Source organism: Pseudoalteromonas sp. SWYJZ98 (genome assembly GCF_015864495.1).
GTDB lineage: Bacteria > Pseudomonadota > Gammaproteobacteria > Enterobacterales > Alteromonadaceae > Pseudoalteromonas > Pseudoalteromonas distincta.
In genome coordinates, this window is the sequence record NZ_JADYXA010000021.1 from 1 (window position 1) to 57,671 (window position 57,671).

Genomic DNA, 57,671 nt, shown 5'->3' on the forward strand with positions numbered 1-57,671 from the left:
AATGCCAATCCATAACTGGAATCTGACATTGTCGCAATTGGCCATCCACTTCGAAGGTAGATTAGATGGTGTGCTAGATATTTAGCAATTTAGGCTGACACAGAATTCTGAACGCCCTCAAGTAATTAGTTAATAAAATTGCGGGTTAACCACCCGCAATTTTAACTTTAAATTTTAAAGCTTCTAAAATGCCTTTTAGTTTATCTCGGTCATCACCTTGTACTTCAATAATGCCTTCTTTTACTGCGCCGCCTTGGCCCATTTTGCTTTTTATAGTTTTAGCTAACTTTTTTAAATCGTGATCTTTTGGATCAATGCCAACAACTAGCATAACTCCTTTGCCTTTACGTCCTTTTGTTTGACGCTCAATGCGAATAAAACCATCTTTAAAAAGTTTAGCGTGTAACTCTTTTTCTGGTTTAGGCTGGTCAATGCGACCCGTACTAGTTGAATATACTAAGTGACTATCACTCATACCTTACCTTTGTGGATAAAAATGAATTAAATACTGGTGTAAATGATAGCAAATTTGAAGTTGTGTGTTTTTCTTTTTGCTAAATACTTTTAACAGGTTATATTTAGTTCAAAGGAAATATTATTGGAGTTTACTATGAGTTTAACTAAGAATGAATCTGTCGATGGCACTACATTAACAATACAAATTAAAGGTAAGTTTGATTTTAATTTAGTGCAATCTTTTCGCCAAGCCTATGCTCAAATGAGCGAAGAAACAGTAAAGGTAATTATCGATTTAAGAGAGACTGATTATATGGATAGTTCAGCACTTGGCATGTTACTTAATATGAAAAAAACCATTGATAGCCAAGTGCAAACCATCGAAATAAGTAATTGCCAACCTCAGCTTAGAAAAATCCTACAAATTTCACGTTTTGATAAAAAGTTTGATATTAGCTAATGATACATGTGTTGATTGTTGATGATCAGGCGCTCAATCGCATTTTACTAAGTAAAATGCTTGAGCAGGAAGGTTATAAAATCTCATTGGCTTACAATGGGCTAGATGCACTTAATGTACTTAAAAGAGAGCAAATAGACATTGTTCTACTTGATGTTTTAATGCCCGTAATGGATGGTTTTAAAACCGCTGAAAAGATAAAACAGCAGTATAGTGAAGTTTACTTACCGATTATTTTTATAACTTCCTTAGACGATCAAGCAAGTTTTGAGCGCTGCCTTGCGGTAGGTGGCGATGACTTTATTCATAAACCATTTGAAAAAGTTATTTTGTACGCAAAAATTAAAGCACATAGCCGCACCAGAGAGTTGAGTAAAAAATCAAATCAACAAAAAAAGCTGCTTGAATATCATCACAATCAAATTGAACGTGAACACGAAATAATTGAGCATATTTTTAATAACTCATTAGAGAATCAAGGCAAGTTTAAAGAGTACCTCGATTTTAATTTATCGCCGGCGTCTATGTTTAACGGCGATATGTTTTTAGTGGCACAAAGTCCAATAGGCAATCTGTATTGCATGTTGGGAGACTTTACCGGGCACGGTTTAGCGGCAGCTATTGGGGCATTACCTATCTCTCGTGTTTTTTATACTATGGTACAAAAAGGCATGGCGATTAATGACATTGCCTGTGAACTAAATACACTGCTTTACAACCTCCTGCCTGGACACATGTTTTGTGCTGCAACCATTATAGAGCTTAGTGCATCCGGTAAAAGTATTTCTGCATGGATGGGCGGCCTGCCAGATGCGTATCTAATAGATAAAGACGGTAATGTAAAACAAACATTAGAGTCGCAACATATGGCGCTGGGGATTTTAGACGACCAAGAGTTTGAATATGAAGTTATTCACTTTGAAACAAATAGTAATACACGCCTAGTACTAGCAACCGACGGTATTATAGAAACAGCAAACAAAGAAGATACATTTTTTGGGGAAGAGCGTTTTTTACAAACCTTAAAAAGTAAATCGATGATTAGTAGCGAAGATATAGTGGCTGACGTTACTAAGTTTGCTGATGGCACTAAACAGCAAGATGATTTAAGTATTGTTTTACTAAACTGTCTGCCTTTAGTTCCTGAGGAGCAAGAGCGAGAAGCATTCTCTACTTTAGCGTTTAATTTATCTTTGAGTTTAAACTCAGAACAAATAAAAAAAACAGACCCCGTTTACGACGTTGTTAATATTTTAAGCAGTGTTGAGGGGTTAAATGCTCACCGCTCTAATATATTTTTACTGTTGTCTGAGGCGTATAACAATGCGCTTGATCATGGTGTACTAGGGCTAGACTCAGAGATTAAAAAACAAGAAGACGGTTTTTTTCGATATTACGAATTAAGAGAGGCAGCTCTTGCTAAACTTACAGATGCTATGATTATTATTGATATGCGCTATTGCCCTGATACGCTCAGTTTATATTTCATTATTTGTGATTCAGGCCGAGGGTTTAGTAGTAAGCACGATGAGCTGGCAAAGGTTAATAATGAATTTGGTAGAGGGGTGTCTTTATTAGAAGAAATAGCCGAAAAAGTAACTTATAACGCCAGCGGTAACCAAGTTGAAATGTGCTACAAGTTGAGCTAGCTCTGCAAAAATATCCATGCTATTATTCTCGAAACTTTAGATGTATGGATGGCCAAATGATTTCTTCTTACCTAAAACAAGCACAACTAAGTGCTAATCCAGCTTTGATTTCAACAGAGCTTGAAAAGCTTGAGCTACATTTAGCAAACACAACTTTGCCTGATGTATGTTGGGAGTATCAAATACCTGAGCTTGGCGAGGGCGGTGCGTGTAGTTTATTTGGTTACCTACAAGATGAGCCATTCAAATTAACTGATTATCTTAAAAATGATGAGCAAACACAGTTCAAGCTAGCTAATTTACGAAGTATTGTGAGCTACATTGAGCAACAAACAAGTGTTGATTGGTATGGTATTTATCAATCAACTAATACTAGTGAAGGTAAGCAACTATTAAAATTAGCTTATCATGGTGCGCCTAGTCGTCCGTTGTTCCCTTTAACGCAAGCATTTGCGGCAGGTAGTAATAACGTGCAGGTTGCGCTATCTCACAAGGGCCGTATTATTAATAACGTTGAAGCGTATTTATCACAAGGTGGTGAATACTACACATGCGATCCTAAAGTTAAATCAGAAACCTGCTTACCTTTATTTAATACACAAAATGAATGTGTTGGTATTGTAGATGCTGAAGCCTTTAAAAATGATTTTTTTGATGAAAAGACGCTTGCCGTTTTAATTGCATGTTGTATTAAAATTCCTCACTTTCTAGTGTAAATAACGCTAGTCAACATGATGTGCTTTTATGTTAAGCTTAGCTTAACAGCTAACCCCTAAATAACGATAAGAGATAGCCAATGTTCTCAGTATTAAAACCATTACCAACAGATCCTATTCTTGGCCTTATGGCGGCCTATAAACAAGATACAAACCCTAATAAAATTGATTTAGGTGTAGGTGTCTACAAAGATGAGCAAGGCAATACACCGGTTCTTAAAGCGGTTAAAAAAGCTGAAGCGTTTCGTCTTGAAAACGAAATGAGCAAATCTTACATTGGTTTAGCGGGTAACTTAGATTACTGCCAAAAGATGGAGCAGTTACTACTAGGCGAACATCAAGCATTGCTAGCAAATCGCGTACGTACTGCGCAAGCGCCAGGTGGTACGGGCGCACTTCGCGTTGCAGCTGAATTTATTAAGCGTTGCAATGCAGATGCAACAGTATGGGTAACTAACCCAACATGGGCAAACCATATTAGCTTGTTTGAAGCTGCAGGCTTAACAGTAAAAGAATACCCGTATTACGATTACGAAAATAAAGACTTACTGTTTGATGAAATGATCAATACACTTAAACAAGTGCCTAAAGGTGATGTGGTTTTAGTGCATGCATGTTGTCATAACCCAAGCGGTATGGACTTAAACGAAACACAGTGGAACACAGTTGCCGAACTTGCAAAAGAAGTTGGCTTTACACCACTTGTTGATATTGCATACCAAGGCTTTGGTGCTTCACTTGAAGAAGATGCACGTGGCTTACGTATTTTAGCTGATGCAGTAGAAGAGCTAATTATTTGTTCTTCATGTTCTAAAAACTTTGGCTTATACCGCGAGCGTATTGGTGCATGTTCACTAATTGCAAAAGATAGCGCAACAGCAGATATTTCAAACTCTGTAATGCTAAGCGTTGTACGTAGTATTTACTCAATGCCGCCAGCGCATGGTGCTGATATTGTTAATACTATTTTAAGCAGTACAGAGCTTACACAATTATGGCACTCTGAGCTTGATGAAATGCGTAGCCGCATAAATGGCTTACGTAGCTTAATTAAGGAAAGCTTAGCAACTAAAGATATTGCGCAAGACTTCTCATTTATTGAACGCCAAAACGGTATGTTTTCTTTCTTAGGTATTAATAAAGAGCAAATTGCTCGCCTACAAAAAGAATATGGTATTTACATTGTTGGTTCTAGCCGTGTAAATGTTGCAGGTGTTAGCCAGTCAAATATTGAATACTTTTCAAATGCTGTAGCTGACGTTTGTAAATAAACGCAGTTAATATAAAAAAACCGCACATCTAATGATGTGCGGTTTTTTTATTATCTAAATTAAAACAAAAAGATTTAACCGATAGCAGGGATTAGCCCCGCCATTTGCATAAACTGCGCAGCAATAATCGTTATGCCACATATAGCTGCTATGCCAAGCCCAACATTCCCACTTTTAACTTTATAGCCTGTTTTACTTGATGTTGTACGCTGTTTATAAACCATTGCTACAGGCAAAAATATTGCAAGTACGACAAGTGCTATTGCAGCGTAACCTAAAGCCATAATAAAGCCTTGAGGATAAAATAATGCAAAGCCAAGCGGCGGAATAAACGTAATTAAGGCCGTTTTAATTCGGTCCGTTTTATTGTCACCTTTTTTAAATGTATCAGCAAAAAAATCAAATAACCCTAAACTCACCCCTAAAAATGATGTCGCAAGTGCTAAATCAGCAAATAACTTAACGGCCGTTGCTACACTTGGGTTATGCGCAATACTTGCCACGCTTGATACAAAGCCACTAAGGCCTTGGCTGTTGAGTAAGTCAGCTTGGCTCATAATACCTTGGCTAAGTAGTTGCCAAAAAATATAAATGACTAAAGGCAGGGCGGCTCCAGCAATCATTACTTTGCGCAGTACTTTTATTTCTACACCAACATATTTAACAATAGAAGGAATAGAGCCATGAAAGCCAAACGAAGTAAATATAACCGGTATAGCCGAAAGGATTAACCCTTGCTCTACAGGCATTTCTAATAAGTGCTTACCTTGTACATAAGGGGTTAGCATGTAAAACAAACTAGCTAATACAATAATTTTTATAGTAAATAACACTCTGTTTAGTTTATCTACCTTGCTAGTGCCCAGCGTTACCACACTTGCAATAATAACAGCGAGGATCACAGAGCCAAACTGTGGGGCTATATTTACATCAAAGCCTATATTTATACGCGCTTGAAGTTGTGCACCACCACCTGCAATATAAGCAGCGCATAAAGCGTAAAATAAAAAAACCATCGAAAAATTCGCAATGTATTGTCCGCGCTTTCCAAGCCATAATTTAGCCAACGTATTTAACGTTGCATCGCGTGGTGCATATTGATGTAGCTCTAGCATGAGTAGTGCGGTGTAGGTCATTAGTAACCAGCTAGCAATTATCAATGCAAGCGCGGTACTAAACCCAAGCCCGGCAGATGCAATTGGCAATGCCAACATACCTGCACCAATAGTTGTGCCTGCAACAATTAACATGCTTCCAGTTGTTTTATTTTTAAGCACTTAATTACCTTAATTATTATTAATATACATGCACGATATAACTAGTTACTCAAATCTCAAATAGTTTTGTAATAAAAGAACGGTATTAAAATGTAACCTACAATTTACAACTGTATTTATTAAGGACTTGTATGCATTTAAAAGTATTAAAATAGGGTGGTGAGGGTATAATTTTATGTACGTTGGATTGCGTTATAAAACGCTAAGGATTGGCATGTGCCGGTAAAAGTATCGTATTTTTTTATGGTTCTCATTTGGTCTACTACACCTCTGGGGATTGTGTGGAGCAGTGAAACAGTATCGCCAACGCTTGCTGTATTAATGCGTATGCTGGTGGGGTTGTTTTTAGGTGGTTTAATTGTTGCCATAACAAACATTAGAGTACCTTGGAGCAAAAATGCGTGCTTACTTTATTTTTATTCGAGTATAGGTATTTTTGGCGGTATGTTACTGAGCTATATGGCAGCTAAAACAGTCCCTTCGGGTATTATTTCGCTTATGTTTGGCCTTGCACCTATCTTGTCGGGGTTGCTTGCTCAGAAGTTATTAAATGAACCTAAATTTAGCCCGATTAAATTAGTGGCGTTAGCGTGCGCCTTAATCGGCTTATATTTTGTTAGTTATAACCAAGTACAAAACTCGCAAACTCAAGGGCTCGGGTTACTTTATGTGTTTATGGCTGTCTGCTTTTTTAGCTTAAGTGGTGTGATGATTAAGCGTGTACAGATTGCGATTCATCCTATGGCGACAACATTTGGTGCCTTAGTTTTTGTAACCCCACTCTTTTTTATTGCTTGGTGGTTATTAGATGGTCAGTTGCATATACAGAACTGGAGTGCAAAATCATTGTGGGCAATTGGTTATCTAGGTGTGTTTGGATCTTTAGTTGGGGCTTTGGCGTATTTTCATGTACTGCAAAACCTAAATGCGAGTACGGTATCACTTACTACGCTCATAACTCCTAGCTTTGCGTTAGGCTTAGGAGCTTGGCTAAACAATGAGCCATTAAGCCAGGAGCTAATAATTGGTGCGGTTATTATTTTAATTAGCCTAGGCTTTTTCCAATTTGGTGATAAATTTTTAAAGCGAAAGAGAGTAAGCTCAAATTAGTTTTACTACATTTTTCAATTTGGTGATAAATTTTTAAAGCGAAAGAGAGTAAGCGCAAATTAGTTTTACTGCATTTTTTCAATTTGTTGATAAGTTTTTAAAGCGAAAGAGAGTAAGCGCAAATTAGTTTTACTACATTTTCTCTATTTGAATAATTAAACGACGGTTTTTGTCTCGGCCTAAAATGTTATCGTTATTATCAACAAAGCGTTTTTCGCCTAAACCGGTGGTTTGTACTTTTGCTTCATCGACACCCAAGCTCACCATATAATCTTTTATAGTTTTGGCGCGCTTGCGCGATAAATCTAAGTTATTCCAGCGGCCGCCATAACTATCGGTGTATGAGTCAATACTAATGGACTCTATGCTTGCATCATTTTTTAAATACTCAGCAATTTTATCAAGGCGTTGTTGCGACGATTTAGTTAATTTACTGCTGTTAGATTGATAGTTCATTACAGTAAACGAAATATCTTCAAAGCTGTAAGGGAGTAGCTCATCACGGCATTGTAAAAAAGCCCAGTAAGCTTGTTTAAAGTTTACACTCGATATACCAACGGCAATTTTATCGGCACTGTTTTGCCAGTCTTGATAATAAAAAGTAGGGTAGTAGCCTTTTTCAAGCTCGCTAAGCATCTCCCATGCGGTTTTATTACCCAGCTCACCATCAAACTTTTTAAGTAATTTCATATTTGCAATATCACGGGCCGGTAAGCCTGCTCGCCAAGACGGTGGCACGGCTTTTAAACCAGCAATTGCGTAATTATCTGGGCGTACAACCATATCTAAATTAAACGTTAAGTTTTTATTTTTACTTGCTGAAGCTTTAAAAATAGCTTCCCCATAATAAGGAACTTCATGATTTAATTGGCATTGTAAGCGCGTTGTTTTAACGACTTCCCAGTTGGAGTTGTCTTGGGTTGCTGTGTATTGGCGCATAGCAGCTTGCGAGTGAGTACTGCAAAGCACTGCACTTATACTAAGGCTAATAAATAACAACTTATACTTCATGGTGCTCTCCAGCTATCCGGGAATGCCAATAATTTGGCAAATTAACGACTGCAATGATTAGTTTGTTCTCTACGTAACTAACTTATAAGTTAAAGCAAGTTATGTGCCTACAATTTTAAAGCAATAAATACTTAAATCCCCTAGCCTAGGGGGCATCAATTTTGACATAATAGTCAGCTTACACGTATAAACAAAGAAGACTATGGCAAATACTGAGCAAACACCTTTCGCAAAACGCTTTCGTGGATTTTTTCCTGTTGTTATTGATGTTGAAACTGCAGGTTTTAACAAAGAGACAGATGCCTTGTTAGAAATAGCAGCTTCTGTTTTAAAAATGGATGACGAAGGACTGCTCAGCATAGATCATACTGTTCATTTTCATGTTCAGCCATTCGAAGGCGCTAATATTGAACAAGCAGCCATCGACTTTAACGGTATAGACCCGTTTTCACCATTACGTGGCGCAGTACCTGAAGACGAAGTAATTAAAGAAATATGTAAAGTAGTACGCAAAGCGCAAAAGGCCGCTGGGTGCCAACGCTCAGTTATTGTGGCGCATAATGCCGCATTCGATCATGGCTTTTTAAATGCAGCAATAGAGCGTAATAACATTAAGCGTACGCCATTTCATCCATTTGTAAGCTTTGATACAACATCTTTAGCGGGTTTAGCGTTAGGGCAGACTGTATTAGCAAAAGCATGTAGAGCGGCTGGTATAGAGTTTGATAACAGCCAAGCACACTCAGCGCTTTACGACACAGAACGTACAGCTGAGCTTTATTGTTTAATAGTAAATCGCTGGCAGCAATTAGGTGGTTGGCCATTAGCGCCAACCGACGATTGCGACGCTAATGCCGAAGTTGAAACTGAGACACAAAATAACGAAGAAACTAAAACGTCTGAGTAATTTTACCCTCAGTTAACTTAACTAGGTGGGGCGGGTAAATACGCGAAAATTGTTTAGAATCTTTCGCTATTTTAAGCTCCACACCAGGGTGCATTAATTCATTTACTTTTAAACGACTACTGGCAAGTAATTGCACTATTTTTTGCTTAATAAGTAGTTTTTGACGATGAATATGCGCAGAGCGTATTTTTATATGCTTTTCATTTTCAGTTATCTTATTCATGAATTGCTGACGCTGAGCAGCCCCCGCAATTTTACTCGCTTTTTCACGAGCCTGTTGTAAAGCGGTTACTTTAGTCGCAAGTACTTTTTCAAAATCGGTTATTTGTGTTTGCTTTTGGCGAAGCTCAAACCAGAGTTGTGCTAAAAATACGCGTGTTTTAGTACCGGCTGGCGCGCCTAGCTCACCCGTTTCAATGCGCATAGCATCTAAAATATTACCGCCAATAATTTTACCTCGCGGATCATTTGCTTTGCCTACACGTATTAATCGCCTAGCGCTTAAATCACAATGTAGAGCTTGGCGTTCAATAAATAAATCTTGTTCTGATTTAATATTGCAGTACTGAGCATAACCAATAGAAATAGTTCGTTGAGCGGTTATAGAGCATGTAAATGCTTCCTCGCCTTCACGTTTTCTACCAATTGCGCCAAGCATAATGGTTACCGCACTTTTACTTTCAACAGCTCCTGATTCTACAAAACCCAGTACCGTAATATCACCATTGGCTTTTACACGCATGCCGTCTTTAATATCGCCAGTAATAATTACGCTACCATCAAAATCAACGTGGCCTGTACTTACATCTACATTATCAAAGCATAAAACGTCATCTACACGCATACCTCGGGGTAGGGCAACGGGCACACCTTTGCAGTCGGCAATAAGCATATTAGGATTATTAGGATCTACTTTTGTACCTTCGAAAGGCTGGAGTTGGTGATCTGTACCTGGTTTTGCACTAATTGAATCGCCAAATACCGTATAACCATCTTCTCCAGGGGTAGCGGCAATACGCTGCATTAAGGGAGTACCAGGTTTTACGGTGATAATAGCGCCAAGATTTTTCATATCAACCTTACCGCCTTCTTTAGCTTGTGGGCTAAGCACACGGTCTTGGGCTGTTGAGCATAAACGCACAAATTTAGCATCGCTGCCTTTTTTAGGATTACGCCCATGTGCAATTATGGCGCTATAAGAGCTTCCTGCTGGTTTTTCAAATTGCTGGCCTAAAAAGGTATCAGCGCGCGTGGGCTTATTCCTTTTTTAACACCTGCATTAGCAAGCGCTTTTTGTGCACCTTCCATAGACAAAAGCGCACCACCTTTAGCGGTAGTTAATGTTGCTTCTGCGACCATGTTTTTTTCATCAATATTAATGACAAGCGACGCATCTACCGCTTTAGCAACGACAAGTGATACTTCCTGATAGTTTTTAGTTGGCGCAAAAAGCTTTCCAATATTGGCAATGACAGCTTCGTACTCACTAAACTCAGATTGTTCGAGCATTTGCGTTAACTGAGTACTTGTAACAGGAAAGCCACTATCAATAGGGTGACTAACTAAAGAGACAAACCCTGTATTTTGATCTAATGAAAAAACCGACATTTATTAATTCCCTACTCTATGCCTGTTATTATTTTTTTTTACAACTAAAGGTTTAGAAATGACAGGTTTAGAAATGACAAAAACCTTAACTCCTTATTTGAACACAGGTTAAACACATTGTTAAGCAAATGTTTAGATGGGCTTGCATAAACTAAATTTTGGTTACTTAATGCTCGGTTAGTGCACGCAATTAAAATAAAGCGTTACTAGGCCTTGAGTATCAGTACTTTACTCAGTTATACTGTTTGCACGCTCTGAATTGAGTTACTAATTCAGGGGCTGATTAGGATTCGACGGAATTCAAGAAGCCCAAGGTGCATGTCGAGGTGCGGTTTGCCTCGTTAAACAGCCGCAACCTAAAGTAATCGCAAACGACGATAACTACTCTCTAGCAGCTTAGGCTGGCTAGCGCTCCTTCCATGTATTCTTGTGGACTGGATTTTGGAGTGTCACCCTAACACCTGATCGCGACGGAAACCCTGGCCGGGGTTGAAGCGTTAAAACTAAGCGGCCTCGCCTTTATTTACCGTGTTTGTCCGGGACTTAAAGGTTAATTAAATGACAATACTAAACATGTAGTACCGACGGTCGAGGCTTTTCGGACGGGGGTTCAAATCCCCCCAGCTCCACCAATAAAGGTTTTTGAATTCGTTATTCGAAAACCATAAGAAACCCGCAAATTTGTTAATCCAAATTTGCGGGTTTTTTTATGGAATTTATAAAATAAAGTTTAAGAATGTCTTATTGCGCGTAGCTTCATTTTTATTGCAATCACAAGCAGGCTGAATAACGACAGCATACTTATTAATAACGTTAGGTTAAGTATGGGGTTACTTGGCTCGTAGGTAGTGACAGGGGAGTTGTTTGTAGTTTGCGAGTTTTGATATTGCCTAATATAGCTTTGGCTGATCCAATCTACCGCGTTTATCCATTGTACTTTGCCGGGATCAGTATTGTTTAGCATCCCTATTGCATGTTTATCGTTATCTAAGCCTTTTGAAAGTTGTACCAGTTGCTGCCAAAATTTATTTTTAGGGCCTAGGTCATCTATTTCTTGCAGGTGCTGTTGTAATTTATCGCCCCCCATCGTTTTTATATCAGCTTGTCCTGTACTTTGCGCGTAGCTATTTATCAGCGATGAAAAGCGACTAAAGTACTCATTACTTTTTTGTTGTGTAAGGTTAACTGTTTGATCGTTTGTTACTTTTTGTGTTGGTTTATTTAGGCTATTTTGATCAATCAAATATTGTTTATAGTTTTGGTAACTTAAGTTATTTGTTGTTGTGTTATTTAGGGTGCCAAAGTTATTTTTAAGTGCATTAACACTGATCACTACGCCTATTATGGTAATAATACAAAGTGCGCAATAGCAAAAGTACAATGCGCTTTTTAAAGTGTTACGCAGTAATTTATATTTATTATAACTTTGCTTAATAGCTGCAGCTGTATTTGGGGCTTCACCTGTATCTAGGCGTTCATTTTGTATTGAGATATTTTTGCCGCTAGTGCTTTCACTAATGTGTTTATCTGTATTTTTACTGTGCTCAGTGAGTGCTATTTGATTATTTTGAGACTTAGAGGTTACAGTAGAGGGTTGAGGTTCTACATTAGTAATCAAACCTAGCTTTTTTAGTGAGGATTCTGTTTTAACAGCATCAATACTCGATAAGTCTTTTTTTAAAGCGTAAGCTTTTCCATCAAATAACTGAATAACAATATTATGAGGAATATTAAGAAGTTGGCTAAGTTTTTCTTGGGCAGAGGTAATGTCAGTATTTTGATATAACTGACCATTAAAAACAATTTTAAATGTGGCGCTCACGTTAGTACCTTGCTTGTGTAATTCCATTTTTGGAATTTTATTTTTATTATTTGATACACAAAGCTAACTTAACAGATAAAGGGTATGCTTTCTAATGATTTGCGATTAAAAAAGCCTTAACAAACAGCGTTAAGGCTTTGGCGTGTAGCTGTTACTTTATCGTTTAGCGAGTGATTTTACAGATTGCTTTTGGTCACTTGCTGGTTGGGTTGCTTTGTCTATTAATGTTTCAAGTGGTTTATTTCGAACGCACATAAGTACTTTGTTCATTGCTTGGCATGTGCCTGTCGCTTTTTTATCATGGCTTGTGTAGCTGCAATCTTCATTAATGGCTTTTGCTTCACATGCTTCCCAAGGCGCATTTGAGCCGTGGCCTGCATGACTTAGCGTAGAGCATGAGGCAGCAAGTAATAAGCCAGTGGTTAGTGCTTTTATTACGTTAAATATTTTCATTAGTATCTCAGTTAATTATTTGGCCAAAATGTGCGTTATCTTGCGGTAGCACCTTTAAAGCAACCAATAAACATGTTTTCAGATACGTCGGCTGCATGGTAGTGGTAACCGCGTGTATCGTCGGTGTGGCCTCTACATTCGTCTAAATCAGTGGGTTCTAATCCATCTTCGTTAAGCATGCCAAATATACCAAATCCATCGAGTGCATAACCCATCATGGCGGCATGACCGTCTGATTGAATTTGTGTTTGGCTACAGCCTGCTTCACCGTGATAGTGATAACCTGCTACTAAGTTAATATGGCCAGCGCAATCATCAAAGGCTGCAATAGTGTATGCGCCTAAAATAGCCTCAACAGGGGCTGGTGCAGCAAGTACAACACCATTGAGAGCAACACCTACATTAGCGTTACCAATACTGCTGTTTTGAGTGGTTGCAACGGGCGTTATTGGTATTAAAAATGATTCTGATATACCGCCATCAACATAATCAATAGAGCATTCTACGCAGTGGTTTTGGTATTGTTCTTCTACGTTTGGACGTGCAGCGCCATCACACGATTCTTGTGTGTCTGTTACATTTACAAGGCCTGTACCTTCGTCGTATAGCTGCCAATGACTATCGTTATATAATGTAGGAAGATTTAAAATAAAGTCACCAGTTATATCGTAAACCTCACCGGTGCCATCAAACCAAATACCGGCTTCGTCTGCTGTTGAGGTGATATTTTGAGGGCAGAATACACCAATCTCGTAATTTGAAGGTGCACCGGCAATATCAATTTTGTAGCATGATGCTTCATCGCCATTACTTAGCGTACATGTTTGAGTGGTAATAGATGAAATGAGTGCATCGCTTTCAAAGTTAAAAGGGTCAACTTCTACAACAAAATCGGTTGAAGTATCTGTTGTAGTTCCCTCATCGGTGGTTGTTTCAGTTACGACGCTACTTTGAGTATCGCTACCGTTACAGGCAGCTAAACTCAGTGCAAGTATACAAACAGCAAGCGGTGCTAAAATTGGTGCGTTAAGTTTTCTCATCAGAAATATCCGGTAATGAAGTTGAATGTATAATATTTGTTAAATGTGCAAACAAAGTGCAAAAACAACGCAACATAATACATTGCCTGAAATAGAGGCTGACAGCGCTAGCTATAAGTGTATGTTGTACCTTTAATTGTTTAAGATACTGCGACTTTAAAGTACCTAAATAGGCAGTGGAGTTTTATGGACTTTTTATTTCCCGACAGTATGTCTTTATTTTTGCTTTTATCGTTGATAATTACAGCTGGGTTTACTTCTTTTGTATCTGCTGCATTTGGTGCGGGTGGCGGATTAATGCTGCTTGTTGTTATGGCGTCGTTTATGCCTATGGCAGTTGTTGTGCCTGTGCATGGTTTAGTACAGCTTGGCTCTAATGCAAATAGGTTATTACTCAGCTTTAAGCATATTGATAAAAGCATGTTTGTATATTTTGCGTTAGGCGGCTTAGTAGGGACGGGGTTATCAAGTTTTGTTATTAATGATATATCGCTTGATGCTATGAAGTTAGTGGTCGCTATTTTTGTTATTTATTTACTGTGGGGTAAAACACCGCCAGTAAAATTAACCTCTAAGTTATGGCGTATGGTCGCCGGTGGCATAACGACTTTTATTTCTATGTTTGTGGGAGCGAGCGGGCCATTAGTTGGTAGCTGTTTATATATAAATAATTACGAAAAGTTAAAATTTACGGCAACGTTTTCGAGCATTATGAGTGTGCAGCATTTATTAAAAGCGGTAATTTATGGTGCTGTTGGCTTTAGCTTTTGGCAATGGATGCCGCTTGTAATTGCTATGGTAATAAGTGGTGCTGTAGGTACTTGGTTTGGAATTAAATTACTTAAAAGGATGGCTGGGGATAAATTTAAGCGTATTTTTAGAGTCGTTTTAACGTTATTAACGCTACAACTCGGTTGGCAAGGTATTAAAATATTACTCCACTAATTTACTTAGTGGAGTAAATTTAATTTTATTAAACATAAATCACTTAAGCGAATTAAATAACTCATTGCCTAAAAACTACCGATGCAGAGCGACTACACTGTAATTTTTTGCCTTATCGATGAACTATACTAATCTGAAATAATTGTTTATACGTTTAAATAAATTGGTATTAAAGCTTATTTAACAGCGGCTTTAATTGGTTTGTCGCCATCAAATAACTCAAAAATGCGGTTACTAATAAATGAGTTAGTCGCAATATGTAATAATGCATTGGCTACGTTTTCACGGCTAATTTTAGCCTCAGAACGATCACTTGGGCGCTGCGTCGTTACTTGCATTGAAGCGCTATCATCAGTCAATGTACCAGGGCGAACAATGGTGTAATTTAAACCACTATTGATTAAGTGCTCGTCAGCCATGTGCTTAGCAACTAAGTAAGGTTTTAAATCACCTTGAATCGAATCTGGGTCGTCTGCACCGATTGAGCTGACCATAATAAAGTGTTTAACGCCATGTTCTTTAGCAAAGGTAGCTGCTTTAGTTGCAGCCCATAAATCAATAAGTACAGTTTTATCATCGCCCGTATTTCCGCCAGAACCTGCAGCAAAAATCACTTGGTCACAGCCTTTTATTGCTTCGCCAAAATCGCCTTCAAGATCTTGCTCAACAATAGTTAAAAAAGAGCTGTTTAAATCACTTAGCTTATTTTTGTCACGCACTAATGCCACAACATTTTGCTCATTTTTTAAAAGTAGCTCAGTTGCCATTTTACCTATTTGTCCGCTTGCGCCAATAATTAGGGTCTTACTCATAATTAACTCCTTCCAATAAATAGTAAAAGTAATGTGCTTACAAATATACCTTGGGGTAGGGGATAATTTTTAAAGGGTAAAAAAGAGTTTAAATGAGCTAATTTCAAAAAATACTTTAATTAAAATTAAATACTTAACTGAGCATTAAAATTAGCTACTTTTGGCGTGTTTTTTAGAACTTTTTATTCAACCATTATACTTACTTCGGTCACATAACTACGGCGATATAGACTAATACGAACTTTATGTTCTTGGTAATTATAAAACAAAGTGCGATATGTATTATTGCCGTTTGTTTTTAACGGCTCACCTAATTTTTGCTGATAAAAGCGAGCGATATCAGAAATTGAATCTGTTAAATAACCAGTGCGAACCATTGGGTATTCACCTGCTACATCCATTGTTGTAACAAACTCTTCAGGAAGTGGGATTTCAGTGACGTTTTGGCTAAGTACATTAAACGATAGAGTGCATAGCAGTATTATTAAAAATGCTAAAGTTTTCATTAAAGTCCTTTAAATAATAAATTCCATTTATTGGTACTCATTTTACCTCAATAAGCACCTTTGTCATTTAAATTTTATTACGAATTAAATCTCGTACTATAAACCGAGCAGGGTGAATAGCTTGGCTTACACGTTCGCTTAATGGGCGGGGTTCATTATTTAAACAACTTATTAACCGACGCATTATACAACTCTTAATATGGCTGCACTCCAGTTACACGTTGAAGTTTGAAAAAGTTACGCAAATAAGGATCGTTGAATTAAGTTTGCTCATTAGGCATAGTGCTAATGTAAACTAATACTTTAAAAGGAATTTTTATGAAAAATAATATTATCAAAGTACTTTTAATTTGTACTACCTACCTGTGCTGCATATTTAACCTGCAAGCAAAGCCATTATTAACGGCTTACCCCGATGCGAAATTAGAGAGAAAAGTCACTTTATCGGGTGAAGAAACACAACTTGTATCAGCCTTTAACCCTGCGCTAAAAAAATCTCAGCAATGTGAATATAAGACATTTGTTGGAGATGTAAGTCATTTTTCTTATCAAATAAAGAATGTTGCTTCTTTAAAGGTAATGGAAAACTACAAAAACGCTTTAAGTGACGCTGGATTTAAAGTTTTGTATACATGTTCTTTAAACGATTGTTATGAAAAGCGAGAGGATAAATTGCTAGCCGAAGAGTCGAGCTATTTCAACGTGTCTAGTTATTACGGACAGCCACATTATATTTACGCAACAAAAGGAGAGGTTCCTGAGGCTGCCATTTCGTTATTTGTTGGACAATATAAAAATACGACACAAGCGCTTTTGACGACAGTTAATATTAAAGAAATTGAAACTGGGCTAATAAAAGCTGATTTTGAAGCATTCAAGAAAAAAGTTAGTGATAAAATAAAAAAATCTACACATGAAGATCTTAAAGGTTCTGCAGATCATCCTTTATTAAGTCGTTATCCCGGTAGCTATATTGAGGATTATCAAAATGTTGACTATGAAGAGTTTAGCATTCCAACTGGAAAATTTGATAAAAAAGCGAATGCTTTTCCTATACTTGATGTTACAGGTGATTTAACGCGAATTACTTATATTGCGAATAAAGTATCGACGCTAAAAATTTATCATAACTATGTGAGTGCTTTAACCAAAGAAGGTTTTGAAACCGTATTTTCTTGTCAAAAAGATAAATGCGGTACAAAAAGAAAAGAGATTCAAGCATTAGGCGATAAGCTGGCAATTAAATCTGTTAGTAATTACTTTCGCGGACCTAGATATCAAGTTATGAAAAACACTCTAAATGAGCAAACTACCTACGTTGCCTTTTTTATAGGTAACTATAATGGCGATTCTCGTATTCAGCTTGTTGTTGCTCGTACAGAGCCCTTAGTGACAGGCTTAATAGAAACGAATAGTGATAAAGTTCTTGAGCAGTTAGAGCAAAAAGGAAAGGCGTCTATTTACGGTATTTTATTTGATTATGATAAAGCCACTATTAAAGCTGAATCTAAAGAGGCGTTAGATGTTATTGCTCAAGTAATGGAAAAAAATAAAAAGTTGAGTTTATATGTTGTTGGACATACTGATGATAAAGGCTCGCCTGATTATAATTTAAACCTTTCAAAGCGCCGTGCTGATGCGGTTGTTAACGCATTAATTGCTGATTATGGGGTAGCTAAAGCAAGGTTATTAGCTCAAGGCGCAGGTCCTTACTCACCCGTTGCAACTAATAAAAATGATTTAGGTCGTGAACTAAATCGCCGTGTTGAATTAGTTGAAAGGTTGTCTAGTTCGAAATAATTTATGTTTTTAATTTATATGCACATTAGACCTATTGTTTTAATGTGCATACCTCATTTAAATTTTATTACGAATTAAGTCTCGCACTATAAACCGAGCAGGGTGAATAGCTTGGCTCACACGTTCGCTTAATGGGCGAGGCTCGTTATTTAAACAACTTACGAGATGTTCTGCACTTAGCGGTGCGCTACATAAAGCGCGGGCGCCAAAGCCGGTAAATATATGTAGGCCTTGTTGTGGCTTATTAAGTTTCTCATATTGATAGCGTTTACCTAAACGTAGGTTAGCAAAAGCCATAGTGTAATCACTTTGTTCACACCATTGCCCAGCCATTGGTAGGTGATCTATAAATGTGCAGCGAACAGCTGCTTTTGCCGAGGTTATATTGCCAAGGGTAGAGGCAAATTCACTTTGCTGATAAAAGCTAAGTAGTTGCTCTTGGTTTAATTGGTTGTCGAGCGCTGTAACTTGACGGCTTTTAGTGTTTTTTTCAAATGTGGCACCCATGCAGTGATGATCTAAATAAGCCGGGGTAAAATACCCTTTATGGCATAGCACTGTTTTAAGTTTGCGTGATTGCTCACTTGCCTCAATATGTGAAACCTGACCGCGCACGCCTACTATAGGTAGCGCTTTTGTTTGCTCAAATGCATCACTGTGCTCGCCTGCACAAATAATTACATCGCTAAAAGGGCCTAGCTGCTCATCATTCGTTAATAAAAACCAACCGCTATCAGTTTTTTTAAGCTGCTTTATATTGCAGTTAAATACGCTTTTAAATGGGCTTATGCTATTTGCAGCGCTTAACATGGCGTTTACTAATTGTGGCGGGTTAACCCAGCCGCCTTGTTCAAAAAACATGCCCGAATAACCTGTTTTTACGCCTGCTATTTCGTCGCCTTGCTCTGCGGTTACGTTACGCATTAGCTGGGTTGGCCACAGTTGTTTTTGTGCTAGGTTTTCGTGCTTATCAGCTAGAGGCTTTTTTACTGCGTGTTGTAATACGCCGCACCAATCGTAATCAAAATTAAAACCACTGCTAAGTAAGTTGTTATACAGGCGTTTGGCGTATAAAAAGCTATGTGCAAACAATTCGCTGTGCGGCGAGTTTTTTGCTTGTAGGTGAGGGTAAATAGCACCTTGTACATTGTGCGATGCCCCCATAGCTGGTTTTTCATCTTGGCAGAGTAATTGGCTTGCTATACCTCGTTTAGCCAAACTATATAAAATGCAGCTACTGGCTATACCGCCGCCAATGACCGCTACATTTTTTAAAGCGCTGCTATCTTGATGAAAATATGCAGGAGCTGATTGAGCATCATCTACGCACTCTAGTTGGCCAACAAGCATATCTCTTTTTTGGCCAAAGCCTTTGGCTTTTTTAGTATTAAAGCCTGCATCAATTAATCCACGGCGAACAAAACCTGCTGAAGTAAATGTTGATAAGGTGGCGCCTGTCCTTGATATATTGACCATAGAATTAAATAAACTTTGCTGCCACATTTCGGGGTTTTTACTTGGTGCAAAACCATCTAAATACCAAGCATCAACAATTCCTGATTGCGGATAGCTCATTGCTTGTATTGATTCAAGTGCATCACCAAAGTATAAATCGAGAACAACAAGTCCATTGTCAAACTCGAGTCTGTGGCATCCTTCTAAATTAATCGGGTATTGTTTAGATAATTTGTTACTAAAGTCGCTTAATGAAGGCCATGCCAGTAGCGCTTTGTTTAAATCATCTATGTGCAGTGGATATTTTTCAAATGAAATAAAGTGTAAGCGTTTAACACCATTATCTAATTGATTTTGAACTTGTTGACGTGCAACGTGGTCAGTAAAGCGTTGCCATGTATTTAAAAAGTTTAAACCTGTACCAAAGCCGGTTTCGGCAATAACAAAATGTGGCTGGTCATGATTTTGTAATCGTGCATCTATATTATTTTGCTCATAATACACATAATGCGATTCAGCTAAGCCATCGTCATTAGAAAAATAAATATCACCGAAGTCATTAGCGAAAGGTGTACCTAAGTTATTAAAGTGTATATGTGCATTTTTGATCATAATTTTTTAATTTTATAGATATATTTTTTAATTATTTTACGGGTTTTCTTTGAAATAGTCTGGCGTTATTTATAAGCTAGCAGTTCAGAGTACAAGTGTACGCTAGAAAGCTGACCACTTAGGTGATTAAATTCGCGTAAAATAGAATGCAATTAAGTATTAAGCTAAGGGAATTACCCATGAGAAGAGCTGTAATTACAGGTATCGGTGTTGTATCAAGTATAGGTAACAACAAAGAAGAAGTATTAGAATCGTTAAAAACGGGTAAAAGCGGCATCGCTTTTAATCAAGAATTTGCCGATTATAAGTTACGTAGTAACGTATCGGGTAAAATTGATATTGACGTTAAAGCACACGTTGACCGTAAAGCAATGCGCTTTATGGGAGATGCTGCTGCTTACTCTTATATTTCAATGCAGCAAGCAATTGAAGATGCAGGCTTATCTGACGATCAAGTGTCTAACGAACGTACTGGTTTATTAGTTGGCTCAGGTGGTGGTTCGTCTAAATGGCAAGTAGAAGCTGCTGACATTTTACGTGAAAAAGGCGTAAAACGCGTAGGGCCTTATATGGTGCCACGTACTATGGCAAGCACTACATCAGCATGTTTAGCAACACCATTTAAAATTAAAGGTGTTAACTATTCAATTAGCTCTGCTTGTGCAACATCTGCGCACTGTATTGGCCACGCTGTAGAGCAAATCCAACTTGGTAAGCAAGATGTAATTTTTGCTGGTGGCGGTGAAGAGCTACACTGGACATTAGCAATGGAATTTGACGCTATGGGCGCACTTTCTACTAAATACAATGAAACACCTGAAAAAGCATCTCGTACATACGATGCTAATCGCGATGGTTTTGTTATTTCTGGTGGTGGCGGTATTGTTGTCGTTGAAGAACTTGAACATGCACTTGCACGTGGCGCGCACATTTACGCTGAAATTGTTGGCTACGGTGCAACATCAGATGGCTACGACATGGTTGCTCCATCGGGCGAAGGTGCAGCACGTTGTATGCGCCAAGCTATGCAAGATGTAGATAGTATTGATTACCTAAATACGCACGGCACATCAACGCCTGTAGGCGATGTTAAAGAGTTAGGTGCGATACAAGAAGTGTTTGGTGGTAAATCACCAATGATCAGTGCAACTAAAGCAATGACAGGTCATGCATTAGGTGCTGCAGGTGTTCACGAAGCTATTTTCTCATTATTAATGCTAGAGCACAGCTTTGTAGCACCTTCAATTAATATTGATGAGTTAGATGAGCAAGCAGCAGGTTTAGATATTATTACTGAGCGTCGTGACGTTGAGTTAAATACTGTAATGTCTAATAGCTTTGGCTTTGGTGGCACAAACGCGACTTTAGTTATGAGTAAGTACAAAGGTTAATTTGAGCTTATAAGTCCTATATGCAAACGCATATCTGGATTAAATAGCCCAAAACAAAAAAGGAAAGCCTAGGCTTTCCTTTTTTATTATCGAAAGTTTAATTAACCTTCGTTATGTTCTTGACGCGCTTGCTCAATTTCGTCAGCAATTTCTTGCGCTTTTTGCTTAGTTTTTTCAGTTAACTCGCCAGCAGCTTCTTTGCTTTTAATCCATGCGTCAACCGCAATCTCTTTGCCGTCGTCGTACATGTCTAAGCCCATTGCTTTACTTTGCTCTAATAGCTCGTTTAAAGACTCGTCATTTTTAAGATCGTTAGTTGTCTCTTTAACGTCGTTCCATGCATCACCAAGCTTTTCTTGCATTTGTGCGCTTTTATCTTTTGCATCTTCTTTTACTTCGTTGGCATCTTCACAACCAGTTAATGTAATTAAAGTGCCTAATAAAGCTAAACCTGCTAATTTATTCATGTGCTATCTCCTTTAGAGACTGATAATTAATTCGAGGCAGACTATACAACAATGAAAATGAACGCCCCCGTAACAAAACGATTAAATTTTAAATTAATGAATGAGCATGATTGGCCTCAACTATTTGAACTCGATCAAGACCCAGCTGTAATGCAGTATTTAACACGAGGTGAACCTACCTCTTTAGAGCAAATCAAAAATGAGGGAGTGCCTCGTATGCTCGCATATCGAAATGAGCTTAAAGGCTGGGGGCTGTGGAGTATCACTATAAAGCAAACCAATACATTTATAGGTTGGATATTAATAAGGCCTATGTGCTTTTTTACTGATGCACCAAACTACAGTGATATTGAAATAGGCTGGCGCTTTAAGCAAGCAAGTTGGGGGCATGGTTATGCAACCGAGGCGGCTTTAGCATTATGTGATGAACTTATAAAGCAAGATGACATTAAGGCGATAAGTGCAACGGCACTAAAAGATAATACGGCCTCTATAAATATAATGAAAAAGCTAGGTCTGCAATTTATGAAAAATTATACACATACAGACGAGCAAGGCGACTTACCTGCGGTGCTTTATTCAAAAAATGTTTAAAGATGATTAAATATCAACAGTATAAAGATTGACCTGTCCTTAAGTGACGTGCATTAATAAGAATGCGTAACTAAAAAATAATAAATTAAGGATGTTGTATGGGATTGTTTTTTGCACCAAGTAAATTAATTGTCAAAAGTGTGCTGGTTTTACAGTTCGCTGCTTTTAGTGTTTTAGCGCAGCCTTTATCGCAAAGCGCGGTAGCAATGCCTGACTCGTTCAGTGCCGATGCTGCTAAAAGTATATTAGAGCAAGGCGGTAATGCTGTTGATGCGGCTATTACGGCACAATTTGTACTTGCAGTAACGCTTCCTGAAGCCGGCAATATTGGCGGCGGGGGATTTATGCTTATTCAAAAAGATGGCAAGGGCGATTTTATAGATTATCGCGAAACAGCGCCAACAGCGGCTCATCGTGATATGTATTTAGATGAGCAAGGTAATGTTATTGCAAACAAATCAATATATGGTATTCACGCAAGCGGTGTACCTGGCAGCGTAGCGGGCATGTGGCTTGCCCATCAAAAACATGGCACTTTAAAGTGGGAAGAATTAGTACAACCAGCGGTAACGTTGGCTGAGCAAGGGTTTGTAGTTCCGCCTAAGTTAGCAAAAGGTGTGAGCAATTATATAGCCCACCTAAAAGAGCAAAAAATAAATGTAAACTTCGAAAAATACTTTGCTGATGTAAAAGCTAATAAAGTATTTAAGCAACCCGAGTTAGCGGCAACGCTAAAGCGTATCCGTGATAACGGCCAAGATGGGTTTTATAAAGGCGAAACTGCAAATATTATTGCTAAATTTATGCACCAACATGGCGGTATAATTAATCAAGATGATTTAAAAGGTTACACCGCTAAATCACGTACACCTATTAAAGCGAGTTGGAATGGTTATGAAGTACTTACTTCTCCACCGCCGAGCTCAGGTGGTATTGCTATTTTACAGTGGCTTAAAATGTATGAGCTACAAAAACCAGATGCGGGCTTAGCGCATAACTCTACTCAGTATGTACACTTACTTTCTGAAATAGGTAAACGTGTATTTGCAGATAGGGCGGAGTATTTAGGCGATCCTGATTTTTTTGATGTACCAGTCAACGCATTAACTAATATTAACTACCTCAAAGAGCGCAGTAATGGCATTTCGTTAACCGCTATCTCGACTACCGAAAATATTAAACCGGGCCTTAAAGAAAGTGAGCAAACTACACACTTTTCAATCGTTGATAAAATGGGTAACGCTGTCGCAAATACCACCACAATAAACTTAGGGTTTGGTAGCGGTGTAGTTGTTGAAGGTGCAGGGTTTATTTTAAATGATGAAATGGACGATTTTAGTGCCAAACCAGGCGTTATGAATGTGTTTGGTGCAATAGGCGGCAAAGCTAACGAAATACAGCCGCACAAGCGTATGCTTAGCTCTATGACGCCTACAATACTCCTTAAAGACAACACCGTTAAAATGGTGACAGGCTCGCCAGGTGGCACAACAATTATTAGCTCTGTGTACGAATCTATTTTAAATGCGGTAGAGTTTGATATGACTGCAGAGCAGGTTGTAAATAGCCCTCGTTTTCATCATCAACTGTGGCCTAAAAATATAATTAGAACACACATAGGTTTAACCGATAGCGTAAAAGCAGAGCTTACAAAAATGGGTTACACCATAGATGAGAACCACTTTGGTGACTTACACGTTATTATTAATAAAGAGGGCCAATTAGATGCCGCTTCTGAAGCATCAGGACGTGGTAAATCAATTGTTTTTTAAATAAAAAACACCGCGTTAAGAGCGCGGTGTTTTAAACAATATAAAATTATTGAGTATCAATTAAATCTTCAACACCCACTATTAGCCATGGAGCGTCGTCTGAAATTAGACGCTCTAAGTGCCAAATTTCTAAAATAGGCTCTTCTTTTTTATCGCCTAAATCACGGTACTTACCTTTAAAGCGAACACTAACTTGCCACGATTGCGTGTTTGTATCTGCGCGCACAAGTTCGGCATCAATAAACATCACTTCTGTTTCTACGCTTTGTATAGCTTCACGTTCAGCTTTAAACTCGGCAACAAGTGCAGGGCTTAAGTATTCAGCCATTGTGGAGTAATCGGCATTGTTCCATGCAGTTTGTAGCGTATGGTAATGACTACGGGCACCTTGCAAAAAGCCATTAACGTCAAAGTTAGGTGGTAAATTAAAAGGCACACTTTCACCTTGTGGGGCGCTGCTTGCAAAGCCTGTACTTGTTGGTTGCTCGATAGGTGCTTGTTTAAAAGCATTTTGCTGAGCACTTGTACTTGCACTGGCAAGTTGTGGGGCACGATTAGCACGTAAAAAGCCCGTTACTAGCTTAAATAAAATAAAGAGTCCGCCAGCTAATAAAATAATTTCTAATAGCTGAAAACCTTCAAAATCGTCGCCTAACATTGCTGCAATTAAGCCACCCGCTAAAAGCCCTCCAAAAACGCTTGCCATAATGCCTTTTTTATTTGATGTGGCTTTAGGTGTTGTTGTATCTGTTTGCTGTTTTTGCGCTGTTTGTTGTGTTGCAGGTGTCTGTCCGCGTTTACTACTGCCAAACTTTTTACGTGCGTGTGCATCAAAACTGGCAGTACATAATAATGCCAATAATGAAAAAATAACGATGATGTTCTTCATGAAATACCCTAATTAAAATCGAGCCGCGATTATAATTTACTTTCTTTAGAAATTTAATTAATTACTTTAAAAATCAGAGGTTTTGGGTATAAAGGGAGGGTTTATTAGAGGGTATTTAATAAAAAAACCGCTCAGTAGAAACTAAGCGGTAAATTTGTCTATTTTAAAGCCAACGAATAGCGCCAGTAACGCGTTCGTTATAAGTATCTAGAGGTGCTCCAAGACTTGCTACTAAAATAGTATCAGCTTGTGAGCCACGATTAATGTGACCTTCAAAGCGCTCATCGCGGAAGCTGTCATCTCCAAAACCAAATGATTTATTTTCAGAAGGCACTATAAATACCGTCATTGGACCAAAATCAGACTCAAATATTAAATGCAGTCCTTTTTCGCCTTTAAAATCACAAAACATGGCATAAGTTACAGCGCCAGGAAGCTCATCAAGGTGACCACCTAATACTGCAAGCTTGTCGTTAACGCTTTGTAGGCTAATGGGCTCTTTTTTATCAAGCGCATTAATTTCGTAGTACACATGGGCAAGCGCATGCTCACCTGCTTCGTGTGCAATATTTTGCTCTGTACTAAAAAAGAAGGCACTAATCGCCACTACAAAAGACGCTGCTAACGCAAGATGTACACGATCAAACTTAAAACGCGATCGAGCATCAACCACGTTTTTACCAGTTGCTTGTTCTTCTTGGAGTGCTTTTTCTTTTAACGATGTGTTTAAAAGAATGCGGTCTGCAAGATTTTCAGGCACAGGTATATCTAAAGAATCTCGAATGAATTTATCAAAACCTTTCATATCGTTAATAAAACTTTGTCGCTCTGGGTTATTGTCAGCAAACTCCATAAGCTCCTTGTCAATGTCGTTTGGCTGCGCAATAGTGCGGCGACGAAACTCAAGTTCATCCATTATTTTGATGCCCCTTTAAGTTGTTCATCATCACGGCTTAAAGCCTCTTTAAGTTGATTTCTGGCACGGTATAAACGAGTCATTACCGTGTTTTTATTTAAATTAAGTATGCCTGCAATTTCTTCACCAGAGCAGCCCATTACAACTTGCAGTAATAATGGCTCTCGGTATTCATCAGATAGCAGTGCAATCTGGCGTTGAATTACCGTTTGTTCCATTTCATCGTCTAATGAATGGCTGGTTTCATCAACAAGCGTATCGTTTTCTACGTCGCTGCAATCAAACTGTTTACGTTCAAATCGGCGTGCGTTTTCTCTTCGTAATATAGTAAGCAGCCAAGGTTTAGCTGCCTTTTGATCAAGTAAAGAGTCGAGTGAACGCCATGCGCGTAAAAACGTTTCCTGTACTAAATCATCTGCTATGTGCGGATCACGGCATAACCAATAAGCAAAGCGATAAAGCTCTTTATTGTAAACGTGGACCAAGGCTTCATAACGCTTTTGTTTCTCTGCCATATCGATTAAGACCTGATTGTTTGATTTTTTCTTTCCAAGCATAAGCACTTTTTTAATTAAAAATTATTAGTTATTGCAAAAAAAGACCTAAGGTTCGTAGTTATTAATCATAAAGGTCTTTTAATACAGCTTGTTGCGACTTTGATGCCTGAGTTTGATAGATCTCAAGGATTTTAATAATAGCATTAAGATCCGTGTTTGCGCCTTTATTACTATAAAGTTGTGCCTGCAATTGGCTAATGAGACCATTAAGCTCGCTGCTGTTTACGCGGATGCAGAGCTCATCAATCGCGCCAACATTTTTATGGGTCACCTTTACAGAAAAGTTATTTAATGCGGTGTAAAAGGCTTTCACATCGTGTGTTTTGGCTAATGCTTTAAGCTCATTTAAGCTTGGCTGAGAAGTACCACGGGTGTTTAGCTGTAATTTTTCAGTCGTATTTTTAGTAGAACGGCTTATTAAGTAAAAAATTACAGTACCAATCCATAAAATATACCCTAAAGCGGCAACAACTATTAACCAAAGAGGAGTATCACTTTTAGTTTCAATAGGTTGTGTGCCAGTTGCTTGATTCGAAATATTTTCAAGAGTAGGTGAATTATTTGTGCTGGGTTGTGGGTTTGCTATGGCTGTATTAGGCGCGGTAGTACTTGGCGTTACTGTAATAGTACGCTTTGGTAATGTGGCTAAGCTAATACGGTTCATTTTGGTATTAAACCAAGGCAGCTTTATTTCAGGCAAAGTATAAGTACCTGGTTTTTGCGGCAGTAAGGCATATGATGCCGTTTGCTGCGACACAACGCGTCCGTCTCGCACTGCATTGTTATTTTCTTTTTTATCAGGGTAGCTGCGTATGCCATCAATAGTAGGCATAGAGATTTCAGGTAATTGCTCTTTTGTAACTCCAAGCGCGGTAAGTGTAATAGTACGAGTTATAGGCGTACCTACTTCTACTGTGTTGTCGTTAGGTTGCCATTCTTCATCAAGGTTAACCAATTCGCTTGGTAACCATGCACCTTTATAGTCACTCGGGATTGGTTTTATTTCTACTTGCTGATCATCGCCAAGAGCAGATACCTCCAGTTGGCGGTAATTTTGCTGTACTCGCCCTTGAAACGCAGGGCCTGCAATCGTGTAGGCACCACTTTTTTGTGGCTGAATCAAATACTCACGAGTAATAACAAGGTAGCGTTTGCCATCAACTAGCTCATAACTTTCAGTTTGTTTACCTAATTGGGTTAGCTGAGCATCTTCCATACTTGGTGTGCTTAAGCTGCCATCAAGCAGTTCTTTAGCAAGGTAGAGCTTAACAGTGTAAACACCGGCTTCTTGGACAAATAATGAATTACTTGAGAGCGACGTTTTTAAAAATATTTCGTTATTTTTATCTGCATCAACTGAGCGTTTTGCCACTTTTAATTTAATAGGTTGTGAGGTTAACCCTGCAACGCTAAATGCCGGTATCGTGTAATCACCCTCTGTGCGGGTCATTAGTTTAACTGACCACGTAGTTTGTTTATTAATGCTGCCATTAATAATGTTGGTACGAGAGCTTAAGCTTGTTGGGCCTACAACAAAGTCTTTTAACAGCGATGAGGTGTCTGGTTGCTCGCCTTTAACTGTATCGTCTACCGATATATTAAGCATAAAAAATTCACCCGCTAATACAGGATTTTTATCTACGCTGGCTTCTAATTTGGTGGCAGCCCACGAAGGCATCGCACTTAATAGCAATAAACAGCAAAATAATCGCATTACCATGATTTTTCGACTCCTGTAGGGCGACGTTTGTATTGTCTTTTTTGGGCTTCTAATTGCATTTTATTCCGTAATAAAATAGCCGGATCGTCCGGGACTTTTCTAAGTAGTTGATTAAGCTGTTGTGCTTTTTCTTTTTCTTCATTAGTGAGCTCACTTGCTTGGGCTTGCATCGCTTGTTGCTGAGCATTTTGTTTTTGCTCATCAGTGGCAGGTTGCTCACTTATTGCTTGTGGCTTACTTTGTTGCTGCTCATCCTCTTTAGGCTGATCAGCGTCTTTATTTTGCCTTTGTTCGCTTTGTGGCTGGGCTTGCATATCAGGTTCATTTTGCTTATCTGATTGCTCGCCAGACTCACCTTGTTGATCTTTTGATTGTTCAGACTCTTTATCTGATTCTTTATCAGATTTTTCATCGCTTGAACTTTGACTTTCGTTTTCGCCTTTTTCAGAATCGCTTTTATCACCATTTTGTTGCTGATCCTGTTTTGACTCATCAGAATTTTGCCCTTGGTTTTGCTCATCTTTTTTCTGACTCTCATCTTGGTCTTGAGAGTCGTCGCCGTCGCTTTGCTGATCTTGTTGGTTTTGTTGCTCTTGTTGATTTAGTAATTGCTCAACTAAGGCTTGGTTATCGGCTGCTTGCGTAAAGTCATCTTGTAAGCTTTGGGCTTGTTTGTACGCTTCAATTGCGTCCTCAAGTTTACCAGCTTTGGCAAGGGCATTACCGTAGTTGTATAAACCGGTAGCCGACTTATCATTACTAAACTCATTAAGTGCAGCATCAAAATTACCTTGCTGGTAAAGCGCAGCGCCTTTTAACTCACTCGATTGCGCCTGTGTTGCTGCATCGTATTCTTTATTATTGTAAGCCTCTAATGCACGTTGATCTGCATTTTTCAAAAGAGTAGGGAGCTCTACGGCATACGCATTTTGCTGCGGTAAAAAACCAAAAGCTAAAAATGCGCCTAGCAAGGCAGCGCGTCTGAATAAATACAAACCAAATGGCAGTAATAACAAGAGTCCGTAAATACCTGCATCTATTCGCCAAAGCGCGTGGCTTTGTTTTTCGTCTTTCAATAATTCACTCTGCGCATTTGGAGCAAACGTATTTATGTCGCTATTGCTAGGTTGGTAACTAGCAAATTTACCACCACTGCTCGATGCTAAATTTTTAAGCTGAGAGGCATTAATTGTAGGTACTACAATTTGGCCGTATCTGTCTTTCAAAAAGCCGCCTTCAGGTAACTTAATTGGTGCGCCTTGGGCGGTACCTACACCATATATATTTAATCTATATTGGGTATTACTGGTAAAGCTACTCACGTCGCTTTGTTCTTGTTGGTCAATACCGTCGGTCACTAAAATAATGTCGCCATCAATATAACCCGCTTGCGTTAATAGCTCTTTGGCCATATCAAGACCCGCTAAAACGTTTGAGCCTTTGTCTGGCATTATTTCAGGGCTTAAGCTTGGAATTAAATTACTGAGTGTTGTGGCATCGTTTGTTAGTGGTGAAATTACATAGGCCGTGCCTGCGTAAGCTACAAGCGCGGTATCACCTTCTTTAAATAGCTCAATCATATCAAGCGCTTTAAAGCGTGATTGCATTAAACGATTTGGCAAAATGTCGGTGCTGTACATTGAGTACGACATATCCATAACAATTACACGGGCACTTTTACTTTGAAATACAGGAACTTGTTTTTTCTCAAAACTAGGCCCAGCACTAAATAAAATGCCAAGGCTGCAAAACATAGCAACTAACCAAAGTGGCTGGCTGGCTTTAGTATTTGCTTCGCTCATTATAAATTGTGCTAAATGAGGTGCAATTAGCTGCTCACTGGTCGTTATTTTATGCTTAATTAAGGCAACAAAAAATAATGCCACAGCAGGTATGAGTAACCATAAAAGAGCGGGGCGAATAAATTCAAAATCCATTAGTTTGGCTCCTTTAATGCACGCAGTGTACTAAGCATTACTTTTAAGCTAATAAGTAAAATAGCGATAAGTAACGGGTAGTAAAATAATGAGCTTTGTGGGCGAAATGTTTGTTCATCAGCGCTAATAGGCTCAAGCTTATCAAGCTCTGCGTAAATTTGTTGAAGGCCAGCTACATCTTTGGCTCTAAAGTATAATCCGCCAGTTTGCTCGGCAATCTTTTTAAGTAGGCTTTCATCTAAATTACTGCCACTTGAGCCACCCATATTAAAGAGACTAAAGCCGCGCGGATTATCTGAGCCAACACCAATGGTGTACACTTTAATACCTTCTTCGCGGGCTAGCAGTAGGGCATCTTCTGGGTTTAGGTTACCAGCGGTATTTTGTCCGTCGGTTAATAGCACCACAATACGGTTACTTTCATCTTTATTGGCAAAGCGTTTTACCGAAAGACCCAATGCATCACCAATGGCTGTTGCGCGTCCTACTAAACCAATTTGGGCTTCGCTGAGCATTTTACTTACAGTTTTAACGTCGCGCGTGAGGGGGGTTTGTAAAAACGCGGTGTCGCCAAATAATATCAGCCCAAGCCTGTCGCCTTGACGCTGTTCTATAAAATCACTGAGTACGGCTTTTACCATGGTAAGGCGGTCAACATATTGGCCATTGTAAGCCATGTCTTGTTTGGTCATCGAGCCCGATAAATCGACCGCTAACATTATATCGCGCCCTTCATTTGGTAATGAGATTGGCTCATCTAACCATATTGGATTGGCAGCAGCAGTAACAAGTAATAACCAAATTACCCACTCGAGGGGATTTAAACGTCGTGCGTGTGGCTCGATGCATTGGCTGGTTAAATTGTGCTTTGCAAAACTGGGTATACGTAAACGCGTACTGGCATTACTTGCTGCGGGTTTTAATAGTAAAAGTAATAAAGGCAAGGGTAGTAATAAAAATAACCATGGCCAGCTAAATTCAAACATTTACTGACTCCTTTATTTTAAATTGCTTAATACCTTGGCGAAATTTTTCGCACAGTGTTGTATCTTTTTGGCTGGGGTTATACAAGCTTAGTATTTCTTGTTCTGTAAAGCTTAAACCGGTGAGTGTATTAAGTGTTGTGCACCATTTAGAGGTAGATTGCGCAGCAAGTCGCTTGTCGTAATATTCAATCACTAAACGTTTTAAAATAATATGCAGTTGCTGAGGGTTTTGCTCACTTTGACTCAATTGTATTGCGTAGCGTTTAGGCTTTTTAAATTTATGTTTTTTATAAAATATATAAATAGCTGCGCACAGTGCTAAAAACAGCAGTGCAATAATAACCCACCAAGCAGGGGCGAGTGGCCACCAATTAACTTGGCTTGGCGCTATTATATCGTGCAGGCCATCGAGTGGATTGGTTTGCATGGTTATTTTCTCACTAATTGCAGCTCAAGCAGTGTTGCTGCATTGAATGATATTAAATTAAGACCCGATTTAGTTAGGCGATTAAAGCGTGCGCTAAATGCTTGCTCAGCATTTTTAGCAAAACGTTCTCTAAAGCTGTTATCCATTAATGGTAGGGCAAAGTCTTGACCATTTGCATTAACAGTAACGGCTTGCTTAAACGCAGGTAACTGATGCTCAAACGGATCGCTTATGTGGCAACCAATGAGCTCGCAGTGGCGGCTTAATATTTCAAGTTGCTTAAAGCTGGCATCATCCAGAGCATTAAAATCAGACACTAAATACACTAAGCTACCTGGTTTTGCTAAATGATTAAGGCGCTTTAGGTTATCGCTAAAGTTGTTAGGGGCTGTTTTATCAATATTGTTGAGCGCTTGCTGGTGGTTGTCGCATAAATTATGACAAAGCTTAAGCACGGCTTTTTCACGGGCGCTGGGTTTTAGCTCTAAATGCGAGTGCTGATTAAACACAATACCGCCAATTCTATCGCCGCGCTGACACGCCGACCATGCAACAAGGGCGCTTATATGCGCAGCTTGCACCGACTTTAACAGTAACTTTGAGCCAAACAGCATTGAGTTTGAAAAATCAGTGAACACAAACACAGGGCGCTCTTTTTCTTCTTGAAAGAGCTTTGTGTGAGTCTCGCCGGTACGCGCAGTAACTCGCCAATCAATAGAGCGAATATCGTCACCTTGCTGATAATGTCGCACTTCGGCAAATTCCATTCCTCGGCCTTTGTGCGGTGCAAGGTATTGTCCTGTTAAGGTATTTTTTATTTTTACCTTAGGGGCAAGTTCAAGCAATTGCGCTTTGGCTTTGTAATACATCAGCTCTTTGAGTGCTAAATTAACACCGTGGCTATGGCTCTGTTTGAGCCATGCTTGGGTTTCTAATTGTTTTTGCATAACTTATGGTACGGCTACAAGTTCAACTATACGGCTTATTACTTGATCTTTAGTAATGCCATCGGCTTGGGCTTCGTAACTTAAAATAATGCGATGACGCAGTACGTTATGCACAACAGCTTGAATATCATCAGGTGCTACAAAGTCACGGCCTTGAAGCCATGCATGAGCACGAGCACATTTATCAAGTGCTATTGTTGCACGCGGACTTGCACCAAACTCAATCCAGCTACCTAGTTGCGCATCTAATTTAGCGCCTTCACGGGTGGCAATAATAAGTTGTACTAAATATTGCTCAAGCGGCTCTGCTAAATAAAGGCCTAATATTTCTTTACGAGCTGCAAATAAATCGCTTTGACTAATTTTTTGCATTACTGGTTGTTGCTCGTTAAGCGCTTCGCCACGTGTTAAACGTAGTATATCAAGCTCATGCTCTGCGCCAGGGTAGCCAATACTTAGGTGCAGTAAAAAGCGATCCAGCTGGGCTTCTGGTAACGGGTAAGTCCCTTCTTGCTCTAGCGGGTTTTGCGTTGCCATAACTAAAAACAGTTCGCTAAGCGGATAAGTATTTTTACCCACGGTAACTTGGCGCTCTGCCATGGCTTCTAATAGTGCTGATTGTACTTTGGCTGGTGCACGGTTAATTTCGTCAGCTAAAATTAGGTTGTGAAAAAGAGGACCTTTTTCAAATACAAACTCGCTAGTTTGTTGGCGGTAAATATCGGTGCCTGTTACATCAGCCGGTAATAAGTCTGGCGTAAACTGTACGCGCTGAAATGAGCCTTCAATACCTTTAGCAAGTGCATTAACTGCACGTGTTTTTGCAAGCCCAGGAGGGCCTTCTACTAATAAGTGACCATCAGCTAAAATAGCAATAAGTAGCGCTTGTGTAAGCTCTGGCTGGCCAATGATTTGTGTATCTAAGTACGTTTTTAATTGTGAAAATGCGTTAGCTGCCATAATAAGTGGACTGTCCTCGTCAGCTGGGTTTGTACCTAATAGTGTTAGGTGATAAATACTGACCTATTTATAAGGTTTATAATTGGGTAACTCAAGAGTTAGACTGTATTTTTTAAAATAGTTCGTTATTTTTTAACGATTTTTAGCGTACCACAAAACTTTGTAAATGCGTCTAAAAAAGCCTATTGTGATAGTCGTAATTAAACACTGTTTATATAAATTTGTGTTTATCTATTGGCTTTAGGGCACGGGTTGTTTAGAATCGAGGAAAACAAACAGGTCAGACCTGTCAGCGGGAGAGCATAAATGTCTGAGCAAAACATACTAAAAACACCAAAGGGCGACCGTATTGCCATCGTTAGCGGCTTACGTACACCTTTTGCAAAACAAGCAACAGCGTTTCACCATGTACCAGCACTTGATATGGGTAAATTGGTGGTTAACGAAATGCTTGAACGATTAAATTTCAATAAGTCAGAAATTGATCAACTTGTATTTGGTCAAGTAGTACAAATGCCAGAAGCGCCAAATATTGCACGTGAAATTGTATTGGGCACAGGTATGCCGGTATCGGTTGATGCATATTCTGTATCGCGCGCATGTGCTACCAGCTTTCAGGCTATCGCTAATGTAGCTGAGTCTATTATGGCGGGATCTGTAAGCGTAGGTATTGCAGGCGGCGCAGATTCGTCATCAGTACTGCCAATTGGTGTTAGTAAAAAGCTAGCAGGCAGCTTAGTTGATTTAAATAAAGCGCGTTCGCTTGGTCAACGTTTAAAAATATTTTCAAAACTGCGCTTAAAAGATTTATTACCAGTGCCTCCTGCAGTTGCAGAGTACTCAACAGGCCTTTCAATGGGGCAAACTGCTGAGCAAATGGCTAAAACACATAATATTAGCCGTGAAGATCAAGATGCGTTAGCGCATCGTTCTCACTCACTTGCAACGCAAGCATGGGCTGATGGAAAGTTAAAAGATGAAGTAATGACGGCGCATTTACCGCCATATAAAAGCTTTATTTCAGAAGATAACAACATTCGTAAAAACTCAACGGTTGAAGGCTACGCCAAGCTTAAACCTGTTTTTGACCGTCAGCACGGTACTGTTACCGCGGCAAATGCAACACCATTAACTGATGGTGCGGCGGCCGTACTTATGATGAGCGAAAGCAAAGCAAAAGCACTGGGCTACGAAATACTAGGTTACGTACGTAGCTTTGCATTTTCGGCAATTGGCGTAGAAAAAGACATGTTAATGGGCCCAGCTCATTCAACGCCTATTGCACTAGATAGAGCGGGTATTACGCTTGCTGATTTAGATTTAATTGAAATGCACGAAGCGTTTGCATCGCAAACACTTGCCAATATGAAAATGTTTGCTTCAGACAAATTTGCACAAGAGCATTTAGGTCGCAGCAAAGCAATTGGCGAAATTAACATGGATAAGTTTAACGTTAACGGCGGCTCTTTAGCATATGGTCACCCATTTGCAGCAACAGGTGCACGCTTAATTACGCAAAGCTTACACGAGCTTAAACGTCGTGGTGGCGGTTTAGCATTAACAACAGCGTGTGCTGCTGGTGGTTTAGGTGCAGCCTTTGTATTGGAGAGCGCGTAATGACAGATTCAGTATTTAATTTAGCGGTAGATGAAAATAAAATCGCCGTGGTAACGATTGATGTGCCGGGTGAGAAAATGAATACCCTGCGCAGCAGTTTTGCCGATGATTTAAAAGCGTTACTAGAAGACGCTAAGTCGCAAAATGTAAAAGGCATGGTATTTATAAGCGGAAAAAGCGATAACTTTATCGCGGGCGCCGATGTAAAAATGCTCGATAGCGTTCAAAAGCGTGAAGATGCTTTAGCTATTAGCGAGCTATGTCATCAAGCGTTTTTTGATATGACAAAATTGCCATACACAACAGTAAGTGCGATTCATGGCGCTGCATTAGGTGGTGGTTTAGAGTTTGCTTTAGCATGTGATTACCGTGTTGGTACCGACAGTGATTTAACAAAAATTGGCTTACCAGAAGTACAACTTGGTTTACTTCCTGGTGGCGGCGGCACCCAACGCTTAACTAAAATTGTTGGTATTCAAAAAGCACTAGAGTGGATGCTAACAGGTAAACAGATTCGCCCTAAGCAAGCTAAAAAAGCAGGTGTGCTTGATGACTGTGTACCGCACAGTGTGCTGCTAAAAGTTGCAAAAGAATTTGCGACTAAGAAAAAGCCACAAGCAAAAGAGCCAAAGCTCGACAATATTAGTAAATTACTAGAGTCAAACCCGTTTGGTCGTAACTTTATCTTTAAAAAAGCAAAAGAAAACGTACTTAAAAAAACGGGCGGGCACTACCCAGCACCACTAGCTATTATTAAAGCAGTGCGAGCTAGTGTAGAGCTTGATGAGCTAAAAGCGTATAAAACAGAAGCTGAAAGCTTTGCAACACTTGTAATGAGTGACGAATCGAAAGCGCTTCGCGGTATTTTCTTTGCAACCACTGAAATGAAAAAAGAGTGGCGCAATGATGACGCACCCGCAATAAGCAAAACTGCTGTTTTAGGTGGTGGACTAATGGGCGCAGGCATTGCGCACGTAAGTGCTGTTAAAGCTAAAGTACCGGTACGTATTAAAGATGTAGCAGAGCAGGGCATTAGTAATGCAATGAGCTACACCTACAAAATTTTAGATAAGCGTCTTAAGCGTCGTATTATGTCTAAAGCTGATGTGCAGTTAACGATGAACCGTATTACAGGTACAACTGACTACAGTGGCTTTAAACACATTGATTTAGTAATAGAAGCGGTGTTTGAAGACCTTGCACTTAAGCAAGGTATGGTTGCAGACGTAGAGCAGCAATGCCAAGCAAATACAATTTTTGCAAGTAACACGTCATCATTACCAATATCGCAAATTGCAGCGCAGGCAGCACGTCCTGAAAATGTAATTGGCTTGCATTACTTTTCACCAGTGGAAAAAATGCCATTAGTGGAAATTATTCCACACGAAGGTACGTCTCAAGAGACCATTGCCCGCGTTGTTAACTTTGCACGTAAGCAAGGTAAAACGCCAATTGTTGTAAAAGATATGGCCGGTTTTTACGTCAACCGTATTTTAGCGCCTTACTTGAACGAAGCTGCTAACTTAATGTTAGCAGGCGAGCCAATTGAAAAGATTGATGCGGCGCTTGTTGAGTTTGGTTTTCCGGTAGGCCCGCTGGCTCTACTTGATGAAGTAGGTATTGATATTGGCTCTAAAATTGCCCCAATTCTTGAAAAAGAATTAGGCGAGCGTTTTAAAGGCCCTGATGCATTTATGCGTATGATTGATTCAAAACGCCTTGGCCGTAAGTCTGGTCGTGGTTTTTATGAATACGATAAAAAAGGCAAAAAGGTTGATGAGTCAGTTTACGAACTATTGGGTGTTACCTCGGCTCCACGTTTAAACAAGAGCGAAATTGCTAAGCGTTGTGTATCGCAAATGCTTAACGAAGCAGTACGCTGTTTAGATGATGGTATTATTGCAAGCCCTCGTGATGGCGACATCGGTGCAATATTTGGTATTGGTTTTCCACCATTTTTAGGTGGCCCGTTTAGCTATATGGATAAATTAGGCGCAAGTAAAATAAGCTCTGATATGTCTACATTAGCTAACAGCGATGCTAACTTTGCTCCATGTGAGTCACTGGTAACAATGGCAAGCTCTGGTACTACTTTTTATAATGCAGCAACTGTTGAGGTTGTAGCTCCTGAAGTACAAAGCACTGAGCCACAAGAGCAAAGTGTCACTGAGCCTGAAGTTACTAAAGAGATTGAAACGAAAGAATAAAGTTTCTACTGTTTATAAAAACCGCATTTAAATGCGGTTTTTTTATGATTTTTAATATTTAAATGAGGAGCTTAATGACATTATTTACACAAAGATTGAGCATGTACCAAATAGAAGAGTCTGATTGGCCTCTTTTTCTAGCGCTTCATCGCGATCCTCAAGTCCTTAAGTATTGTTTTGATATGCCAATGGAGTCACTGGTAAGAAACCGCTTTGAGATACGCTTGCCTAAGTGGAATGCTAAATCACGTCATCCACTGTGTTTACTCATTATTAATAATCAAACAAAACAACCTGTGGGTGTTACAGGCTTTGCCTATGACGGAGAAACCGCAGAGCTTGGGTATTTATTATTGCCAGAGTATTTTAATAAAGGCTACGCGACAGAGTCGTTAAGAGCTGTGATTGATTGGGCTTGGAAAGAATGTGGTATTAGGCAGTTTAAAGCAGTCGTAACGCGTGGCAATGTTGGTTCTGAAAAGGTGCTTAGTAAGTGCGGCTTAACCCATACCGATACACTTTTTAAAGTGCATACAATAGGCGAAAAGTTATACGACGATTTAATTTATACGCTTAAGGTGTAAGGTTTTAATGGGCTAGTAGCCTAGCCCAAAAAGTGCTACAAGTGAAGTGCGATAGCTTTGCGGTCTTTTTCTGGCATGTTTTCTACGACTAAATTAAATGAGTTATCAATCATTCTCTCAATTTCACTTTGTGCAATTGTGCCGTCTAAAATTACTGTGTTCCATAAGCGTTTATTCATATGGTAACCAGGGATCACTGCCGGGAAAGTATCACGCAATGATATTGCTTCATCAGGATCGCACTTTAAGTTAAGCCACCAAATAACCTCACCATCATCATTAGTTTGACCGTCATTGCCAATAGCAAGAGTCGCAAACATTTTATGATTCACTTTATATACATCAACCTCTTGCGCAAATGGTTTTGTAACCTGAACAAGTGGTTTTTTAACTAAATACTCATGTACTTTTTTCTGGTCCATGATCCATTCCTTGAAGTCATACTCGGTAAAGCTACCATAGCAGTTTTTTTCACATTTGATTATATGTATTTTAGTATAAATTAAAATTTTACAAGCTAATACAACATGTAGCGTAAAACCAACGTAATTTTAGTTGAACAAAATCCAGTTCGTGGTATGTTTCTGCCAATCAAAAAAATAATAGGAATTCACACATGCCAAAGGCGAGTGATGTTAAAAAAGGTACTGCTATTGACTTCAATGGCCGCGTTTTAGTTGTAAAAGATATTGTGCGCTCTGTGCCGCAAGGTCGTGCTGGTGGTAGTTTATACCGTATGCGTTTATACGATGTGGTAACCGGTGGTAAAGTTGACGAAACATTCAAAGACAGTGACATGCTAACGCTGGCTGATTTAACACGCCGTGAAGTAATGCTATCGTACATTGATGGCGACGAGTATGTGTTTATGGATAATGAAGATTATACGCCTTACAACTTAAACAAAGATGCTATTAGCGAAGAAATTCAGTTTGTTAATGAAGAAACGCAAGGCGTACACGTAATTGTTATTGATGGCGCGCCAGTAGGGCTTGATTTACCGTCAAGTGTTGAACTTGTTGTTGAAGAAACAGACCCATCTATCAAAGGTGCATCTGCGAGTGCGCGTTCAAAACCTGCACGTATGTCAACTGGCTTAAATATTTCTGTGCCAGAGCATATTTCAACAGGTGACCGTATCCGTATTAATACTGTTGAACACAAATTTATGGGTCGTGCTGAAAAGTAACTTGTAAATTATAATTTTAAAAGCCGAATCTGTGTTTAACAGCTTCGGCTTTTTTGTGCACGCGGGGGATTTGTTGCTTTAAATTTAATCACGTTAGCGTTAGAATAAGCGCCGTATTTTTGAGCAACTTTAAAGGGTGATTTTGTTTATATTTTTACTAAGCAGTGCATTTATAGCTTTAATGTATTTAGAAACCATTAAAAAAGGCATGCCAATTAAGCGATGGCTGATTTTAGGCGGTTTACTTGGACCTGTAGCCTGGTGCTTGTTTAATCTACATTATCGTCGTGCTTTAGTAAGAAATGTAGGAATAAATGCGTGTATATGGCGCCCTTAATTTATTGACGCCACATTTTTATTTTTTCTAATTAAGCTTGGGGCTGCTTTAGTTTGTTGTTGCTTTAAAAATTCAGTAAATTCACTTTTTGATAGAGGCTTAGAATAGTAATAACCTTGTACTGTTTCGCAATTAAGCTTTTTGAGTATATCAATTTGATGAGCTTGTTCTACACCTTCAGCCACTACATGTAAATCAAGGTTATGTGCAATAGTGACTATTGAGTCGACCATATTACGGCCACGTTCGTTGGTCATGTCATCTATAAATGCTTTATCTACTTTAAGTGTATTAAGTGGAAATTGCTTTAAATACGCTAATGATGAATAACCAGTACCAAAATCATCCATTGCTAAATGAATACCTCGGGCACTTAACGAACGCATAATTGCAATGGCTTCTTTAGGGTCATCCATTACAGTACCTTCTGTTATTTCAAGCTCTAAAAAGTAAGAAGGTAATTCATTTTTTTGCAAAATAACGTCAATACGAGAGGTTAAATCGGGGAGGCTAAATTGCTTTGCTGATAAATTGACAGCTACTCGGCCGCTAAATAAACCGCTATCTACCCATTCTTTTACGTCTCTGCAGGCTTTGTTTAATACCACTTCACCAATTTCAATTATTTGGCCCGTTTCCTCGGCTATAGGTATAAAAACTCCCGGACTAATAATGCCTTTTTTGGGTGTAATAAAGCGCACTAATGCTTCCATTCCGGTTAGCTTGCCTGTGCGAATATTCATTTTTGGTTGGTAGTACACTTCAAAGTGATCTTCTTTTAAACCAAAGCGCATGAGGTTTTCAATTTGCAGTCGTTTAACGGCTTGACGGTTCATCGTGTCGTTAAAAAATAAGTAGCTGTTACCTTTCTTTTTAGCATGATACATGGCGGTATCTGCATTTTTTAAAAGCAGTTCAGGCGTATTACCGTCTTCAGGGAATAATACAATACCTACACTTGAGGTGATTGCCAGTTCGTGGCCTGCCATTTTAAATGGTGTAGCAATGGCCGCTAAAAACTGTTTAGCCATGCGTGTAATTACATGTATGTCGTTAGTGTCAGACATTACCAGAGCAAACTCATCGCCGCCTAAACGATAAAACACATCATTTTCGCGGGTTAGTTTATTTAAGCGCATTGCTAGTTTAGCTAATAAGCTGTCACCTAGCTGATGTCCTAACGAGTCATTTATTTTTTTAAAGTTATCTAAATCGAATACAAGCAAGGCGTGATGCGAATTGAGTTTTACTAGTTTATGCAAATCAGTAAAAAATAAATTTCGGTTAGGCAGACTGGTTGTGCGATCTCGATTCGATAAGTTATGTAATTGCGATTCTGCTTTTTTACGCTCTGTTAAATCTGAATATACAACGACATAATTAGTTATTTGATTTTGATCGTTTTTAATTTCATCTATGGATATTTCTATCGGTAATAAAATACGCTCACTATTACGAAGCTTCACTTCTTGTTGAATATGTTCGCGCTCTTTTACTATTTCAATAATTCTGTTTGTGTAGCTTGGCTCATACCCAGATAGGCTAAATTCTTTTCCTAAGTATTGTTCGCGTACGCCACCAAACAAGGTTAAAAAGCTAGGGTTTATATCAACCAGTTTAAAGTTTTTATCGTAAATTGCTAAGGCGTCAGTAAGCGACTCAACACATTTTGCAAAAAGGTTTAAGCGCTCTTCAGTTGATTTTAACTGTGATATATCGCGAACGGTACCTGTCATTCTAAGGGGTGATAAGTTGGCGTCTTTTTCAATTATTTTTCCGCGGTCGAGCACCCAGTGCCAACGACCAAAAGTATCTTTGATTCGGTAGGTGGCTTCAAAAAAAGCAGACTGCTCTGCAAAGTGCACTTTTAACAAGTGCTCAACGTTATTAATATCGTGAGGATGGATAAGGCCTTTATTTGGTGGAAACCCCATTAAGGTAGTTGAGTCCATTAAGTACTTATCGTTAATACGAATAACTTCGCCTGTTTTTATGTTCCAGTCCCAAAGTGTATCGCCGCTACCTTCTACGGTACTTTTAAGGCGTTTTTCCGAAAGTCGAAGTTGGCGGCGTGAACGTCTAAGTTTGTGGATTACAAATAACAGGTAGGGCAAAGCAAGCGCTATAATGGCGCTTGCTAGTATAAGTATATTGTCAGAGTTGTAATTAAGTGATGACTCAAAGGCAAAAAGCTCAAATGAGTAAGCAAGTACTACAAGCATGCTTAGTTTTATTATTGTTTTTATCATTTTTGATTACTTCTAATTTACAAATGATAATTTAAAACAAGCTAAACCTAGAGTCAAAGAGATTGAGAGTAAACGGGCATATTTTGAGATTTAGTGACTTTTGCCGAGCTTAAAAGCTCATATCTTGGTCTATCATCATCAAATAGGCTTAGTGCATAAACTTTTACTTCTCTTAGTGTTAGCGCGTTTAGGGCATCTAAAAGTCGCTGCTGCATATGAAATTCGTGATCTCTATTACCAATAGCAAGCCATAACCGTTGTGAGCGCAGGCGCAAGTTTTTATCTTTTTCTGCAATATGAGTACTAAGGCCATGCTTTTGCTGTTGCCAATCGTTTTCATCAAGTGCATCGATGTTATCAAGGTAGTTTTTAATAAAGCTGTTATGTCGATGCAATAATGTTTTTGCATCAAACTTAGGTGACTGCACATAAAATGCTATTCCAGCACGTGTGTTAAAAGGTGCATAACCTGCGCCCACTAAATAACCTAGCTGTTGTGTTGTTCGTAACTCGTTAAAGTAATCTTGATTAATTAAATGATTTAACGCCATCATTTTTACTTTTTCGGCCACGCAATCCGTTTGCGCTTGATAGTAAACAACCATGGCATGGTCGCTACAAGGAAGTTCTAACTCATAGCGAGTTACTTTTTTAATTTCAAAAAGAGGGCGTCTTAAATCTTCAATTATGGCTGCGTTTTTTAGGTGTTCGGCGACCTTTTTTTGAAAGGCTAATGCATCACTTTGCTGCCAGTTACCATGTAAAAATGATTCAACATGTAGTGCTTTAAAAAAGTCTGTTCTGAACTCATTAAATTGCTGAAAACAAGTGTTTTTTAATGCCGATGCAAGCTCCCCAGGTTGTGGGTTCCAAGGCATTATTTTTGCGCCTAAAATACTAAACAACTCACTGACTGGTTTGTTTTGGTTGCTATTGCGCCAATGCCTTACAAGCTGTTTTTTATATTCAGCAAAGCGTTTTGCACAAATTTCTACATTAAATAAAGCATCTATTAATTGATCAACAAGCTCTAACTGGCTAGATGAAAGCCCAGCGGTATGTAGAGTTAACCCACCTTGATGCGAGGTTAAGTGGTAACTAAGACCTGCAAGTTCTGCAGGATAAAATTGCTCGCCCACGCTATCCATAAATAAATCTGTAAATAAGCGGGTGAGTGCCATATGTTTTACATCTTTTACGGCAAAATCAGAATCCATGGCCAAATAAAAATGGCCTTTAGCAACACGAAATGTGTTGTCTTGTTTAAACCAAAAATCAAAACCGGGTTCTTTTACTAATAACTCGGGTTTTGTTTGTGGTTTTATGACATCAAATAACACCACTTCTTTTGTTAAATAAGGATTAGCGGTAGGCAGCAGCATTTCGCTCAGCGGTTTATTTATCTCGCTAAGTGCATCAAGCCAACTAGGTGAAATATGTTCTACTTTATATGGTGTGTTGTACCATGCGGTTTTATGTTCAGGCTCTACATCTGGATGTATAAGTACGATGCGCATATTATGTGGCGTTAACCACTGCATGGCCATTTCGTGGGTCGCTTTTTTAAAGCCTTCCATTAAATAGTCGCCTTGCACGTAGTTTGCTTCATCGTAATGCTGCATATTAATGCTTAAATTACTGACCCAATCAATCAAGCGTGACTTTTCTTGGTTATCGAATGCTATTTGTAATAGATTTTTTTTATCTTGATATAAACGCGGCAATTTTTCGGTGTTATCGTTAATTAAGCAAATGTATTCAAACACCATTTCAATAATGTCTTCGAAGTATTCAATACCTTCATCGGTAAGCGCTAAACTAATATTAAAGTCTTTAAAGTTGCTGCCATTAATACCACCGCCAGCAGAAAGCGCGTTTATCCAGCCTTGCTCTTTTAAAATAGAATAAAGAGAACCCGCGCCTTCATAGCCAAGTAAATGGGCAATAAAACTCACTGTTTTGTGGCGATAAAAGTCGTCAATATTAGGCATAGCAAAACTTATGATAAGTTTTTGCATATGCTTATGCGGCTCAATATGGAGTATTTTTCCTATGTCTTGTTTGCGATAGAGGGGCTCACTGATCTCTGGCTTTTTGAGGTTTTTATTACCCTTAATTGCGCCAAAGTAAGTTTGTGCCCAGCTTTGTAGTGTGTCTAATGTTTCGTTTGCGCAAATAACTAAAGTCATCCACTGAGCTTGGTACTGGCTATTAAAAAAGTCGCGAAGCTCATCACTAATACAGCGCTCTCTGTCAGCTAAGGTTTGTAGGTTTCCTACAGAAAATTTAGCAAATGGATGAGCTGGATTTACCGTTTCTTTGTGGGCTTGATAAATACGGCGACCATCGTCTTTTATTTTTAGTTTAAACTCGGCTTCAATTGCGTTGCGTTCTTTTTCTGTTTCGGCTGAATTTAAAAGTGGCGCAATAAAAAAACGGCTAAATTGGGTAAGCGCCTGTTCAAATTCTTGGTTATTAACATCAAAAAAGTAACAGGTATGCTCAGTGCCAGTCCACGCATTAGTGTTCCCGCCAGCTTGCGAAACAAAATTATTAAAACTGCCTGAATCTGGGTATTGGTCAGTGCCTAAAAAAAGCATGTGCTCTAAAAAGTGTGCTAGGCCTTGCCTATCAAGAGGATCGTCAAAATGCCCGGCGTTAACTGCCATTGATGCTGCCGCTTTTGTAGAATCTTTATCTTGCACTAATAGTACTTTTAGACCATTGTCCAGTGTAAAGGCGCGGTATGCTCTGTTATCATTGCGGCTGATATTCAAATGATGCTCCTGAAACTAAACGTTTACTTGTTAACAACAGATGATGGCTTCAGGAAAGCGAAATACAGCTTAAAGATTTACCTGAATCTCATGAAAGAATTATTTAGAAATAAATAGATTTATGTTGTTAATATAGCTGACAAATGGGCAAACTGGCTACTGTTTTATATTCTTTAATCGGTTGATTTTTTATGAAAACAATCCTAATAATGCGCCACGGCGAAGCAACACCCATGCAGGCTGATGATGCAGGTAGAAATTTAACCCAAACAGGGCACGATGAAGCTGAAAAAATGGGCCTTTGGCTCAGTAAAGCACATTGCCCTGATGCACTGTTAGTTAGTCCTTACATTCGTGCACAGCAAACAGCTGCAGGTGTGGCTAAAAATAACGTATTTAAATTTAGCGAAACCACGTCCGATATTATCCCCGAAGGCAAACCTCAAATTGCTGCTGACTATCTTGAAACGCTTATTGCTACTCATCCCCAATGCAATACATGGCTTATAGTGGCACACATGCCTATTGTAAGTTATTTAGTGGATCAATTAAGCCCTGGTAATATGCCAATTTTTAATACAGGTGCTGTTGCTGTTATTAGTTATGATGAGCAAACCCAGCGTAGTAGTTATATAAGTATAAATGCCCCAGAAAACCTTTAAATAATTGAGAAAAGTATTATGACGATAGAACGCTTACAAACAGGTGCGCGCATGAGCCGCATAGTAAAACATAATGGCACTGTGTATTTATGTGGGCAGGTATGCGCCGACGCGCAAAAAGGTATTAAAGAGCAAACTCAAACTATGCTTGATAAAGTAGAGGCGCTGCTTGATGAAGCAGGGAGTTCAAAAGAACATATGCTTAGCGCGACTATTTATGTAAAGAGCATGGAATACTTTGCTGATATGAATGCAGTATGGGATGCATGGGTACCCGAGGGTTATGCACCAGCACGTGCCTGTGTGGAAGCTAAAATGGCACGTGAAGCACTACTTGTTGAAATTTCAGTAGTCGCAGCTTTAAAAGAATAATAGCTTTAATGAATCGCTCCCCCCGTTGTACTTATCACAGGCTCTAGCCGAGGTATTGGCGCAGCTACCGCACTATATTTTGCAAAGCATGGTTATGATGTTTGCATTAATTATAAAGCTGATTTAGCTAGTGCGAAGCTAGTAGCCGATCAAGTAAGAAGCTTTGGCGTTAGAGCTCAAGTTATAAAAGCAGATGTATCGAAAGAGGCAGATGTTTTGGCGTTGTTTGATTTTATTGATAAAGAATTTAGCCAACTTGATGTACTAATAAATAACGCCGGTATTTTAAAACCACAAATGCCCTTGTTAGAAATGAGTGCTGAGCGCATAAACGAAGTTTTGACTACAAATATTACCAGTGCTTTTTTATGTAGCCGTGAGGCAATAAAGCGAATGGGAAATGGCGGTAGTATTGTTAATGTTTCATCGGGGGCCGCTAAAACGGGCTCTCCTAATGAGTACATTGATTATGCAGCATCTAAAGGTGCAATGGACACATTTACTATTGGCTTGGCAAAAGAGGTGGCAAGTAAAGGTATTCGAGTTAACTCGGTTAGACCTGGGCTTATTTACACTGATATGCATAGCGATGGCGGTGAAAAAAATCGAGTCGATCGTCTTAAAAGTAAATTACCCCTTGGCAGAGGCGGTACACCCGAGGAAGTTGCTGTAGCAATTTACTTTTTAGCTTCAGAGCACGCTTCTTTTACAACGGGTAGCTTTGTTGATGTAGCCGGCGGTTTGTAAGCTAAAGTAGTAAAGCTAGCCAAAACGTAAAGCTAATAACACTTAAGATAGTAGAAAGTACGACAGCCCCAGCAAGAGTAGCTTCATGTTGCTTTATTTGAGTCGCAATAAGATAAGCATTTACGCCAACAGGGGACGCACTTAAAAGTACCAATACATTAAGTATTTGCGTGTCTAGCTTAAATACATAAGTGCCTACCAATAAAACTAATGCAGGCAATAAAAATATTTTTAAAATTGATGCTATTAAAGCCGGTTGCCAATTTGCAGCTATTTTATAAAAAGCTAAATTTGCACCAAGTACAAATAGCGCACAGGCAATTGCTGGTTTAGCTAATAGCTCCAAACTATTTGCTAAGTCGCTAAACAGTGTAACTCCTAATATGTTTAATATAAGCCCGCACCCAATACTCAGTACAATAGGATTTAGTACCATACTTTTTCCAAAGTGCGACCACGAAAATTTATCGCTGCTACCTTTAGCGCCTATTAAAAATGTAAGTGCGAATAACAATGTGCTATGAAAAGTAATGATCATAAATGCAATGGCTATCATCTCTTTGCCAAGCGAGGCAATAATAATAGGAATACCCACTAACACCATATTTGAATAGCTAGAAGCAAGTCCAAATACACCGTGTTGTTGGTAGTTTTTTAAATGTTTTTTACTTAAATAAAAGCGATCAATTAATATACCCACCCCAAATACACTCAAAACAGGTATGTAAAAGCTCAAAAATGCAAAAAGGCTAATACTTTGCTGTAAGTTAATTTGCGACATATTTAATAATAAAAAAGCTGGCAAACTAATATAAAAAGTAAACTTACTCAGGCCTGCGATATGCTGCTTGTCGAAAAATTTTAATCGGCAACAGCTATAACCAAGCGCAACAATAAAAATGAGCGGAAAAATAATTGAAAAAATATGCACGTAGTTACATCCTAGTAATAGCTAAAGTTAGCGTCTAAATTCATCACTTTGCGGTAAATTAATTAAAATAAGTACAGCGCCTCTACCACCATATTCGAGAGGGGCTTGGTGCATCGCTATTACGTCAGGGTGCTGTACTAAGTACTGAGGCACTTTGTGCTTTAGTACGCCGCCACCAATACCGTGCACTACACATGCACAATAATAATGCTGCTTTTTACATTCGTGAATGAGTCCAGCGAGTTCGTCTTTAGCAAGTTCTTTATTTAAGCCATGTAAATCTAGCGTCAAATCGGGTGCAAAGTCACCACGGCGAAGCTGTTTAGCTAGGAAAGTATCTTGGCCAGGTTTTACATATTTAACCGTGCCGTGGGTGTCTATATCGGGAATATAAACGTCTGAGAAGAAAAATTCAGATTGAGCCTGCTTTTTTTGCTGGGCAAATTGCTTAGCTTGTGACACCTTAGGCTTTGTATCAAAACGATGAGTATCTTGTTTAAATACTTTGGCGCCTGTGATCGTTTGACGAAATAAGCTTATGTCGTCATTGCTTAGGGACGAATGTGATGGAGTGTCTTTTTTCATAACTATTACCTAAACAAAAAAACGTAAAAACGCAGCGCAAAAGGCGGTACAATACTTAAATGAGGGGCAATTGTAATTTGCCCAGCGCAGATAGGCAATGCAATCGTCTTAAAGACTCAAAACAGTCAGTAAGCTAATACAGGTAAAAATATATGAGCGATTTACAAATAGAAGAAGCAACACTCGAAGAAGCCGTTGCAGAACTGTCAACTTTACATGACTGGTTACGTTGGACTACAAGCCAATTTGCAAGTAGTAGTATATTTTTTGGACACGGTACAGATAACGCATGGGATGAAGCTGTAAGCTTATTACTGCCTGCGCTTAGCTTGCCTGTTGATGCGCCAAAAGAATTAATGCACGCGCGTTTAACAAGCACAGAAAAAAACCGACTTGCGGGTCTTATTGCAGAACGTATTAACGACTGCACACCAGTACCTTACTTAACAAACATTGCATGGTTTGCGGGTATGCCATTTTATGTGGATGAACGTGTACTTATACCTCGCTCACCATTTGCCGAGCTTATTAGTAACCGCTTTACACCCTGGCTTGAAGAGCCACAATCGGTAAACCGTATATTAGATTTATGTACGGGTTCGGGTTGTATCGCAATTGCACTTGCGCAAGCTTTTGAGCAGGCACAAGTTGATGCGGTAGATATATCGTATGAAGCGCTTGAAGTGACAGACATTAACATTAACGATTACATGTTGAGTGATCGCGTGTTACCTATTCAGTCTGATGTATTTAGCGGTGTACCAGGTCAAAAATACGACCTAATAGTAGCAAACCCACCGTATGTTGATGCAGAAGATATGGCTGACCTGCCACGCGAATTTCATCATGAGCCAGAGCTTGGACTTGCATCAGGTCACGATGGTTTAGATGTAACCCGTACTATATTGAGCGAAGCGAGTGAATATCTAACTGATAACGGTTTGTTATTTGTAGAAGTTGGTAACTCTATGGTACATATGGATGCACTGTATCCGGGCGCGCCGTTTGAATGGATTGAATTTGAACAAGGCGGCTTAGGTGTATTTGTAATTAGCAAAAAGCAGCTAGATGAGTATTTTGCAAAATAAGTAAAAAAATGAATAGCCAAGCCCTGTGCTTGGCTATTGGTAGTCATTAGGAATGAGGAAAGTTAATGGCAGGTAATAGCATTGGGCAGTTATTTAAAGTGTCCACCTTTGGTGAGAGCCACGGCGTTGCATTAGGCGGCGTTGTTGATGGTACTCCCGCAGGTCTTGAAATCACAGAGGCCGACTTACAAATTGATTTAGATCGCCGAAAACCAGGCCAAAGCCGTTATACAACGCAGCGCCGTGAAAGCGATCAAATAAAAATATTAGCAGGCGTTTTTGAAGGTAAAACCACAGGTACCAGCATTGGTCTATTGATTGAAAATACCGATCAACGCTCGCAAGATTACGGTAAAATTAAAGATGTATTTCGCCCAGGTCATGGCGATTACACGTATTGGCATAAGTACGGCTTGCGCGATTATCGCGGTGGCGGTCGTTCATCTGCACGCGAAACCGCGATACGCGTAGCGGCAGGTGCTATTGCTAAAAAATACTTAAAGCAATTTCATGGTATTGAAGTTAAAGCATGCTTAAGTCAGCTTGGCCCTATTAAGGCCGAAACGTTTGACTGGGATGAAGTGGAAAATAACTTTTTTTTCTTCCCTGATGCAAGTAAGCTTGAAGCGCTTGACGAATATATGCGTGATCTTAAAAAGCAAGGTGACTCAGTTGGCGCTAAAGTAAAAGTAGTGGCAAGTAATGTACCTGTTGGTCTTGGTGAGCCTGTATTTGACCGCCTTGACGCTGAACTTGCACACTCATTAATGAGTATTAACGCAGTTAAAGGCGTTGAAATTGGTGATGGCTTTGACGTAGTTGAGCAAAAAGGCTCTGAGCATCGCGACGAGCTAACCCCTGAAGGTTTTACATCAAATCATGCAGGTGGCGTACTTGCGGGTATTTCGACAGGGCAAGACATTATTGCTTCTATTGCGCTAAAGCCAACCTCGAGCATTACCATCCCAGGTAACAGCATTAATACAAGCAACGAAGCGGTTGAGATGATCACTAAAGGTCGTCACGACCCGTGTGTAGGTATTCGTGCAATACCGATTGCAGAGGCAATGATGGCCATTACCTTAATGGACCACTTACTGCGTCAACGCGGACAAAATCCACATGTAAACCACGAACATGGGCCAATTAATGGCTCTGTGTAAGTATTTATTATAAAAAAACGCGGATTACCGCGTTTTTTTTATGTCTGTAATTTAGTTAGGAGCCTTTCAGGAGTTGTTCAAGTAAGCACTATATACTGCAAGAAGGAGGGTAGTAATCATGAACGATAATATTAATGAACACTCACAAATAAAAGCCCAAGCTGCAATAGCCCGCTTAGAACGTTTCAGTAAGTTAACGGATAGCAGCATTGGTATTCCTTTTACTAAATTTAATATAGGTTTGGAGGCTGTGATTGGCTTAATCCCTGTTATAGGTGATGCCGCAGGGCTAATTTTATCAAGCTATGTGCTTATAGAAGCGCAGCGTTTAGGTGTGAGTAAACGTATAAAGACTAAGATGATCATTAATATGCTCATAGATTTTGTGGGCGGCTTAGTGCCATTTTTTGGCGATATATTTGATGCGTTTTTTAAAGCTAACACGCGTAATACCCGTTTGTTAAAAAACCATATAGCTAAGCAGGTAAAAGTAGAGAGTATTGAACACTAAGTAATGCTAATGCCGAATGTATTTAATGGGCTAAATTATTCAAAGTATAGAAATTACTTATACCTAAATTCGGATAATAACTACGTATTATTGATTTTGCTTTAACTTGCTTTTATTTAGCTTACTTTTAAGATGTAAGCCGTGAATTTAAAATAGGTAGATATATGTACCTTAACCACCTAAGGTATGGCAATAGACCAATAACTACAAATACCTTAGTGACAATAGAGGAGATAGAGAAAGGGCATTGACGTTACTCGAGCCTTAAATACTTCTCTAATACGGTAATGTTGGCTGATATAAAAAAGCAAAATTATGCCAGTTTTCCTCGAACACTCTATGTAGATATTGAGGAGCAGTGCGAGACCTGCCCTAAGGCATTTATTTTCTTTGCTCAAGAGCAACAATATTGGTTTGAGGTACTTGGTTTTTGGGTGGATTCACACTGCACACGTTGTTTTGAATGCCGTAAGCATGCCAGATATATACTAACTCTACGTAAACGGTACGATATGTTAACTAGCTTAGCCAACAAAACCGCTAGCGAAAAAACACAGCGTATAGAACTTGCCAATACGCTTTACTGTTTAGGTATTATTAAAAACATCAATAAAGTAAATGGTTAACCTATTTAGATTTTACTCTTACGTCTTGTTTTTACTTTAGTTGTAAAAAAACCATACAATTCATCTCGTTTTTAGTGCGGAAAATAACGGATCTCATTTCTATTTTTTACAAAACCATAACACAATACTTAATAAGGTGATGTCTACACTCTATTTTGTGCCAGTGCCCTACATGAAATGATAGTAGACGATAACCAAAGAGAACTCGAAGATTATGGTTCTCCTAGAACTATTCCCGACCATTGTTGATGTGTTTTTCAAATCGAATAGACTCAAATACTGAATAAAAATAAGCTAAAACAGCAAATAAAAAATATATTAATATAAATTCAATCTTGAAGGATAGACTATGGTTTTCTCTCTCTCGTAATGTTAATGTTAATTAAGTTAGGTTTTTTATTATCAAAAAACCAGTGCTTAATAATTATACAAAGAATTACTCTTTAAATAAGAAATTGATTAGTATATAGAACTATTAGCTTAACTATATTAAATACTAATCATAGCAACAAGGAAGTTGCACCTCGTCTTTACCATGATCTGTAACTTCCTGCCGCAATCAATCTATTATTTACTCTCGCTATTTTAGCGTGTTTCTATGAGGATTTATCTATCTTTATAGAGACGTAAAATCGTTTTTATTAGCTAAGTAAATATTTATCATGGATTTAAAAAGGAGCAGGAATGCGACAAACTAAATTTGGATTAAATACAGAAGTTAAATATTTTAAAAAATTACTACTTGCGATCACTATAACGTCTTTGGTTGGGTGTGGAAGTGATGATAAAAGTGTCGAACCAACAGCATTACAAAATAAACCTCCAGCGTTAGTAATGGGAGAAGATCAAAGTGTTGATGAAAATACTAAAGTTGTTTTAACTGCTCAGGGAACAGACCCTGAAGGCCGTGAGTTATCATATGAATGGTCTCAAACTGATGGGACAAGTGTTGAGTTGAACACATCAACAACTGCTTCGACCTCATTTATAGCGCCAGATGTCTCTGAGCAAGCAAATTTAGAGTTTCAGTTATCAGTCAAAGACTCTGCAGGTGAAGTGGTCACAGGTAGTGTGATTGTTACAGTTAATCCGGTATTTGCACAGCTAAGTAATACCGCAATTAGCTTTAGTTCTGTGCCAGTACAAAACCAAGAAGTGGCTATTAATTTTATCTCTGATGATGATTTAGGTGAAATTAACTGGCAAGTAGAAATGCAACCAGAGACTTCAGCATTAACGTTAACTAAATCTGAAGATCAATCAGTAACTCTTACTCCAACTGCCGTGGGTGAGTATAAATTAATTGCGCAGTCAAAAGATAATGATAGCGTTAAAAGTACAACATTTAGTATTACTCCAAGTTTTGAATTTGATGTGTTAAAAGTTTCTGGTAATGATGATACTACTGAAGTTAACGAGCTAATAGGGGCGATATCAAATCAATCTTGGGTCTACTCGTCTTCACTTGATAAGGATGCACTTAAAACGCTCGTGGCTAATTATGAGCAGTTAGTTGTAAAAGGTTATGACGAAACACAGGGCTTATTAGTTGAATATGATGAAAGTGATTTAAAGACTAAAGAAGCAATGGAGCTGTTAAAGCTAGAGCAGGGCGTTTCAAGTGTTGATAACCGTGTTTTTGAAGGGCAGAACGTATTACGACAAGAAGATACAATACCAAATGACGGTAGTGACTTCACTGATGGCGGCGATAACTGGCATCTAGAGAAAATATTAGCAACGGCTGCATGGGACTTTACAACAGGTAGCACTGATGTTTTAGTAGCAATTTCTGATGGTGGCTTTGATACAACCCATCCAGAGCTAAAAGGACGCTACTCTGAAGTATTGACGTCCCAAGTTTCTGATCATGGTACAGCTGTAGCAGGTACTATTGGTGCCGCTACCAATAATGGGACAGGCATGTCTGGGATTAACTGGTCTTCTCAATTAATCTTAGGTAATTGGGGTAAAGAAAGCCTTAAAGCTTTATTATCAAAAGCAGGTGTTGTGACGGTAAATAGCTCATGGTCAATCCCTGGTTATATTCCAGTTTCTTTCGACCCATCGAACATTGTTAGCTTAGAAGAGCGAAATACGCTTGCTCTAGTCGCTTCTAGACCCTACCGAAAAATAGCAGAAAGTAATTTAGATAAGTTATTAGTGTGGTCTGCAGGTAATGGCATCGGCAATGGTGCGGGCAACAGCAACAATGTTTACGGTGTGGATGCACGCTTACATAGCTCAGCTCTTCACTTTACTAGTAACGGTACTCTACAAAAGCAGCAGAACGTGATGTTTGTTGCCGTTGTTGATGATGATAACCGTTTACCTTTTTACAGCAACTATGGAAGCTCAGTAGATATAGCAGCACCGACTTCTTATAAAACCTTGAAGTCAGATTCTCAATATTATACAGATGGTCAATATGGAGATGGTACAAGTGCTTTTTCGGGAACATCTTCAGGTGCAGCTATAGTAACAGGGGTGGCTTCACTAATATATTCTATTTACCCAGATTTTACAGGCGAAGAGGTAAAAAATATATTAATTGATAGTGCAACAGAGTTTGTGACTGAGCGTTATATTACTCCATCAAAGAGTGTGGATGAGGGGACTAATATTGCGACGTTAGCTCACCAAATTCCAATTGTTAATGCACAAAAAGCCTTAGAAAAAGCACAGGCAATTATTGATAGCAAAGTGATCATTTCAAGTGCTATACCTGATCCTTTTACGGCTCAAACACAACTATTATTTGACTCTATAGATACTGATTTACAAGTAGAAAATATTGAATGGGAACTGCAGTCTTTTGGTGCCTCAGATAAATGGCAAACGGTTAAGACTAGCTCAACAGCTGAAAGCGAATTATTAGTTGATCTTGATACAAGCGCTTCAAGACATCGCTTGCTTGCAACTATTAACTTGCTTAACCCTACGAGTGGATCAGAAGTTGTTGTGGTTAAGGAGTATGAATTTGAGTACTCAACAGTCATATTAACCGCAAAAGACACTGTATCCCTTGAGCCGCAAGTGGGCGTACAAATTAGCCTTGAATCTGACACAGGACAAAACTTTGAAATGTCTAGCTACACAGATTCGTTAGGTGTTAGTAAGATGTACTTAGAAGCGGGATCATATAAAGCATATGGCACTCAAGAAGGTTACCAAACAGCCGCTATCTCAATCATCGTTAATGATGAAAGTACAATTCAAACAACCTTAAATTTAGCATCTACTGAAGTTGGTGCTGTTGGTTCTTTAAGTGGTTTTGTTGTTGATGGTAACGGTAATCCATTAGAAGGTGCCTCTGTAAGGATTTCTGGTGGTGAGCAAACAAATGGTTTCTTTGCAGCTTCAACTACTGATAGTAATGGTGAATTTGCTATTTCGAATATTTCAAAAAGTGATTCGGATGGTGGTGAAATTGAATCTTTCATAATGGAAGTTTCTGCATTTGGTTATACAACCTCAGTGCGTGAAGAAGTTATCATATTGGCAGGTAAGGAGCGTCTAGAGAACTTCACACTTGTTAGCCAAAATTTAGAAGAGCAAATAATATTTTCTGATGGCTTTGAAGAAGGTGAAAATAGCTGGCAATTTACAGGATTTTGGAACCAGGTTGACCTCGCAAATAATAGCATTACTAATACCTTAGTTGATGGAGGATATACTTCTCTAGCGCCAGATGAGGAAGGCCCAAAAGCGTTATTACCTAAAGCATCGAGCGGTAACAGTGCGTGGTGGTATGGTCAGGAAGATACGGGTACATTCATAGGCACACAAAACAGTAATGATTACCTTCTTAGTGGCGGGCAGTCAGAGCAAGCAAATTCAGGACAGCTTGTATCGCCTGCGATTGACTTGACATCAGTTAGTGCCGCACTTCTTAAATTTAGAACATGGTGGGAAATTGAATCAGTAAATCCTAATGAGAATGGATACGATATCATGGAAGTGCAAATAAGTACTGACAGTGGTGAAACCTTTGAAACACTTAAGAAGCTAAACCCTTTTGTTGATCCAAATGAGGCAGATCGTAAGGCAAAACCATTCTCATCGGGTGGTTATAATCGTAAACCTGTTTGGGTGCTAGAAGAGCTAGACCTAACTGATTATGTAGGTCAATCAGTTGTCATACGTTTTGATTTCCAAACGAATGATGGGCTCTACAATGGCTTTAGAGGCTGGATAATTGATGACTTTGAAATGCTTGGTTTTGCTTCGGATTCTAAGATGCTACAGAGCACCAAAGCATTAACTCCTTCTTTAACTAAAGCAGCTGCATCAGACAAATCGGATGTTAGTGAAAAGTTTGTAGAAGTACATAAAAAACCACAAGTTTATTCACTTAAGGTAACACCAACTCGCGATTAATAAACGCTTAATGACAGGCAGTCTTTATTAAGGCTGCCTATTTTTAGTAGTGCAGCAGCGATACATTAACCACTTATTTTACTTTTCAGCGTAATCGAAGTAATACTTTGTGAAACACTAAAACCTTTGTAATAAAAAGAGCTGATTCCCCATTCTTTTAGTTCATCACTAACTTACCTAACAGCTTTAATAAGTAGCTCCTAAGGAATAGCAAATAAGTTGAGACTGATACTTTTGTTATTAAACATAGAGAGTAACCCTAATAAATCAATGCGCCGTAATAAGCAAATAGGTTTGCTTTATGATCGTGAGGTATTGGTGTTTCCTATCTATGTGTGCAAGCAGTTTATTTATAAGTATTGTTGTTTAAGTGGTAAACACTAGGAGCTTATTTTTACTTTAGTTGTAAAAGCCCGTACAATTCGTCTCGTTTTTACTGCGCAAAATAGCGCTGCAACCGAGAAAAATTAACCTAATTTTATGCATCAAATAGCTGATCTAATTTCAATTTTTGAACGCACTTTTTATCAAAGTCATAATACATGTCTGATAAAAGGCGATTTTGAACCTGTGTATTTACCAGCAACAGAGCACGTGCCATATCACCAAGTTGTATTTGCGCATGGTTTTTACGCGAGTGCACTGCATGAAATTGCGCATTGGCTAGTAGCAGGCGATGCACGTCGTTTATTAGAAGATTACGGCTATTGGTACTGCCCAGACGGGCGCGACAAACAAAAACAAGCTGAGTTTGAAAACGTAGAAGTAAAGCCCCAAGCTATAGAGTGGTTATTAAGCACCGCAGCAGGGTTTAATTTTAATGTGTCGGTGGATAACTTAAACGGCGAGCAAACATGTCGGTTTGATTTTCAGCAGCGAGTATATGCACGGGTATTATCGCTAATCGAAAATGGCTTTAACTCTCGTACAGAATCACTTTTAAAAGCACTCTGTGATTTTTACAATACACCGTGGCCATTAACAGCGCAGCAATTTAATTGGCAACATCCAAAGGAGCTTTGTAATGGCGTTTAAATTAGGCTTAATTGTAAACCCTGTAGCAGGTTTAGGCGGCACAGTTGCCTTAAAAGGCAGTGATGGCGCACACACAGCCGCTAAAGCAATTGAATTAGGTGCAGAGCCAAAAGCAAATAGCCGAACAAAAGCAGCGCTTGAGGTGCTATTACCTTATAAAGAACGCTTAACTATTTACACTGTTAACGATGACATGGGTGAGCAAACAGCAAAAGCTTTGGGCTTTAATGTAGAGGTTGTATATAACACTTCTGCAATAACAACCCCAGATGACACAGAACAAGCCGCAAAAATACTTAAAAACTCTGGTGTTGATTTGGTCTTATTTGCCGGAGGCGACGGTACAGCACGTAACATTTGCCATGCAATAGAGGATACCATTCCCGTACTTGGTATTCCCGCAGGTTGTAAAATCCATTCTGGTGTTTACGCTATTACGCCAAAGGCTGCAGGGCGCGTAGTCGAAATGCTGGTTAAGGGGCAGTTAGTTACCTTAGCCGATGCAGATGTAATGGATATAGATGAAGATGCTTTCAGGCAAGGCACAGTAAAAGCCAAACGCTACGGCGAAATGCAAACACCTAGCGAAGTACGCTATATGCAAGCGGTTAAAAATGGCGGTAAAGAAACCGACGAACTCGTACTTGCCGACATTGCAGCGCATGTTGTATCGCAAATGGATGAAGACACATTTTATATTATGGGTAGCGGCTCAACGGTTGAAGCCATAATGGAAGAAATGGGGCTTGAAAATACGTTACTTGGTGTTGATTTAATAAAAGATCAAACCTTAGTTGCCCAAGATTTAACGGCTAAACAATTACTTGAGCTTACACATGATCAAAGTACTAAGTTAGTCATTACGCTCATTGGCGGGCAAGGGCATATATTTGGCCGTGGTAACCAGCAATTGAGTCCTGTGCTTATACGCGCAATTGGCAAAGAAAATATTATTGTAGTAGCAACTAAAACAAAACTACAAGCGCTTAATGGTCGCCCCCTTATTTGTGATACAGGCGATGGCGAATTAGATGATGAATTAACGGGTTATATTAAAGTAACCACCGGATTTAACGACCATATTATGTATGCAGTAGGGCACCACAACATTGAAAATATAGGTGCTTTGCAAAACCAG

50 protein-coding genes, 1 other RNA gene and 1 pseudogene (1 of these 52 running past the window's edge) are annotated in these 57,671 nt (G+C 39.0%); 27 read left to right on the plus strand and 25 right to left on the minus strand.

All coding sequences use genetic code 11. The annotated features are described in order from the left end of the window. Nucleotides 1-145: 145 nt before the first annotated feature. On the minus strand, nt 146-475 hold the full coding sequence (locus tag I6F10_RS12640; protein ID WP_002962947.1) for a translation initiation factor: 330 nt from the start codon (nt 473-475) through the stop codon (nt 146-148). Nucleotides 476-610: 135 nt separating this feature from the next. Between I6F10_RS12640 and I6F10_RS12645 the strand changes: the two genes are divergently transcribed. The 4 genes from I6F10_RS12645 (at nt 611) to I6F10_RS12660 (ending at nt 4,552) form a co-directional block, all read left to right on the plus strand. Next, nucleotides 611-916, plus strand: a complete 306-nt coding sequence (locus I6F10_RS12645) for an STAS domain-containing protein (protein WP_165744207.1) — start codon at nt 611-613, stop codon at nt 914-916. Beyond that, nucleotides 916-2,565, plus strand: a complete 1,650-nt coding sequence (locus I6F10_RS12650) for a SpoIIE family protein phosphatase (RefSeq protein ID WP_165744208.1) — start codon at nt 916-918, stop codon at nt 2,563-2,565. The genes I6F10_RS12645 and I6F10_RS12650 overlap by 1 nt, the downstream gene beginning before the upstream one ends. A gap of 56 nt (nt 2,566-2,621) precedes the next feature. Further along, entirely contained in the window at nt 2,622-3,281 is a 660-nt protein-coding gene (locus I6F10_RS12655; protein ID WP_165744209.1) for a GAF domain-containing protein, read from the plus strand. 80 nt (nt 3,282-3,361) lie between these two features. Beyond that, nucleotides 3,362-4,552 (plus strand): amino acid aminotransferase, encoded by a 1,191-nt coding sequence (locus I6F10_RS12660; RefSeq protein WP_002962951.1) that lies wholly within the window; start codon nt 3,362-3,364, stop codon nt 4,550-4,552. A gap of 74 nt (nt 4,553-4,626) precedes the next feature. Here I6F10_RS12660 and I6F10_RS12665 read toward each other — a convergent pair whose 3' ends face one another. After that, on the minus strand, nt 4,627-5,829 hold the full coding sequence (locus I6F10_RS12665; RefSeq protein WP_007581988.1) for an aromatic amino acid transport family protein: 1,203 nt from the start codon (nt 5,827-5,829) through the stop codon (nt 4,627-4,629). Between the two features lie 216 nt (nt 5,830-6,045). Here I6F10_RS12665 and I6F10_RS12670 point away from each other — a divergent pair, with 216 nt between their 5' ends. Further along, entirely contained in the window at nt 6,046-6,939 is an 894-nt protein-coding gene (locus I6F10_RS12670) for a DMT family transporter (RefSeq protein WP_165744210.1), read from the plus strand. Nucleotides 6,940-7,071: 132 nt separating this feature from the next. Here I6F10_RS12670 and I6F10_RS12675 read toward each other — a convergent pair whose 3' ends face one another. Continuing rightward, a complete protein-coding gene (locus I6F10_RS12675) occupies nt 7,072-7,950 on the minus strand; it encodes a flagellar protein MotY (RefSeq protein ID WP_024595663.1) in 879 nt (292 codons plus the stop codon). Nucleotides 7,951-8,152: 202 nt separating this feature from the next. Here I6F10_RS12675 and rnt point away from each other — a divergent pair, with 202 nt between their 5' ends. Beyond that, complete coding sequence (gene rnt, locus I6F10_RS12680) at nt 8,153-8,857, plus strand: ribonuclease T (RefSeq protein WP_165744211.1); 705 nt, start codon at nt 8,153-8,155, stop codon at nt 8,855-8,857. Here the strand turns inward: rnt and I6F10_RS12685 are convergent. After that, nucleotides 8,841-10,465: pseudogene (locus I6F10_RS12685) on the minus strand (DUF342 domain-containing protein). The gene rnt and the pseudogene I6F10_RS12685 overlap by 17 nt on opposite strands. A 275-nt stretch (nt 10,466-10,740) precedes the next feature. Between I6F10_RS12685 and ssrA the strand changes: the two are divergent. Further along, nucleotides 10,741-11,097: a transfer-messenger RNA gene (ssrA, locus tag I6F10_RS12690) on the plus strand. Between the two features lie 98 nt (nt 11,098-11,195). On the opposite strand, the gene I6F10_RS12695 is transcribed toward ssrA, so the two are convergent. From I6F10_RS12695 to I6F10_RS12705, 3 genes are all read right to left on the minus strand, one after another. After that, the gene (locus I6F10_RS12695; RefSeq protein WP_331461830.1) at nt 11,196-12,287 is read right to left on the minus strand and encodes a hypothetical protein; all 1,092 of its coding nucleotides are present in this window, start codon (nt 12,285-12,287) and stop codon (nt 11,196-11,198) included. Between the two features lie 156 nt (nt 12,288-12,443). After that, nucleotides 12,444-12,740, minus strand: coding sequence for a hypothetical protein (locus I6F10_RS12700; protein WP_165743637.1), 297 nt, complete (start codon nt 12,738-12,740; stop codon nt 12,444-12,446). A gap of 35 nt (nt 12,741-12,775) precedes the next feature. Then, complete coding sequence (locus tag I6F10_RS12705; RefSeq protein ID WP_165743639.1) at nt 12,776-13,780, minus strand: YHYH protein; 1,005 nt, start codon at nt 13,778-13,780, stop codon at nt 12,776-12,778. A 186-nt stretch (nt 13,781-13,966) separates the two neighbouring features. Here I6F10_RS12705 and I6F10_RS12710 point away from each other — a divergent pair, with 186 nt between their 5' ends. Next, entirely contained in the window at nt 13,967-14,725 is a 759-nt protein-coding gene (locus tag I6F10_RS12710; RefSeq protein ID WP_165743640.1) for a sulfite exporter TauE/SafE family protein, read from the plus strand. A 176-nt stretch (nt 14,726-14,901) separates the two neighbouring features. On the opposite strand, the gene I6F10_RS12715 is transcribed toward I6F10_RS12710, so the two are convergent. Together I6F10_RS12715 and I6F10_RS12720 are read right to left on the minus strand one after the other, a co-directional pair. Continuing rightward, the gene (locus I6F10_RS12715; protein WP_165743642.1) at nt 14,902-15,537 is read right to left on the minus strand and encodes an NAD(P)-binding oxidoreductase; all 636 of its coding nucleotides are present in this window, start codon (nt 15,535-15,537) and stop codon (nt 14,902-14,904) included. A 182-nt stretch (nt 15,538-15,719) separates the two neighbouring features. Next, on the minus strand, nt 15,720-16,043 hold the full coding sequence (locus I6F10_RS12720) for a hypothetical protein (RefSeq protein WP_004335602.1): 324 nt from the start codon (nt 16,041-16,043) through the stop codon (nt 15,720-15,722). Between the two features lie 318 nt (nt 16,044-16,361). Here I6F10_RS12720 and I6F10_RS12725 point away from each other — a divergent pair, with 318 nt between their 5' ends. Further along, a complete protein-coding gene (locus I6F10_RS12725) occupies nt 16,362-17,843 on the plus strand; it encodes an OmpA family protein (RefSeq protein WP_165743644.1) in 1,482 nt (493 codons plus the stop codon). A 57-nt stretch (nt 17,844-17,900) separates the two neighbouring features. Here I6F10_RS12725 and mnmC read toward each other — a convergent pair whose 3' ends face one another. Then, nucleotides 17,901-19,910, minus strand: coding sequence for a bifunctional tRNA (5-methylaminomethyl-2-thiouridine)(34)-methyltransferase MnmD/FAD-dependent 5-carboxymethylaminomethyl-2-thiouridine(34) oxidoreductase MnmC (gene mnmC, locus I6F10_RS12730; RefSeq protein WP_197098935.1), 2,010 nt, complete (start codon nt 19,908-19,910; stop codon nt 17,901-17,903). Nucleotides 19,911-20,089: 179 nt separating this feature from the next. On the opposite strand from mnmC, the gene fabB reads away from it, so the two are divergent. Continuing rightward, nucleotides 20,090-21,301 carry a beta-ketoacyl-ACP synthase I gene (fabB, locus tag I6F10_RS12735; protein WP_024604462.1) on the plus strand — a complete coding sequence of 404 codons (1,212 nt, stop codon included), beginning with the start codon at nt 20,090-20,092 and terminating at the stop codon, nt 21,299-21,301. A gap of 101 nt (nt 21,302-21,402) precedes the next feature. On the opposite strand, the gene I6F10_RS12740 is transcribed toward fabB, so the two are convergent. Next, on the minus strand, nt 21,403-21,768 hold the full coding sequence (locus tag I6F10_RS12740) for a hypothetical protein (RefSeq protein ID WP_024596750.1): 366 nt from the start codon (nt 21,766-21,768) through the stop codon (nt 21,403-21,405). A 51-nt stretch (nt 21,769-21,819) separates the two neighbouring features. Here I6F10_RS12740 and I6F10_RS12745 point away from each other — a divergent pair, with 51 nt between their 5' ends. Both I6F10_RS12745 and ggt read left to right on the plus strand, forming a co-directional pair. Further along, nucleotides 21,820-22,362, plus strand: coding sequence for a GNAT family N-acetyltransferase (locus I6F10_RS12745; RefSeq protein ID WP_165743650.1), 543 nt, complete (start codon nt 21,820-21,822; stop codon nt 22,360-22,362). Between the two features lie 98 nt (nt 22,363-22,460). Further along, complete coding sequence (gene ggt / locus I6F10_RS12750; protein ID WP_004335612.1) at nt 22,461-24,134, plus strand: gamma-glutamyltransferase; 1,674 nt, start codon at nt 22,461-22,463, stop codon at nt 24,132-24,134. Nucleotides 24,135-24,180: 46 nt separating this feature from the next. Here ggt and I6F10_RS12755 read toward each other — a convergent pair whose 3' ends face one another. The 9 genes from I6F10_RS12755 to I6F10_RS12795 form a co-directional block, all read right to left on the minus strand. Then, a complete protein-coding gene (locus I6F10_RS12755; RefSeq protein WP_165743652.1) occupies nt 24,181-25,023 on the minus strand; it encodes a Tim44 domain-containing protein in 843 nt (280 codons plus the stop codon). Nucleotides 25,024-25,186: 163 nt separating this feature from the next. Further along, nucleotides 25,187-25,939 (minus strand): DUF3379 family protein, encoded by a 753-nt coding sequence (locus I6F10_RS12760; RefSeq protein ID WP_165743654.1) that lies wholly within the window; start codon nt 25,937-25,939, stop codon nt 25,187-25,189. After that, a complete protein-coding gene (locus tag I6F10_RS12765) occupies nt 25,939-26,496 on the minus strand; it encodes a sigma-70 family RNA polymerase sigma factor (protein ID WP_033011540.1) in 558 nt (185 codons plus the stop codon). Before I6F10_RS12765 ends, I6F10_RS12760 begins: the two co-directional genes overlap by 1 nt. A 61-nt stretch (nt 26,497-26,557) precedes the next feature. Beyond that, nucleotides 26,558-28,216: a BatD family protein gene (locus I6F10_RS12770; protein ID WP_165743656.1), complete on the minus strand. Its 1,659-nt coding sequence runs from the start codon at nt 28,214-28,216 to the stop codon at nt 26,558-26,560. Continuing rightward, nucleotides 28,210-30,153 carry a VWA domain-containing protein gene (locus tag I6F10_RS12775; RefSeq protein ID WP_165743658.1) on the minus strand — a complete coding sequence of 648 codons (1,944 nt, stop codon included), beginning with the start codon at nt 30,151-30,153 and terminating at the stop codon, nt 28,210-28,212. The genes I6F10_RS12770 and I6F10_RS12775 overlap by 7 nt, the downstream gene beginning before the upstream one ends. Beyond that, the gene (locus I6F10_RS12780) at nt 30,153-31,139 is read right to left on the minus strand and encodes a vWA domain-containing protein (protein ID WP_165743660.1); all 987 of its coding nucleotides are present in this window, start codon (nt 31,137-31,139) and stop codon (nt 30,153-30,155) included. Before I6F10_RS12780 ends, I6F10_RS12775 begins: the two co-directional genes overlap by 1 nt. Then, a complete protein-coding gene (locus I6F10_RS12785; protein ID WP_004335624.1) occupies nt 31,132-31,566 on the minus strand; it encodes a DUF4381 domain-containing protein in 435 nt (144 codons plus the stop codon). The genes I6F10_RS12780 and I6F10_RS12785 overlap by 8 nt, the downstream gene beginning before the upstream one ends. A 2-nt stretch (nt 31,567-31,568) precedes the next feature. Then, nucleotides 31,569-32,513, minus strand: coding sequence for a DUF58 domain-containing protein (locus I6F10_RS12790; RefSeq protein ID WP_197098936.1), 945 nt, complete (start codon nt 32,511-32,513; stop codon nt 31,569-31,571). A gap of 3 nt (nt 32,514-32,516) precedes the next feature. After that, nucleotides 32,517-33,473, minus strand: a complete 957-nt coding sequence (locus I6F10_RS12795) for an AAA family ATPase (RefSeq protein WP_004335627.1) — start codon at nt 33,471-33,473, stop codon at nt 32,517-32,519. 306 nt (nt 33,474-33,779) lie between these two features. Between I6F10_RS12795 and fadI the strand changes: the two genes are divergently transcribed. The 3 genes from fadI to I6F10_RS12810 all read left to right on the plus strand — a co-directional run bounded on the left by fadI (nt 33,780) and on the right by I6F10_RS12810 (nt 37,881). Continuing rightward, nucleotides 33,780-35,090 (plus strand): acetyl-CoA C-acyltransferase FadI, encoded by a 1,311-nt coding sequence (gene fadI / locus I6F10_RS12800; protein WP_165743662.1) that lies wholly within the window; start codon nt 33,780-33,782, stop codon nt 35,088-35,090. Continuing rightward, nucleotides 35,090-37,297, plus strand: a complete 2,208-nt coding sequence (gene fadJ, locus I6F10_RS12805; protein WP_165743664.1) for a fatty acid oxidation complex subunit alpha FadJ — start codon at nt 35,090-35,092, stop codon at nt 37,295-37,297. The genes fadI and fadJ overlap by 1 nt, the downstream gene beginning before the upstream one ends. Before the next feature lie 74 nt (nt 37,298-37,371). Continuing rightward, entirely contained in the window at nt 37,372-37,881 is a 510-nt protein-coding gene (locus I6F10_RS12810) for a GNAT family N-acetyltransferase (protein WP_165743665.1), read from the plus strand. A 35-nt stretch (nt 37,882-37,916) separates the two neighbouring features. On the opposite strand, the gene I6F10_RS12815 is transcribed toward I6F10_RS12810, so the two are convergent. After that, complete coding sequence (locus I6F10_RS12815) at nt 37,917-38,303, minus strand: MmcQ/YjbR family DNA-binding protein (protein WP_024596739.1); 387 nt, start codon at nt 38,301-38,303, stop codon at nt 37,917-37,919. Nucleotides 38,304-38,497: 194 nt separating this feature from the next. Between I6F10_RS12815 and efpL the strand changes: the two genes are divergently transcribed. After that, the gene (efpL, locus tag I6F10_RS12820) at nt 38,498-39,070 is read left to right on the plus strand and encodes an elongation factor P-like protein EfpL (protein WP_165743667.1); all 573 of its coding nucleotides are present in this window, start codon (nt 38,498-38,500) and stop codon (nt 39,068-39,070) included. Nucleotides 39,071-39,212: 142 nt separating this feature from the next. Beyond that, nucleotides 39,213-39,407, plus strand: coding sequence for a hypothetical protein (locus I6F10_RS20280; RefSeq protein ID WP_231619956.1), 195 nt, complete (start codon nt 39,213-39,215; stop codon nt 39,405-39,407). Here I6F10_RS20280 and I6F10_RS12825 read toward each other — a convergent pair. Further along, nucleotides 39,404-41,656: a sensor domain-containing protein gene (locus I6F10_RS12825; protein ID WP_197098937.1), complete on the minus strand. Its 2,253-nt coding sequence runs from the start codon at nt 41,654-41,656 to the stop codon at nt 39,404-39,406. The two genes, I6F10_RS20280 and I6F10_RS12825, sit on opposite strands and share 4 nt — an antisense overlap. 53 nt (nt 41,657-41,709) lie before the next feature. Continuing rightward, nucleotides 41,710-44,433 carry an insulinase family protein gene (locus I6F10_RS12830; RefSeq protein WP_165743669.1) on the minus strand — a complete coding sequence of 908 codons (2,724 nt, stop codon included), beginning with the start codon at nt 44,431-44,433 and terminating at the stop codon, nt 41,710-41,712. 191 nt (nt 44,434-44,624) lie between these two features. On the opposite strand from I6F10_RS12830, the gene sixA reads away from it, so the two are divergent. From sixA to I6F10_RS12845, 3 genes are read left to right on the plus strand one after another with little or no spacing between them, the layout of a single operon-like run. Further along, a complete protein-coding gene (gene sixA, locus I6F10_RS12835; RefSeq protein ID WP_165743671.1) occupies nt 44,625-45,095 on the plus strand; it encodes a phosphohistidine phosphatase SixA in 471 nt (156 codons plus the stop codon). 18 nt (nt 45,096-45,113) lie between these two features. Then, nucleotides 45,114-45,467 carry a RidA family protein gene (locus tag I6F10_RS12840; protein WP_165743672.1) on the plus strand — a complete coding sequence of 118 codons (354 nt, stop codon included), beginning with the start codon at nt 45,114-45,116 and terminating at the stop codon, nt 45,465-45,467. A 12-nt stretch (nt 45,468-45,479) separates the two neighbouring features. Beyond that, a complete protein-coding gene (locus I6F10_RS12845; protein ID WP_165743691.1) occupies nt 45,480-46,214 on the plus strand; it encodes an SDR family oxidoreductase in 735 nt (244 codons plus the stop codon). Between the two features lies 1 nt (nt 46,215). Here I6F10_RS12845 and I6F10_RS12850 read toward each other — a convergent pair whose 3' ends face one another. Together I6F10_RS12850 and smrB are read right to left on the minus strand one after the other, a co-directional pair. Next, nucleotides 46,216-47,145, minus strand: coding sequence for an AEC family transporter (locus tag I6F10_RS12850; RefSeq protein WP_165743675.1), 930 nt, complete (start codon nt 47,143-47,145; stop codon nt 46,216-46,218). A 27-nt stretch (nt 47,146-47,172) separates the two neighbouring features. Further along, nucleotides 47,173-47,730 carry an endonuclease SmrB gene (gene smrB / locus I6F10_RS12855; protein ID WP_007377742.1) on the minus strand — a complete coding sequence of 186 codons (558 nt, stop codon included), beginning with the start codon at nt 47,728-47,730 and terminating at the stop codon, nt 47,173-47,175. A gap of 152 nt (nt 47,731-47,882) precedes the next feature. On the opposite strand from smrB, the gene prmB reads away from it, so the two are divergent. The 7 genes from prmB to I6F10_RS12890 form a co-directional block, all read left to right on the plus strand. Continuing rightward, nucleotides 47,883-48,818, plus strand: coding sequence for a 50S ribosomal protein L3 N(5)-glutamine methyltransferase (prmB, locus tag I6F10_RS12860; protein ID WP_165743677.1), 936 nt, complete (start codon nt 47,883-47,885; stop codon nt 48,816-48,818). Nucleotides 48,819-48,883: 65 nt separating this feature from the next. After that, nucleotides 48,884-49,981, plus strand: coding sequence for a chorismate synthase (gene aroC, locus I6F10_RS12865; RefSeq protein WP_165743679.1), 1,098 nt, complete (start codon nt 48,884-48,886; stop codon nt 49,979-49,981). Nucleotides 49,982-50,099: 118 nt separating this feature from the next. After that, nucleotides 50,100-50,492 carry a DUF4112 domain-containing protein gene (locus I6F10_RS12870; protein WP_165743681.1) on the plus strand — a complete coding sequence of 131 codons (393 nt, stop codon included), beginning with the start codon at nt 50,100-50,102 and terminating at the stop codon, nt 50,490-50,492. A gap of 287 nt (nt 50,493-50,779) precedes the next feature. Continuing rightward, entirely contained in the window at nt 50,780-51,118 is a 339-nt protein-coding gene (locus I6F10_RS12875) for a zinc-ribbon domain containing protein (RefSeq protein WP_231619957.1), read from the plus strand. 684 nt (nt 51,119-51,802) lie between these two features. Continuing rightward, a complete protein-coding gene (locus tag I6F10_RS12880) occupies nt 51,803-55,498 on the plus strand; it encodes a S8 family serine peptidase (RefSeq protein WP_197098938.1) in 3,696 nt (1,231 codons plus the stop codon). Between the two features lie 480 nt (nt 55,499-55,978). Continuing rightward, the gene (locus I6F10_RS12885) at nt 55,979-56,533 is read left to right on the plus strand and encodes an elongation factor P hydroxylase (protein WP_165743685.1); all 555 of its coding nucleotides are present in this window, start codon (nt 55,979-55,981) and stop codon (nt 56,531-56,533) included. Beyond that, nucleotides 56,523-57,671, plus strand: the 5' portion of a protein-coding gene (locus tag I6F10_RS12890; protein ID WP_197098939.1) for an ATP-NAD kinase family protein. Its footprint extends 15 nt past the window's final position; 1,149 of the gene's 1,164 nt are visible here — the first part of the coding sequence; the start codon lies at nt 56,523-56,525; its stop codon lies beyond the right edge, outside the window. Before I6F10_RS12885 ends, I6F10_RS12890 begins: the two co-directional genes overlap by 11 nt.

Excerpts from the sequence above, each read along its gene's own strand:
- I6F10_RS12640 (WP_002962947.1), bottom strand. The coding sequence starts at position 475 with ATGAGTGATAGTCACTTAGTATATTCAACTAGTACGGGTCGCATTGAC.
- I6F10_RS12645 (WP_165744207.1), top strand. The coding sequence starts at position 611 with ATGAGTTTAACTAAGAATGAATCTGTCGATGGCACTACATTAACAATA.
- I6F10_RS12650 (WP_165744208.1), top strand. The coding sequence starts at position 916 with ATGATACATGTGTTGATTGTTGATGATCAGGCGCTCAATCGCATTTTA.
- I6F10_RS12655 (WP_165744209.1), top strand. The coding sequence starts at position 2,622 with ATGATTTCTTCTTACCTAAAACAAGCACAACTAAGTGCTAATCCAGCT.
- I6F10_RS12660 (WP_002962951.1), top strand. The coding sequence starts at position 3,362 with ATGTTCTCAGTATTAAAACCATTACCAACAGATCCTATTCTTGGCCTT.
- I6F10_RS12675 (WP_024595663.1), bottom strand. The coding sequence starts at position 7,950 with ATGAAGTATAAGTTGTTATTTATTAGCCTTAGTATAAGTGCAGTGCTT.
- rnt (WP_165744211.1), top strand. The coding sequence starts at position 8,153 with ATGGCAAATACTGAGCAAACACCTTTCGCAAAACGCTTTCGTGGATTT.
- I6F10_RS12700 (WP_165743637.1), bottom strand. The coding sequence starts at position 12,740 with ATGAAAATATTTAACGTAATAAAAGCACTAACCACTGGCTTATTACTT.
- I6F10_RS12705 (WP_165743639.1), bottom strand. The coding sequence starts at position 13,780 with ATGAGAAAACTTAACGCACCAATTTTAGCACCGCTTGCTGTTTGTATA.
- I6F10_RS12710 (WP_165743640.1), top strand. The coding sequence starts at position 13,967 with ATGGACTTTTTATTTCCCGACAGTATGTCTTTATTTTTGCTTTTATCG.
- I6F10_RS12715 (WP_165743642.1), bottom strand. The coding sequence starts at position 15,537 with ATGAGTAAGACCCTAATTATTGGCGCAAGCGGACAAATAGGTAAAATG.
- I6F10_RS12720 (WP_004335602.1), bottom strand. The coding sequence starts at position 16,043 with ATGAAAACTTTAGCATTTTTAATAATACTGCTATGCACTCTATCGTTT.
- I6F10_RS12725 (WP_165743644.1), top strand. The coding sequence starts at position 16,362 with ATGAAAAATAATATTATCAAAGTACTTTTAATTTGTACTACCTACCTG.
- mnmC (WP_197098935.1), bottom strand. The coding sequence starts at position 19,910 with ATGATCAAAAATGCACATATACACTTTAATAACTTAGGTACACCTTTC.
- fabB (WP_024604462.1), top strand. The coding sequence starts at position 20,090 with ATGAGAAGAGCTGTAATTACAGGTATCGGTGTTGTATCAAGTATAGGT.
- I6F10_RS12740 (WP_024596750.1), bottom strand. The coding sequence starts at position 21,768 with ATGAATAAATTAGCAGGTTTAGCTTTATTAGGCACTTTAATTACATTA.
- I6F10_RS12745 (WP_165743650.1), top strand. The coding sequence starts at position 21,820 with ATGAAAATGAACGCCCCCGTAACAAAACGATTAAATTTTAAATTAATG.
- ggt (WP_004335612.1), top strand. The coding sequence starts at position 22,461 with ATGGGATTGTTTTTTGCACCAAGTAAATTAATTGTCAAAAGTGTGCTG.
- I6F10_RS12755 (WP_165743652.1), bottom strand. The coding sequence starts at position 25,023 with ATGAAGAACATCATCGTTATTTTTTCATTATTGGCATTATTATGTACT.
- I6F10_RS12760 (WP_165743654.1), bottom strand. The coding sequence starts at position 25,939 with ATGGATGAACTTGAGTTTCGTCGCCGCACTATTGCGCAGCCAAACGAC.
- I6F10_RS12765 (WP_033011540.1), bottom strand. The coding sequence starts at position 26,496 with ATGCTTGGAAAGAAAAAATCAAACAATCAGGTCTTAATCGATATGGCA.
- I6F10_RS12770 (WP_165743656.1), bottom strand. The coding sequence starts at position 28,216 with ATGGTAATGCGATTATTTTGCTGTTTATTGCTATTAAGTGCGATGCCT.
- I6F10_RS12775 (WP_165743658.1), bottom strand. The coding sequence starts at position 30,153 with ATGGATTTTGAATTTATTCGCCCCGCTCTTTTATGGTTACTCATACCT.
- I6F10_RS12780 (WP_165743660.1), bottom strand. The coding sequence starts at position 31,139 with ATGTTTGAATTTAGCTGGCCATGGTTATTTTTATTACTACCCTTGCCT.
- I6F10_RS12785 (WP_004335624.1), bottom strand. The coding sequence starts at position 31,566 with ATGCAAACCAATCCACTCGATGGCCTGCACGATATAATAGCGCCAAGC.
- I6F10_RS12790 (WP_197098936.1), bottom strand. The coding sequence starts at position 32,513 with ATGCAAAAACAATTAGAAACCCAAGCATGGCTCAAACAGAGCCATAGC.
- I6F10_RS12795 (WP_004335627.1), bottom strand. The coding sequence starts at position 33,473 with ATGGCAGCTAACGCATTTTCACAATTAAAAACGTACTTAGATACACAA.
- fadI (WP_165743662.1), top strand. The coding sequence starts at position 33,780 with ATGTCTGAGCAAAACATACTAAAAACACCAAAGGGCGACCGTATTGCC.
- fadJ (WP_165743664.1), top strand. The coding sequence starts at position 35,090 with ATGACAGATTCAGTATTTAATTTAGCGGTAGATGAAAATAAAATCGCC.
- I6F10_RS12810 (WP_165743665.1), top strand. The coding sequence starts at position 37,372 with ATGACATTATTTACACAAAGATTGAGCATGTACCAAATAGAAGAGTCT.
- I6F10_RS12815 (WP_024596739.1), bottom strand. The coding sequence starts at position 38,303 with ATGGACCAGAAAAAAGTACATGAGTATTTAGTTAAAAAACCACTTGTT.
- efpL (WP_165743667.1), top strand. The coding sequence starts at position 38,498 with ATGCCAAAGGCGAGTGATGTTAAAAAAGGTACTGCTATTGACTTCAAT.
- I6F10_RS12825 (WP_197098937.1), bottom strand. The coding sequence starts at position 41,656 with ATGATAAAAACAATAATAAAACTAAGCATGCTTGTAGTACTTGCTTAC.
- sixA (WP_165743671.1), top strand. The coding sequence starts at position 44,625 with ATGAAAACAATCCTAATAATGCGCCACGGCGAAGCAACACCCATGCAG.
- I6F10_RS12840 (WP_165743672.1), top strand. The coding sequence starts at position 45,114 with ATGACGATAGAACGCTTACAAACAGGTGCGCGCATGAGCCGCATAGTA.
- smrB (WP_007377742.1), bottom strand. The coding sequence starts at position 47,730 with ATGAAAAAAGACACTCCATCACATTCGTCCCTAAGCAATGACGACATA.
- prmB (WP_165743677.1), top strand. The coding sequence starts at position 47,883 with ATGAGCGATTTACAAATAGAAGAAGCAACACTCGAAGAAGCCGTTGCA.
- aroC (WP_165743679.1), top strand. The coding sequence starts at position 48,884 with ATGGCAGGTAATAGCATTGGGCAGTTATTTAAAGTGTCCACCTTTGGT.
- I6F10_RS12870 (WP_165743681.1), top strand. The coding sequence starts at position 50,100 with ATGAACGATAATATTAATGAACACTCACAAATAAAAGCCCAAGCTGCA.
- I6F10_RS12875 (WP_231619957.1), top strand. The coding sequence starts at position 50,780 with ATGTTGGCTGATATAAAAAAGCAAAATTATGCCAGTTTTCCTCGAACA.
- I6F10_RS12880 (WP_197098938.1), top strand. The coding sequence starts at position 51,803 with ATGCGACAAACTAAATTTGGATTAAATACAGAAGTTAAATATTTTAAA.
- I6F10_RS12885 (WP_165743685.1), top strand. The coding sequence starts at position 55,979 with ATGCATCAAATAGCTGATCTAATTTCAATTTTTGAACGCACTTTTTAT.